The following is a 57,671-nucleotide window of genomic DNA, read 5'->3' on the forward strand; positions in this document are numbered from 1 at the left end:
ACGGTACGGGGACTGTGCTGGGTGATCCGATCGAGGCGCAGGCGTTGCTGGCGACGTACGGGCAGGACCGGGAGATTCCGTTGCTGCTGGGCGGGATCAAGTCGAACATCGGGCACACCCAAGCCGCCGCGGGCGTCGCCGGGGTGATCAAGATGGTACTGGCGATGCGGCACGGGGTAGCGCCGGAGACGTTGCATGTGTCCGAGCCTTCGTCGAAGGTCGACTGGTCCGCTGGTGCGGTGTCGTTGCTGACCGAGCGGACGGCGTGGCCGGAAACGGGCCGGGTGCGCCGGGCCGGGGTGTCGTCGTTCGGCATCAGCGGCACCAACGCGCACATCATCCTGGAGCAGGCGGCCGAGCCGAAGGCGGCGGCTGCCGCACCCGCTCCCACCGGCGTTCTTCCTTGGGTCGTATCCGCCACGACCAGCGAGTCCCTGCGCGCACAGGCGGCGCGGCTGCTGTCCGCTGTGGACGGTCGATCGGCCGCGGACATCGGTCTCTCGCTCGTCACCACCCGGTCGGACTTCGACCGGCGCGCGGTGGTGCTGGGCGAATCCGCAGCCGAACTGACGGCCGGGCTGTCCGAGCTGGCCGAGCTGACCGGCGAAGAAGCCGCCGCGGTCACCGGGCTCGCCGATCTCGACGGCCGTACGGTCTTCGTCTTCCCCGGCCAGGGCTCGCAGTGGGCGGGCATGGGCGCTCGGTTGGCCGACGAGTCGCCGGTGTTCGCCGAACGCCTTGCCGAGTGCGCTGCCGCGCTCGCCGGCCACATCGACTGGTCCTTGCCCGACGTGCTCCGCGGCACCGACGGCGCGCCGTCACTGGACCGAGTCGACGTGGTCCAGCCCGCCTCCTGGGCGGTCATGGTGGCGCTGGCCGCATTGTGGCGTCACCACGGCGTCGTTCCCGACGCGGTAGTAGGCCACTCGCAGGGCGAGATCGCCGCGGCCGTCGTCGCCGGCGCGCTGTCCCTTGAGGAGGGCGCACGGGTTGTCGCCTTGCGCAGCAAAGCGATCCGCCAGGTGCTGGCAGGCTGCGGCGGCATGGCATCGGTCGCGCTGCCGCTGGCCGAGATCGAGCCGAAGCTGGTTGGGCGCGCGGTCTTTGTCGCGGCGGTCAACGGGCCGAAATCCGTGGTGGTGTCCGGCGAGCCCGCGGCACTCGACGCGCTGCTGGCCGAACTGTCCGCCGCGGACGTGCGCACGCGCCGGATCGCGGTGGACTACGCGTCTCACTCGGTCCAGGTCGAACAGCTCGAAGACCAACTGCGCAGCGAACTCGCGGATCTCCTGCCGCAGGAATCCGAGATCCCGTTCTTCTCCACCGTGACTGGCGACTGGCTCGACACCACCGGACTGGACGCCGGCTACTGGTACCGCAACCTGCGCGAGACGGTCGGCTTCGAGTCCGCCGTCCGTTCCCTGCTGGCGCAGGGACATCAGACGTTCGTCGAAGTGAGTTCACACCCGGTGCTCACCGGCAGCGTGCACGAGACGATCGACGAAACCGGCGGCCGGGCAGTGGTCGCCGGGACGCTGCGCCGCGACGACGGCGGCCTGCGCCGGTTCCTGACCTCGCTGGCGGAGGTCTTCGTCCGGGGCGTCAAGGTGAACTGGGAGGTGGCGTTCGCCGGGACGAACGCGTGCCGGGTGGACTTGCCGACCTACGCCTTCCGGCACGACCGGCACTGGCCGCGGCTCGCACCGCCGCGCGCCGACGCGGCCGGGCTCGGCCAGATCCCGGCCGAACACCCGCTGCTCGGCTCGGCGGTGTCGCTGGCCGGATCCGACGGACTCCTGCTGACCGGGCGGCTTTCCCTGGCAACGCATCCGTGGCTAGCCGACCACTCGGTCGGCGGTGTGGTGCTGTTCCCCGGCACCGGGTTCCTGGAACTGGCCGTCCGCGCGGGCGACCAGGTCGGCTGCGACCGCGTGGACGAGCTGACGATCGCGGTTCCGCTGGTGCTGGACGTCGACGGCGCGGTCGCGGTTCAGGTGCGGGTCGCCGCGCTCGACGACGCGGGCGGGCGCGAGCTGGGGATCTTCTCCCGCCCGGCGGACGCCCTGGCGGAGGAGGAATGGACCTGCCACGCGACCGGCGTGCTTGCTCCGGGCGAACCGGCCAGGGGACTAGGTACGGCTGAATGGCCTCCGGCGGACGCGCTCCCGGTCGATCTCGACGGGTTCTACGACCGGCTTTCCTACGGCCCGGTGTTCCAGGGCTTGCGCGGAGCCTGGCGGACCGAGGACGCGGTTTACGCCGAAGTCGCCCTGCCTTCGGCGGCCGACGACGCCGAACTGTTCGGGCTGCATCCCGCGCTCCTGGACGCGGCGCTGCACGCGGTGTCCTTTGTAGACCCCGACGGGCGCGGAAAGAGCCTGCTGCCGTTCGCGTGGAGCGGGGTGTCGCTGCACGCGAACGGCGCTTCGACGCTGCGGGTGCGCCTGACCAGTGCCGGTACCGACGCGGTGTCGCTCGTCGCGGTGGATGTCGAGGGCGCGCCAGTGCTGTCGGCCGAGTCGCTGATCCTGCGCTCGGCGTCGACGGGCCTCGCGGCCAGGCCGAGCGATGCGCAGCAGTCGCTGTTCCGGATTGAATGGACCGAGGTTCCGGCCCGCGCGCCGTCCGGCACCCGGTGGACGGTGCTTGGCGGAGACGTGCTGGGTTTCGCCTCGGCGGCGAGCCTCGCGGGGGACACCATCACGGCGTTCGCGGAGCGCCCCGCCGAGGCGAGCGGCCCCGCGCCGGACATCTTCCTGTTGACCGCCGTGACCGCCGGTGCCGGCGGCGTCGGCGGCCCGGCCGAGGTGCACGCGTTGACCGCATGGGCCCTGCGGCGGATTCAGGATTTCCTTGCCGAGGAACGGTTCGCCCAGTCTCGGATGATCGTGCTGACCCGAGGGGCCGTCGCCGACGACGGCGAGGACGTCAGCGATCTCGCCGCGGCCGCGGTCTGGGGGCTCGTCCGGTCGGCACAGACCGAGAACCCGGGCCGGTTCCTGCTCGCCGACCTCGACCACGACGAAGCCTCCGTGGACGCGGTTCCCGCTCTTGCCGGGCTCTTCGCCGACGGCGAGTCGCAAGTCGTGGTGCGCGGCGGCCTGGTGCGCGCCGGACGGCTCGCCCGGCTGGCGGACGGCGACGGCCTGCTCCCGCCCGCCGGGGACACGCCGTGGCGGCTCGGCTCCAGCCAGCCGGGCAGCCTGGACAACCTGGCCCTGCTGCCCAGCCCGGAGGTCGTGGAACCGCTTTCCGGACGCCAGCTCAGGATCCGCGTCGCGGCCGCCGGCATGAACTTCCGCGACGTGCTCAAGGCACTCGGCATGTACCCGGGACGGGACGGCCTGATGGGCGCCGAGGCCGCCGGCGTGGTGATCGAGGCCGGGCCCGAAGCGACCATGTTCAAGGCCGGGGACCGCGTGTTCGGCATGATCGACGGCGGCTTCGGACCGATGGCCGTCGCCGACGAGCGGTACCTCGGCTTGGCGCCCGACGACTGGTCGGACGAACAGGCCGCGTCGGTCGCGCTGGTGTTCCTGACGGCCTACCACGCGTTTGTCGATCTCGCAGGGCTGAGCCGCGGCGAGAAGGTGCTTGTCCATGCCGGCGCGGGCGGCGTCGGCATGGCGGCGATTCAGCTTGCCCAGCACCTCGGCGCGGAAGTGTTCGCGACGGCCAGCGAAGCCAAGTGGGGCGAACTGCGGGCGCTGGGCGTCGCCGAGGACCACATCGCGTCCTCGCGCACGACCGAGTTCGAACAGCGTTTCCTCGCCGCGACCGGCGGCCGCGGGGTCGACGTCGTCCTGAACGCGCTCACCGGCGAATTCGTGGACGCGTCACTGCGGTTGCTCGTGCCGGGCGGCCGCTTCCTCGAGATGGGCAAGACCGACATCCGCGACGACATCGAAGGGGTGCATTACCGGGCGTTCGACCTCGGCATGGTGCCAGCGGAACGCATCCAGGAGATGCTCGGGGCACTGCTCGGGCTGTTCGCCGACGGTGCGCTCCGCCCGCTGCCGGTGTCCGCATGGGACGTGCGGCGCGCACCGGAGGCGTTCCGCCTGATGAGCCTGGCCAAGCACGTCGGCAAGATCGTCCTCACCGTTCCGCCCGCGTGGCGCCCCGACGGCACCGTCCTGATCACCGGCGGTACCGGCGTGCTAGGCGGCCAGCTCGCCCGGCACCTGGTCGCCGAGCGGGGAGTACGGCGCCTGTTGCTGGCGTCGCGGCGCGGCCCGGACGCGCCGGGCGCCGAGGAGTTGCGCGCCGACCTCGTCGCACACGGGGCCGAGGTCGCGATCGCCGCCTGCGACACCGCCGATCGCGCCGCCGTCGCAGACTTGCTCGCGTCGGTCTCCCCGGCACATCCGCTGACCGCGGTGGTGCACACCGCCGGTGTCCTGGACGACGGAGTTGTCGCTGCATTGACCCCGGACCGGCTCGACACCGTCTTGCGTCCCAAGGCCGATGCGGCCTGGCACCTGCACGAACTGACCGCGCAGACGCCGCTCGCCGCGTTCGTCCTGTTCTCCTCGGCGTCCGGCGTGACCGGTGCCCCCGGACAGGCCAACTACGCTGCGGCGAACGTGTTCCTCGATGCGCTCGCGCAGCACCGGCGGGCGGCCGGGCTCCCGGGGACGTCGCTCGCGTGGGGGCTGTGGGAACAGGCGAGCGAGATGACCGGCGCGCTCACCGGGAACGACGTCAAGCGGATCTCCTCGGCCGGGCTGCCTGCCATCGGCACCCGGCAGGGAATGGCGATGTTCGACGCCGCCGTCGCCTCCGACGAGCCGCTCGTCGTGCCGCTGCGGGTGGACGCTTCCGGGCTCGGCCGCCGGGGCGAGGTTCCCGCACTGCTGCGCGGCCTAGTCCGGAGGAGTCGCCGGACCGCTGCTGCGGACACCGCGGTCTCCACCGCGACGCTGCGCGACCGGCTGCGCGGTCTCGGCGCGGCCGGCCAGGAGGAAGTCGTCCGCACGCTGGTGGTGGACTACGCCGCGAGCCTGCTCGGGCTTCGCGACCCGGCCGAACTCGATCCCGAACGGGCCTTCCTCGAATCCGGTTTCGACTCGCTGATCGCGGTGGAACTGCGCAACAAGCTCGCCGAGACCGCGGGCCTTCGTCTCCCCTCCACGGTGGTCTTCGACAGCAAAACTCCTGCACAGCTGGCGCGGTGGCTGCTCGGAGAGCTCTCCGGCACGCTCGGTGCCGAGACCGGACCGGCCAAACCCGGACGGCGCGACTCCGGCGACTCCGGCGACACCGTGGCGAAGCTGTTCTTCGACGCGCTCGAAGCGGGCCGGGTGCCGGAAAGCATGGGGCTGCTGAAGGCCGTCGCCGCCCTGCGGCAGACCTTCCAGACCCCGGCCGAACTGGATGAACTTCCGCTCCCGGTCACCCTGTCCGAAGGACCCGGCGAGCCGATGCTGATCTGCATCAGCTCCCCGGTGGTGACCGGTGGCGTCCACCAGTACGCGCGCCTCGCAGCCCAGTTCCGGGGCAACCGCGGACTGGCGGCGCTCCCGCTGATCGGCTTCGCCTCGGGAGAGCGCCTGCCCGCCACCCCCGCGGCGTCGTCGCGGGTGATCGCCGAATGCGCACTGACCGCCAGCGGCGGCGCACCGTTCGTCCTGGTCGGGCACTCTTCGGCCGGAGCGCTCGCCTGCGCGGTCGCCGGAGTGCTGGAGAACACCTGGGGAATCCGCCCGGAGGGGGTGGCCATGCTCGACACCCTGAGCATGCGCCACCGCGGCGGCGAGGCCGTCGACTTCGACGAGATCACCCGCAACTACCTGTCCGGCATGGAATCCAGCTCGGTAACCCTGACCAGCGCCCGCCTGTCGGCGATGAGCCACTGGTTCAGCATGATCGCCGACTTGGAACTCCCGCCGACGACCGCGCCGACACTGCTCGTCCGCTGCGCGGAACAGCTGGCGGGAGCAGAGTCGAGCGGCGAGAACCCAGTACGGGCGGACACGGTGCGAACGATCGAAGCGGACCACTTCTCGCTGGCGATGGAGGATTCCGCGACGACCGCCGCGGTGCTGGAGGAGTGGCTGGGCTCTCTCGGCTCGGCTCGCTGAGGCCGCGGTTCGGGCGGCCCCGGGCTTTCCGGCCCGGGGCCGGCCCGAACTGACGGAGGTGGCCCGGCTCCGCTGTTCCTCTGCCCAGCCCACTCCGCCCTCGGCACGTGCCGGCTGGCTGGGGTGGTCCGGCCCGGGAAGGCGCACCCGACGACAGCCGGTGCTGACCGGCAGGTCGGTGGTGCTCCCGTGGCAGAGCAGAGAATCGTGCCATCCGGCCGCGGCGTGTTCGCCGTGCTGGACCCGGCTGTGCTGGGACGCCGAGGCGTTCACACAGCGGTGCTGAGGTGGATAGCTGCGTGAACGCGGTGGAGAAGGAATCCGCGCAGTGCGCGGCTGTCCCATTGTCTTTCCGCACCGCACCGCTAACCGGGCGCTGGCCCGGTGAAGTCTGCTGCACTCAGCCGGCCTTCGCCCCGCCCGGCGCGCTCGACGCGTGCGGAATCCTCGGGCGCCTTAAGGCAATCCCTCTCCTGACCGCCTGGTCACGTGCGGCGAGCGAAGATGCCGAGCGCGTCGGCGGCCGGGGCGGCTTCGGCCGCTCAGGCGGATTCGCGGCAGCGGACCGCGAACGCCGCACCGGCAAGAACGTCGAATCGAAATGACCGCACCAGGAACAGGCTCACCACCTGACCGGCAAGGAATGCAACCCGAACAGGACGCCGTCGTACTTGAACGGCAGTTCCTCCAGCGGCGCGTCGATCTCCAGCGTCGGGATCCGCTCGAACAGCGTCCGGTAGACAGTGCTCATCTCGGCCCGGACCAGGTTCTGGCCCAGGCATTGATGCACGCCGTAGCCAAACGCGACGTGGTGGCGGGCGGCGCGCGCCGGGTCGAACTGTGCCGGGCAGGCGAACGCGCCGTCGTCGTGGTTCGCCGCGGCGACCAAGGGGAGGATGCCCTCGCCTGCTTTGATCAGCTCGCCGCCGATCTCCACGTCCTCGATCGCCACCCGGAGTGCGACCAGGTCGGCGACCGAGTGCAGCCGCAGGAGTTCTTCGACGATCCGGTCGTCGCCGATCCATTCCCGGTTCGACAGCAGGGTGATCACGCCGAGGGAGATGTTGTTGGCGGTCGTTTCGTGGCCCGCGATCAGCAGGAGCATCGCCACCCCGGACAGTTCCTGCGGCGTGATGGCCCCGGCGGCGAGCAGCCGGCTGAGCAAGTCGTCCGCGGGCCGCTGCTGCTTGATCGCGATGAGGCGGGTGAGGTAACGGAGGATCTGCTTCCCGGCGTCCTCGCGCTCGTCGTCGGTCGAGGCGAAGCTGACCAGCACGCGGGTCTTGGCCTCGAAGAACTCGTGGTCGGCGTAGGGAACGCCGAGCAGCGCCGTGATCACCAGCGAGGGCACCGGCAGCGCGAAGTCGGACACCAGGTCGGCCGTGCTGCCCGCCGCGAGCATGGCGTCGATGCGCCCGTCGACGACGCGCTGGATCTCCGGTTGCAGCTCCTTGATCTTGCGCACGGTGAATTCCGGGATCAGCGTCTTGCGGAACCGGCCGTGCTCGGGCGGGTCCATCCCGACGAACCAGCCCGGCACCTGGTCCCGGGCGGGCACGCCGCCGGTCCGGCCGAAGCTCGGGAAACCGGGATGGGACGGGTCGGAGCTGATCTTCGGGTCGGTGAGCAAAGCTCGGACGTCCTGGTGCCTGCTGACCAGCCAGACCGTCGCGCCGCCGCCGAGGGAAGTCTTGACCAGCCCCGGACGTGAGCGGATGTCCGCGTACTCGGGCGGCGGGAAGGGACATCCGGGCCGCCTGGACGGGAAGTCGATCGTGCTCTCGGTACTCGTCATGTGCGCATTCCCTGGTTGGTCGGGCCGGCCGGGCGCCGCGGGCTCAGGCCGCGGCGAAGAACTCGCGGACCTTCCCGGTGATGAAGGCCTGGTCGGCTTCGGTGAGCCCGGTGTAGGTCGGCAGGTAGAAGCCGTCCTCGCTGAACCGGCTGGCGTTGAGCGAGGGCCAGTTCGGGTCGAGGTATCCGGGCTGCCTGCTCATCGGCTTGAAGAACAGCCGGGTTTCGATCCCCGCCGCGGCGAGGAACTCGCGCAGCTGTTCGCGGCGTTGCGCGCGCAGGTCGTACATCCACAGCACGTCGCGTGCGGGCATCAGGGTGATCCCGTCGATCCCGGCGAGCGCGTCGTCGTAGCGTTTCTCGATGGCCCGGCGCAGGGCGAGGATCTCGCCGATCCGCTCGGTCTGGGCGAGGGCGACGGCGGCCTGCATGCTCGTCATGCGGAAGTTGTAGCCGAGTTTCTTGTGCAGGAAGGTGTGCCCGGGGTCGAACGCCATTCCGCGCAGGTGTTTCAGCTGACCGGCCAGGCGCGGGTCGGCGGTCAGGCAGATCCCGCCTTCGCCAGAGGTGATGATCTTGTTGCCGAAGAGGGAGAAACACGCGATGTCCGCTACCGGGCGGACGCCGTGCGCTTCAGCCGAATCCTCGACCACCCGCAGGTTGTAGTCGTGGGCCAGCGCCATGATCGCGTCCATATCGCAGCGCCGCCCGTAAATGTGGACGGGCATGATCGCCTTCGTGCGCGAGGTGATTCTCTCTTCGATCAGCGTCACGTCGATGTTGAGATCGTCGCCGCAGTCGACGAAGACCGGCGTTGCTCCGGTGTAGGTCACCGCCCACGCCGAGGCGATCATGGTGAATTCCGGGACGATCACTTCGTCGCCGGGACCGATGCCCAGCGCCCGCAGTGCGAGGGTCAGCGCCGTGGTCCCTGACGAACAGGCGACCCCGTGGGCGATCCCGTTGTAGTCGGCGAAAGCTTGCTCGAACCGGGCGACGAACGGTCCCTGGGAAGAGAGCCATCCGTCGCTGACGGTCTGAGTGACGTAGTCCAGTTCGCGCCCTTCGAGCCAGGGCTGGGAAACCGGGTAGGTGATGGTCATCGTCTCCCTGTTTCTTCCGGGCCGGTCAGCGCAGGGCGGGGGAGGCGAGAACGGCGTCGGCCGCCGCCTCGCGCCCGCCCGCCTCCCGTTGCAGCGCGGCGAAATGCTCGGCCCGCTCCCGGAAGGAGCTGGTGCCGATCACCCTGGTGAGCTTGTCGACCACGTCGTCGGGGTCGATCGTCTCGGGCCGGTCGAGGGTGAGGCTCACACCGAAGTCCTCGCCCCGGACCGCCTGGTCGTGACAGTCGACCCACAACGGGCGCACCACGAGGGGCTTGCCGAAGTACAGCCCTTCGTGGTAGCCGTTTCCGCCGGCGTGGGTGAAGAACACCTTGACGCTGGGGTGGGCGAGGACGTCGAGCTGTGAGGGCAGCCAGCTTTCGATCCGCAGGTTGGCGGGCCGCTGCCCGACCGGCGGCAGGTACTCCTGCTGTGCCTCCGGGAGCTTCCAGAGCACCTGGTGGCGTCCTTCGAGCCGGCGGGCGACCTCGACCAGCCCGCGGACCTGGTCGTGGGTCAGCCGGGTGATTGTGCCGAAAGCCATGTAGACCACGGAATCCTGGCCGTCGAGCCATGCGGAGACCTGGCGGTCGTCCGGGGCCTGCGGCAACGGCGGCACCAGCGCGCCCACCAGTCGCATCTTCGCCGGCACCGGGAAGGGATAGTCCAGCTCCGGGACCGAGTACACCAGGACCGTTTCCGCCGCGTCGATGCGGGCCATTTGCCCGCGCGCCTCGGGCGCGATGCCGAGCTCCGCCCGGATCGGGCCGTCTTTGGCGACCACTTTGGCCATGCTCGGCGCGAGGAACATGGCGAACGTGCGCAGCTTGAAAAGCCGGTTCTCGATGCGCTGGGTCAGGCTCATCCGATAGGGGAGCCCTGAATGCGGCACCGGGAACCCCGAAGGCGTGTAGCTCTTCGAGAACGGCGTGTGGGAGGTGAGCACGTTGCTGGGCATGAACGGGACGCTCAGGACGAACGGGATCTTCCTGGTGATCGCCAGTTCGACCGCGAACAGGCTCAGGCTTTCGATCACCATCAGCGCCGGGCCGATCTTGTCGACCGCGGCTTCCAGCGCGCGGTACTTGCCCACGCGCAGCTCCGGATCGACGGTGTGGCGCAGGACCGCGCGGTGGGCCTTGAACCGCGAGGACTGGGTCACCGCGCGGTAGGTTTCGTCGTCCCAGGTCACCGCGGACATCTCGGGCACCACCTCGCCGAGCGAGGCGAATTCCACCGGCGTTCCGGAGCCGATTCCTTCGATTTCGGCGCGGCGGGGTTCGTCGGTGGCGAACCAGAGGTTTTCGACGCCGCGGCCGGACAGTTCCGCGGCGAGGGTCAGCATCGGGTTGAGCAGACCGCTTTCGGGAGAGCTGACGAAGAGAATCGGCCGTCGGGGCGAATCCATGGGCTGCCTTTCCGCGGTGCGCGGGTGGGGGTTCCGTTGCGACGCATGGTCTTTGTCTCACGGAGAAGCCAAGGAAATCACTAATGTCGACGCGCGCTCCCCCTGGACCGGAATTTCTGGGGGTTTCCTGGAAGGCGGGCGTGGACCCTGGGCACCGGGCCGCCTCGGAGCGCCGGGCCGACCCGCTCACACGGAGGAAAGAGGTTCGACCATGGCGAAGTTGTGCGGTCCGGACAGCGTCCGAACTCTGGGGGAATGGGAAGCCGACGCGGTACGGATGGCGGCCGAACTGCGGGACCGCGGAGTGCGCCGGTCCACCCGGGTGCTGCTGAAATCGGAGAACTCGGCGGGCTACGCGACAGCGCTGCTCGCGCTGATGCACCTTGGCGCGTCGATCGTGCTCATCGACCACCAGGAGCGGGCCGAGACCACCACGCGCCTGATCGACCAGGCGCGCGTCGAATTCTGTGTCGCGGGCGACGAAACCGTGCTGCCCGCCCTCGAGGTCCCGTGCTACACGACCTACGAACTTCAGCTGTACTCCGCGGGCCGCAGCGCGACCGCCGCGGACCTGGACGTCCAGCCGTGGCGGGAGCTTCCCGACGGCCTGGTCATGTTCTCCTCCGGCTCGACCGGCGTGCCGAAAGCGATCGTCAAGACCGGCGGCTCGTTCCTCGACAACCTGCGCCGCAACCTCGAGCAGGTCGGGCACGTCGAGAGCGACGTGCTCGTGCCGCTGCTGCCGTTTTCGCACCAGTACGGGCTGTCCATGGTGCTGATTGCGTGGCTCGCCCGGTGCTCGCTGGTGGTCGCTCCCTACCGGCGGCTCGACCACGCGCTGCGGATGGCGGGCCGGTGCGGGGCGACGGTGTTCGATGCCACCCCGGCGACCTACCGCAGCATGCTCAACATCGCCCGGCAGCGGCCTGAGCTGCTGCGGGTGCTCGCCGAGTCCCGGATGCTCTGCTCCGGTGCCGCGCCGCTGGATCCGGGCCTGTCGGAGCGCTACACCGAAGAAACCGGGCATTGCCTGCTCGACAGCTACGGCAGCACTGAACTGGGCAACGTCGCCTTCGCGACGCTGGACAACCCGGTCGCCTGCGGGCGGGCGGTCGAGGGCGTTCGGCTGGCCGTGGTGGACGACGAGGGCGCCGAGCTGCCGGCGGGCGAAGCGGGCGAGGTCCTGGTGGACACCCCGGACATCATGACCGGCTACCTCGGCGAGGACGGTGAGATCGAACCGGCGGCGAAGGGCTGGTACCGCAGCGGGGACCTCGGCCGGCTGACCGAGGACGGGAGCCTGTGCATCCTCGGCCGCAAACGCGCCGTCCACAGGATGGGCTACACGCTCTACCCGGAGATGATCGAACGCCGGCTGGCGGAGGCCGGGTGCGTCGCCAAGATCATCGCGATCCCGAACGAGCGCATCGGCAGCGAGCTGATCGCCTTCGTTCAGGACGACGAGGCCAGGGGATTGGACCACTGGCGCGCGGTGGCCAGAGCGGCGCTGGCCGACTACGAGGTGCCGGGCCGGATGGCCGTCGTCGAGAGTTTTCCTCTCAACGGGAACGGAAAACCCGACAGCAAGCGGTTGGCGGAGCTGGCGGCGTCGGTGTGAGCCAGGCGCCGGGCAGGGGTGCGTGCCCCTGCCCGGCGATGCCGGACGGTTGGCTCGAGTACGGCCTGGCGAGGCAGGTTCAGGTGGCTCGGCGGGCCGGCCTCCGCAGCGGTTCAGTAGGGCAGCTCCACCGGGGCGAGTTCGGCGAACCGGTCCCCAGGCCCGGGATTGCCCGGGTGGGTGGCTCCGCCGAGGTGGTCCAGCACGCCCCAGACAGCGTTGAGAGCGGTCGTCACGGCACCCTCGGCGAATCCCGCGGTCCACGAGATGTCGTCGCCGGAGAGGAAAAACCCGCGTTGCGCGGCGGGCAGGCCGCGCTGCATGAACTGGGTGTACAGCCGCCGCTGGTAGCGGTAGTGGCCGGGCAGGTTGGCGCGGAACGCGCCCATGAAGTGCGGTTCCCGTTCCCAGGTGACGCTGATCGGCCCGGCGACGATGTGCGAGGCGATGTCGACGTCCGGGTAGATCGCTTTGAGCTGCCGCAGGACGATCGCGAGCCGTTGGGCGTCGTCCAACGGGCCCATCTTGGCCGAATCGTCGTTCCAGCTGTAGGACAGGCACATCACCGCCGGCCGTTGCGGTCCGTCGTCGAAGAGGTAGACCCCGCGCGGGATACGGTCGGTGAGGGTCATGCCCATCGTGTCCCGGCCGGTGACCGGGTCGGGGTCGCGCCAGAACGGCCGGTCGGCGAGGACGAACAGTTTGGAGGCGTTCATGTAGTGGGTGCGCTCGACCGCCGTCCATTGCGGGACGCTGAGCAGTTCCGGTGCGCAGTCGACCTGGCCGAGCAGGGTCCACACGTGCGGGGTGAACACGACCGCGGCGAAATCGCGTCGTTCGCCGGAACTGTCCTCGACGGTGATGGCCTCGCCGGAACGGCTCAGCCGGGTCACCGCCGGGCGGACGGCGCCCGCGTTGAGCGACGACAAGGACGTCCCGGCCGGCCAGTGCGCGAGGTTCTCCGGCGGGTGGGTCCACAGGCCGACGGGCAGCTGCTGGGCCCCGCCGAGGATGCTCACCTGGTCGTCGTCGGCGTGGGTGCAGACCACCCGCAGGACCTCCAGGATCGAGTTCGGGAAGTCGGTGTCCCAGCCGCCGGAGCCGAAGCCGATCTGCCCGAAGACCTCCCTGGTGCGGAAGGATTCGAACGCCGACGAGGCGGCCAGGAAACCGTAGAACGACTGGTCGTCCAGCTCGGCGACCAGCCGGTTCCAGACCGATTTGAGCGCGGGTACGTCGCGGCGGCGGATCGCGTCCTCCACCGAGGACCGTTCCGCGCCGTCCTGCAGCGCCTTTTCCCACGCGTCGCCGACTTCGAGGTAGGCAGCGGGCAGTTCGTCGGCGGTCCGCACGTGGTGCACGACCCCGCCGAGGTCCAGCACCGTGCTCGGGGTGCCCGGCGCGAGCGGGTTAGGGAACGGCCGGGTCTTCAGCCCGAGCAGGCCGAGGTAGTGGAACAGGGTGCTCGCCGAGGTCGGGAACCGCATCGCGCCCAGTTCGGCCAGCGAGTCCGGATGGCCCTCGAACGGGACCGAGCGCATCCGCCCGCCCAGTTCGCCCGGCTCGTAGAGCACCGGCCGCAGGCCCAGTTTCATGAGTTCGTATGCGACGACCAGGCCGGAGATCCCGCCGCCCGCCACCGCCACCGGGGTGCCGAGGCGGTGGCGGGGCAACCTGCCGAGCCCGGCCGGGTGGCGCAGCCAGTCGTCGTAGGGGAAGGGGAAGTCCGGTCCGAACATGGTGATCGGGCTCCGGCCGGTCAGGGTCATTTCGGTTGCCTCCCCGGGGAGAACGCGGCAGACGCCGCACGGCCTGGTGCCGCCGAAGCGTCCCCCAGCGGATCGAGGGAAATCCCCAGACAATCGCCGGCGGCCCGGTCGGGGCGGGGCAATTCCGCCGGTGCTCTAGGAAAAAGTACAGACTGCGGGCTCTTACGATCGGGCCGATGCCAGTTTCGAACCAGGGGCCTAAGGTTGGTGGCACGGCGAGATGACGAGCGAAGCCTGCAATGTGTCCTCCGTCGGCGAGATGCCGGGCGAGGGCTCCACCGGCGTTCCCGAAGCAGTGAGTGAGCTGTTGTCGTCCGGTTCGCGCGACAGTCGCGACAACGTCGTGCGAAAGCTCCTCGCGACGGTCCAGCGCGCTGCCGCGACGGCGTTGGGCGTCGGCCGCTCGGAGGTCGGGGATCCGCTTCGCCGCTTCGCCGACCTGGGCCTCGACTCGTTGTCGGCGGCCGAGCTGCATCGGCTGGTCCAGACCGAACTCGGGGTTTCCTTCCCGCTCACCGACCTTTACGACCACCCGACCGCGAGCGGTCTTGCCCAATGCCTTGCCGTCCGCCTGCTGGGCGAGCAGCCGGAGGCGCCGGTGCTGCCGGGCGGCCGCGCCGGTGCCGACGATCCGGTGGTGATCGTCGGCGCCGCCTGCCGTGCGCCCGGCGGAGTGTTCTCTCCGGACGACCTCTGGCAGCTCCTGCTCGAAGGCCGGGACGTGGTAGGGAGTTTTCCCGAAGACCGCGGCTGGGATCTCGAAGGAATCTACGACCCCGACCCCGACCGGGCGGGCCGGACCTACACCCGCAGCGGCGGCTTCCTGACCGGCGCGACCGAATTCGATGCGGAATTCTTCGGGATCTCGCCGCGCGAGGCGCACGCGATGGATCCCCAGCAGCGCGTGCTGATGGAACTCGCGTGGGAGTTGTTCGAGCGGTCCGGGATCGATCCGCTGTCGGTCGGCGGAAGCGCGGCTGGAGTGTTCGTCGGGGTGGAGGACCACGAGTACGGACCCGGCATGCAGGGCGCGCGCGACGGAGCGGAAGGTCACCTGGTCACCGGCACCGCGGGCAGCGTCGCTTCCGGCCGGATCGCCTACGAGTTCGGCCTGCACGGTCCCGCCCTCACGATCGACACGGCCTGTTCCTCGTCGCTGGTGGCGCTGCACGTCGCCGCGCAGGCGCTGCGGCAGGGCGAATGCGACCAGGCGATCGCCGGTGGCGTCGCGGTGATGGCCACTCCGGGCTCGTTCATGGCCTACAGCCGGATGCGCGGCCTGTCCGAAGACGGGCGCTGCAAGGCGTTCGGGGCGGGCGCCGACGGCACCGGGTGGAGCGAGGGCGCCGGGCTGCTGCTCATGGAACGGCTGTCCACGGCGCAGGCCCGCGGCCACCGGATCCTCGCGGTGCTACGGGGCTCGGCGGTCAATTCCGACGGGGCCAGTGCGGGGCTCCTCGCCCCGAATGGGCTGGCGCAGCAACGGGTCATCCGGCAGGCACTGTCCGACGCCGGTCTCGAGCCGTCCGAAGTGGACGCGGTGGAGGCGCACGGAACCGGGACCCCGCTCGGCGACCCGATCGAAGGAGCTGCGCTCCAGGCCGTCTACGGCGTGGGCCGGGAAGCCGGGCAGCCGCTGCTGCTGGGCTCGGTCAAATCGAACATCGGACACCCGCAAGCCGCGTCCGGCGTGCTCGGCGTGATCAAGATGATCGCGGCGATGGGCGCGGGCGTGCTGCCCCAGACGCTTCACGCGGATCCGCCCACACCGCACCTGGATTGGACTGCGGGTACCGTCTCGCTGCTCACCCGGCAACAGATCTGGCCCGACCGCGGGAGGCCGCGGCGGTGTGCGGTGTCGTCGTTCGGGTTCAGCGGCACCAACGCCCACCTGGTTCTCGAACAAGCGCCCGCCGCGCCGGAGCCCGAGGAGGACTGCGCCGCCGGACCGGGCGGCCCGGTGCCGTTAGTGCTCTCGGCGCGCAGCCGGTCAGCCCTGCGCGCTCAAGCCTCCGCGGTGCGTGACGTGCTGCTGTCCGACGCCCGGCCGCTGGACGTCGCGTTCTCGGCCGCCTGCGGCCGGGCCGGGCTCCCGTACCGGGCCGCGGTCGTGGACAGCGGCCTCGCCGGTCTCGACGCGCTGGCCGACGGTGAACCGCACGAGGCTGTCCGGGAAGGCGTCGCGCAGCACGGGCGGCTCGCGTTCGTCTTTCCCGGCCAGGGCGCGCAGCGGCTGGGCATGGGGCGCGGGTTGTACGTCGCGTTCCCCTCGTTCGCCGAGGCGTTCGACGCGGCCTGCGCCCACACGGACCTGCATCTCGACCGGCCGCTGAAGTCCGTCGTGTTCGCCGAGCCCGACACCGCCGAAGCTGCGCTGCTCGACCAGACCGCGTATGCCCAGCCGGCGCTGTTCGTTTTCCAGGTCGCGCTTTTCCGGCTCCTGGAGTCGTGGGGGGTGCGGCCGGACGTCGTCACCGGACATTCGATCGGCGAGATCGCCGCGGCGCACGTCGCCGGGATCTGGTCGCTGCCAGACGCGGCCGCCTTCGCCGTCCACCGCGGCCGTCTGATGCAGGACCTGCCCGCCGGGGGCGCGATGGTCGCCGTGCGCGCGGCCGAGACTCGCGTTCGCGAGTTCCTTTCCGGCGCGGTCGGCGTCGCCGCGGTCAACGGTCCGGAAGCCACTGTCCTTTCCGGACCCGAAACCGAACTGCTTACGCTGACGGAAAAGTTGTCCGCGCAGGGGATGAAGTGCACCCCGTTGCGGGTGAGCCACGCGTTCCACTCGTCGCTGATGGAGCCAGCACTGGACGAACTCGGCTGGGTCGCCGAAGTGCTGGCCTACCGGGAGCCGCAGTTGCCGATCGTCTCCACCGTGACGGGCGCGCTCAGCGGGCCCGGCGACCTCGGCTCGCCAGGATACTGGGTGCGCCAGGCCCGCGAGGCGGTGCGGTTCTCCGACGCAGTCGAAACCTTGGGCGCAGAAGGCGTCACCTCGGTACTCGAACTCGGGGCTGGCGCAGTGCTGTCGGGGATGGTCGCCGGGATCTTGTCGGACGGGGACACCTTCGCGGCCCCGGCGTTGCGCGGCGGCGAGGACGAGGCCGCCGCGATCGTCGCCGCGGTTGCCGCCCTGCACGTGCGCGCCGCAGGACCGGACTGGTCGTTGTTCTTCGCCGGCCGGGGCGCACGCCGGATCGATCTTCCCACCTATCCCTTCCAGCGCAGCCGGTTCTGGACCGGCTGCGATCCGGCTCCGGCCGAGTCCGCGGTGGATCACCCGATCCTGGACACCGCTGTCGAACTGGCCGCGACCGGAGAGACGGTGTTCACTGGCCGCGTTTCCCGGCCCGTCCACACTTGGCTGGGCGACCACCGGGTCCTCGGCCGGATCGTCGTGCCGGGGACCGCGCTGGTGGAACTCGCCCTGCGCGCCGGGGACGAAACCGGCTGCGACCTGCTGTCGGAGCTGGTGCTGGAAACGCCGCTCGTGCTCGGTGCGCAGGACCGCGTCCAGGTGCAGGTGACCGTCGGCGCGCCCGACGAAGCCGGTGCCCGGACAGTCGCGATCCACGCGCGCAAAGCGGCGACGGCACCCTGGACCCGGCATGCGACCGGCTTTCTCGCGCCGGGCGCGCCAGCGGTCGAGGCCGAACGCGTCTGGCCGCCGGACGGCGCGACGGCGGTCGACCTGTCCGGATGCTACGAAAGCCTGGCGCGGGCCGGTTTCGACTACGGTCCGGCGTTCCGCGGGCTGACGGCCGCGTGGCAGCGCGGCGACGAGGTCTTCGCCGAGGTCCGGCTGCCGGACTCCGGCCTGGACGATGCTTTCGGGCTGCATCCGGCTTTGCTGGACGCGGCTCTGCACGCCCCGGCGCTCGCCGGCTCGAACGACCCGGGCCAGCCGACCGTGCCGTTCTCCTGGACCGGCGTCGCGCTGCACGCCACCAACGCGTCCGCGCTGCGGGTATCCGTGCGTCCGGTCGGCGACGACGCGATCCAGATCCAGGCCACTGATCCTGTTGGCACAGCGGTTTTTTCGGTGGAATCGCTCGTGCTGCGCCCGCCGTCGTTCGAACCGTCCGGCGAGGAGGCCTTCGACCATCTTTGGACCTTGGACTGGACTCCGCTGTCGGTTGATCCGGAGCTGCAGGACTGTTTCACCGTGCTCGGCGCGGACCGCTACGACGTGGCGAACGGTTTGCGCGAGGCCGCGCATTCAGTGGAGAGCTCGAAGAATCCGTCGGTTGACGGTGCTGAATTGTTCGTGCTGCCCGTCGACGGGACGAACGGCAGCCGGGCAGTGCTTGCGGAGACCCTTGCGACGGTGCAGACCTGGCTGGCGGACCCGCGGTTCGGAGATACGCGCCTGGCGGTCGTGACCCGCGGCGCGGTGCAGGCCATGGGCGAACCGCTCGCTGATCCGGCCGCCGCGCCGGTCTGGGGCCTGATCCGGTCGGCGCAAGCGGAAAACCCGGGACGGCTCGTCCTCGTCGACTTCGATGCGGAAAGTCCGGTCAGCACCTCGGCCGCAGTTTTGGCCGGGCTGCTGGCTTCCGGTGAGCCGCAGGCGGTCGTTCGGAGCGGCGCGGTCCGGGTGGCCCGGCTGGCGCGGCTCGCCGGATCCGCGGCCGCCGGTCTGCTGCCGCCAGCGGGCGGGATGCCGTGGCGGCTGGACACTCCGCGCCGGGGAAGCATGGACGAGCTGACCCTGTCTCCCGTCGCCGGGAGGGACGCGCCGCTGTCGGACCGGGAAGTGCGGCTGCGGGTCACCGCGGCCGGGGTGAACTTCCGCGACGTGCTCAACGCGCTCGGCAAGTACCCGGGCGACCCGGGTCCGCTCGGCGCGGAAGCGGCCGGAGTCGTGGCCGAAACCGGGCCGCTGGTGGGCGACCTCCAACCGGGCGACCGAGTGCTGGGCATGCTCGACGGTGCGTTCGGTCCCGATGCCGTGGTCGATGAGCGATTCCTGATCAAGGTGCCCGCCTCCTGGTCCGACGAGGACGCCGCGGCCACCCCGCTGGTTTTCCTGACCGCCTACTACGCCTTGACCGACCTCGCCTCACTCCGCGCGGGCGAGACCGTGCTGATCCACTCCGGCGCGGGCGGCGTGGGCATGGCGGCGATCCAGTACGCGAGGCACCTCGGTGCCGAGGTCTTCGCGACGGCGAGCGAAGGCAAGTGGGACACCCTCCGCGCGCTCGGCGTGCCCGAGGATCACATCGCCTCCTCCCGCACGACCGACTTCGAACAGCGCTTCCTCGACGTCACCGGCGGTCGCGGCGTCGACGTAGTGCTGAACTCGCTCGCGGGCCGGTTCGTGGACGCGTCGCTGCGCACGCTCGCCACCGGCGGCCGGTTCCTCGAAATGGGCAAGACTGACGTCCGCCGGCCCGCCGGGGTCGACTACCGGGCCTTCGACCTGGCCGAAGCCGGGCCGGACCGGATCCAGGAAATGCTGGCCGCGCTGGTGGAGCTGTTCGCCTCCGGAGCGCTGTCGTTGCTGCCGGTGAAAACCTGGGATGTGCGGCGCGCGCCGGAAGCGTTCCGGTACCTGAGCCAGGCCCGGCACGTCGGCAAGGTCGTGCTCCGGATGCCGCGGGATTGGGACCCGGACGGCACGGTCCTGATCACCGGCGGCACCGGCGGGCTCGGCGGGCTGCTCGCACGTCATCTGGTCACCGGGCACGGGGTGCGGCACCTGGTGCTGGCGAGCCGGCGCGGCCCTGAAGCCGAAGGCGCGCGGGAACTGCTCGCCGAACTGGAAGGGGCCGGTGCGGTCGCATCGGCGGTCGCCTGCGACGTAGCCGATCGCGGGGCTGTCGCGGCGTTGCTGTCCGATCTGCCCGACGCGCATCCGCTGACCGCGGTGATCCACGCGGCAGGCGTGGTCGACGACGCCATGCTGGGCTCGCTCACCACGGACCGCTTCGACACCGTGCTCGCCCCGAAACTAGATGCCGCCTGGCACCTGCACGAACTCACCGCCGATCAGGACCTGGCCGCGTTCGTCCTGTTCTCCTCAGTCGCCGGTGCCCTGGGCAGCGCCGGGCAGGGCAACTACGCGGCCGCCAACGCCGGACTCGACGCGCTGGCCCAGCACCGCCGCGCGCTCGGCCTCCCGGCAACCGCGATCGCGTGGAGCGCCTGGGAACCGGACCGCGGGATGACCGCCGCGCTGACCGAGGCCGACTTCGCGCGGATGGCCAGGGAAGGACTTCCCGCGCTGCCGGCGGAACGGGCGCTGTCGCTGTTTGATGCCGCACTCGGCTCCGTCACTCCGATGGTCGTCGCGGCGACGGTCGACCTGTCGCGGCATCGCGAGCCGGTCCCGCACGTTTTCCGCGGACTTGTCCAGGCCCGGGTCCGCCGCTCGGCCGCTGCGGGGTCCAGTGCCGCGGCACCGCTGGCCGCGCGCCTTCGCGACGCGCCCGGACCCGAGCGGGAGCGCCTGCTGATCGAGCTGATCCAGCAGGAGGCGGCCGCTGTGCTGGGCTACCGGCACGGCGGCGAGGTCGAACCGGGCCGCGCGTTCAAGGAAATGGGCTTCGACTCGCTGACCTCGGTGGAACTGCGGAACAAGCTCTCCGGGGCGACCGGGTTCCCGCTCAGCCCGACCGCGGTCTTCAGCCATCCGACCCCGCGCGCGCTGGCTGCCCATCTGCTCGCCGGGCTGACCGGGAACGACGGAGCCGACGGGACCGGCACTACCAGCGCCGCCGATGGCACCGCTGGGTCCGCCCGGTCCGCCGCGGCCGCCGCGAGCACGGACCCGATCGTCGTGGTCGGAATGAGCTGCCGCTATCCCGGCGACGTGCGCTCGCCCGAGGATCTGTGGGACCTCGTCGCGTCCGGCCGCGACGCGATCGGCGACTTCCCCGCCGACCGGGGTTGGGACCTGGCCGGCCTCTACGACCCGGACGGCGTCCGGCCCGGCACGTCGATCACCCGCAGCGGCGGCTTCCTCGCCGACGCGGCCGAGTTCGACGCCCAGTTCTTCCGGATGAGCCCGCGCGAGGCGCTGGCCGCCGATCCGCAGCAGCGGATCCTGCTCGAAGTGGCGTGGGAAGCGTTCGAAGCCGCGGGCATCGTTCCCGAAACCCTTGCCGGAACCTCCACCGGCGTGTTCGTCGGCGCGGCGAGCAGCGGCTACGCGTCGCTGCTGACCGAGGCCGACCGCGCGGAAGGCTTTGTGCTGACCGGGAACACCAGCAGTGTGCTGTCCGGCCGGATTTCCTACACGTTCGGGCTCGAAGGACCTTCGCTGACTGTCGACACCGCGTGTTCGTCGTCGCTGGTCGCTTTGCACACGGCCGCGCAGTCGCTGCGGCTCGGGGAGTGCTCGCTCGCCCTGGCGGGCGGCGTCGCAGTGCTGGCCGAGCCGTCGATGTTCGTGGAGTTCAGCAAGCAGGGCGGCCTGGCCGCGGACGGCCGGTGCAAGTCGTTTTCCGAGGACGCCGACGGCACCAGCTGGTCCGAAGGCGCCGGAATGCTCGTGCTGGAGCGGCTTTCCGACGCGCGCCGCCATGGCCACCGCGTCCTCGCCACGCTTCGCGGCAGCGCGGTGAACTCCGACGGGACGTCGAACGGGCTCACTGCTCCGAACGGCTCCGCGCAGCAGCGGGTGATCCAGACCGCGCTGGCGGGCGCGGGCTTGTCACCGTCCGAGGTCGACGCCGTGGAGGCGCACGGAACCGGAACCGCCCTCGGGGACCCGATCGAGGCCGAAGCACTGCTCGCGACCTACGGGCAGGACCGGGAACGCCCGCTGTGGCTCGGGTCGGTCAAGTCGAACCTCGGCCACTCGCAGGCGGCCGGTGGGGTCGCGGGCGTGATCAAGATGATCATGGCGATGCACCGCGGGGAACTGCCGCGCACGCTGAACCTCGGAACTCCGTCGTCCCGGGTGGACTGGTCGGCGGGTTCGGCCGCGCTGCTCGCCGAACCGGCGGCATGGGAAAGCGCCGGCCTTCGCCGGGCGGGGATCTCGTCGTTCGGGATCAGCGGCACCAACGCGCACGTGATCGTCGAAGAACCTCCCGAGTCGGAGGAAGCCCCGGCGCACGAGCAGGTACCCGACTCGCCGCGGCTGGTTCCGTGGCTGGTGTCGGCGAAGACCGAGGCGGCGCTGTCGGCCCAGATCGACCGGCTCACGGCGTTCGCCGAGCGCAATCCGCACCTGACCGCGCGGGATATCGGCTACTCGCTGGCGGCCACCCGGTCGGTGTTCGGTCACCGGGCGGCTTTGCTGCCGGGCGAGGCCGGGGTGCGCGAGGTCGCTCGCGGCAGCGCGGTCACCGGTCCAGTGGCGATGCTGTTCGCCGGTCAGGGGTCGCAGCGGCTCGGCATGGGAAAGGCGCTCTACACCCGGTTCCCGGTGTTCGCCGAGGCTTTCGACACGGTCGCGGCGCACCTCGACGCCGAACTGGACCGGCCGTTGCGCGACGTCGTCTGGGGCGAGGATTCCGGTCTGCTCGACGAGACCGGCTGGGCGCAGCCCGCGCTGTTCGCGGTGGAAGTCGCGCTGTTCCGGCTTTTGGCGTCCTTCGGCGTTCAACCGGGCCTGGTCGCGGGCCACTCGATCGGCGAGATCGCCGCCGCACACGTCGCGGGGGTGCTCTCCGTCGCCGATGCCGCCGCACTGGTCTCGGCCCGCGCCCGGTTGATGCAAGCGTTGCCGAGCCGAGGCGCCATGGTGTCGGTTCAGGCGACCGAAGCCGATGTCTCCGCGTTGCTGGCGGGCAAGGAGGACACGGTTTCGATCGCGGCGGTCAACGGTCCGGACGCGGTGGTGCTCTCCGGATCGGAAGACTCCGTCACGGCGATCGCGGCGGTACTCGCCGAGCGGGGGCACCGGACCAAACGACTGTCGGTTTCGCACGCCTTCCACTCGCCGTTGATGGCACCGATGCTGGCCGAGTTCCGGCGCGTGGTCGAAGGACTCGATCTGCGTCCGCCCACGGTCCCGATGGTGTCGACGGTGACCGGCGCGCTCGCCGGTGCCGAGCTGCCCTGTTCCCCGGACTACTGGGTCCAGCAGGTCGCTGGCACCGTCCGGTTCGCCGACGCTGTGGCGGCGTTGCACGCCGAAGGTGCGGCTGGATTCCTCGAAATCGGCCCGGACGGCGTGCTTTCCGCGATGGCGCGGCAAAGCCTGCCCGCTGAGGCAGCGGTGGTCCCGGCGTTGCGCAAGGACCAGGACGAGGAAGAGGCGGTCGTGGTGGCGCTCGCCGCGGCCCATGTGCTGGGTGCGCGCGTCGACTGGGAGGAGTTCTTCGCGGGCTCGGGAGCCCGCATCGTCGAACTGCCGTCTTATGCCTTCCAGCGGGAGCGGTTCTGGCCCGAAGCCGACGAGGAGTCCGGTGCCGGGGCAACGGACGCCGGCGATCGCTTCTGGGCTGCGGTGGAACGGGCGGACCTCGACGTGCTGGCCGGAGACCTCGGAGTCGACGGGACGGCGCTGGCGGAGGTGGTGCCAGCGCTGTCGGCCTGGCACCAGAAGCACCAGGACGACGCCGTGGCGGATTCGTGGCGGTACCAGGAGAAGTGGGTTGCGGTGGAGCGACGGGCCGCGCCGGTGCTGTCCGGTTGCTGGCTGGTGGTTGTGCCGGAGTCGCACGCTGAGGACGAGTGGGTGGGATCGGTGGTCGACGCGCTGGGCGCGGCTGCGGTCCGTTTGGACGTCACCGGTGTCGAGCGAACTGAACTTGCCGCGCGGCTGCGGGACTTGAGTCCTGATCGCTTCACGGGTGTGGTGTCCCTGCTGGCTTTCCTCGACTCCGGGGTGGCTGCGACGGCGGGGTTGTTGCAGGCGTTGGGTGATGTGGGGTGTGGGGCGCGGGTGTGGGCGGTGACGTGTGGTGCTGTGTCGGTGGGTGGTGGGGATCGGGTTGGTTGTGTGGGTCAGGCTGGGGTGTGGGGGTTGGGGCGGGTGGCTGCTTTGGAGTGTCCGGAGCGGTGGGGTGGTTTGGTGGATTTGCCTGGAGTGGTTGATGGTGGTGTGGGGCGGTGGTTGGTGGGGGTGTTGGCGGGGGGTTGGGGGGAGGATCAGGTTGCGGTGCGGGGTGGGGGGGTGTTCGGTCGTCGGTTGGTGCCGGTCCCGGTGGGGGGTGGGGTGTCGGGGTGGGTGTTGTCGGGGACGGTGTTGGTGACTGGTGGTACTGGGGCGTTGGGTGCGCATGTTGCTCGTGATTTGGCGGCGCGGGGTGCGGAGCATGTGGTGTTGGCGAGTCGTCGGGGTGAGGCGGCGCCGGGTGTGGCGGGGTTGCGGGGTGAGTTGGAGGCGTTGGGTGCGCGGGTGAGTGTTGTTGCGTGTGATGTGTCGGATCGTGGTGCGGTGGGGGAGTTGTTGGCGGGTATTCCGGAGGAGTTGCCGTTGCGGGGGGTGGTGCATGCTGCGGGTGTTGTGGACGATGGTGTGCTGGACGGGTTGACGCCGGAGCGGTTTGAGGGTGTGTTTCGGTCGAAGGTGGCGTCGGCGTTGGTGTTGGATGAGTTGACTCGTGGTGTGGGTCTTGAGTTTTTTGTGTTGTTTTCGTCGGTTGCTGGTGCGGTGGGGAGTCCGGGGCAGGGTAGTTATGCGGCGGCGAATGCGGTGTTGGATGCGTTGGCGCTGCGTCGTCGGGGTGAGGGTTTGGCGGCTACGTCGATTGCGTGGGGGGCGTGGGCAGGCGGCGGCATGGCCGATGCCGCGCGTGCGGAGGGACGGTCCTGGCGGCTGGGCGAATCGCTGCTCGAGCCCGGGCCCGCGCTGGCCGCGTTCCGCCGGGCGGTCGCCGAGCCCGCGGCGACCGTGGTGATCGCTGATTTGCGCGATCCGTTGCTGCTGAACACTTTGCTGGCACTGCGGCCGAGCCCGCTGTTGTCGGAACTGCCCGAAGCTCGCCGCGTTGGTCCGGAGTCCGACGACACCGGCTTCACCGGCTCCGGCTTGCGGGAACGGCTTGCCGAACTGTCCGCCGCCGACCGGTCCGGGGCGGTCCTGGACCTCGTTCGCTCGCGGGCCGCCTTCGTGCTCGGACACGGCTCGGCGGCCGCGATCGACGCGAGCGCCACCTTCCGCGATCTCGGGTTCGACTCGCTGACCGGCGTCGAAGTGGCCAACCAGCTCGCCCGCGCCACGGGTTTGGCGCTGACCTCGACCGCGGTGTTCGACTATCCGACTCCGGCCGGGCTGGCCGAGCACCTGCTGACCGAGTTGCTGGGCGAGGACCGGCAGCCGCGGGCGGCTTCCCCGCGGCCGGCCGGTACCGGGACCGACGAGCCGGTGGCGATCGTCGGGATGGGCTGCCGGTTCCCGGGTGGGGTCGGGTCGCCGGAGGATTTGTGGCGGTTGGTCGCCGAGGGCCGCGACGCGGTGTCGGACTTCCCGTCGGATCGCGGCTGGGACCTGGCGGCGCTGGCTGGTGCCGGGCGCGGGACGAGCGTGACCGGGCAGGGCGGATTCCTGGACGACGTCGCCGGTTTCGATCCGGGGTTCTTCGGGATCTCGCCGCGCGAGGCGCTGGCGATGGATCCGCAGCAGCGGATTCTGCTGGAAACGGCCTGGGAAGCGGTCGAGCGGGCGGGCATCGACCCGGCGTCGTTGCGGGGCAGTTCTACCGGGGTTTTCATCGGCACCAACGGCCAGGACTATGCCGGTCTGATGGCGGATTCGCGCGACGACGTGGAAGGCCACACAATGACTGGCCTCGCGGCGAGCGTGGTGTCCGGCCGGCTTTCGTACGTGTTCGGCTTGGAGGGCCCGGCGGTCACGGTGGACACGGCGTGTTCGTCGTCGCTGGTGGCACTGCATTGGGCGATCCGGGCACTGAGGTCCGGCGAATGCTCGATGGCGTTGGCGGGCGGCGTGACGGTGATGTCGACGGCGATCGGTTTCGCCGGTTTCACCCGGCAGGGCGGGCTGGCTCCGGACGGCCGGTGCAAGGCGTTCTCCGACGACGCGGACGGCACTGGGTGGTCCGAGGGCGCGGGCGTCCTTGTCCTCGAACGACTCAGTGACGCGGAACGGAATGGGCATCGGATTCTGGCGGTGGTGCGGGGTTCGGCGGTGAACCAGGATGGTGCGTCGAACGGGTTGACGGCGCCGAACGGTCCGGCGCAGCAGCGGGTGATCCGCCAGGCACTGGCGGACGCTCGTCTGTCCACTGTGGAGGTCGACGCGGTGGAGGCGCACGGGACGGGGACTGTGCTGGGTGATCCGATCGAGGCGCAGGCGTTGCTGGCGACGTACGGCCAGGAGCGCGAGATTCCGTTGTGGCTGGGCGGGATCAAGTCGAACATCGGGCACACGCAGGCCGCGGCCGGGGTGGCCGGGGTGATCAAGATGGTGCTGGCGATGCGGCACGGGGTGTTGCCGGAGACGTTGCATGTGTCCGAGCCTTCGTCGAAGGTCGACTGGTCCGCTGGTGCGGTGTCGTTGCTGACGGAGCGGACGGCGTGGCCGGAGACGGGCCGGGTGCGTCGGGCTGGGGTGTCGTCGTTCGGGTTGAGCGGGACGAATGCGCATGTGATTTTGGAGCAGGCGCCGGTGGTTGAGGCTGGTGCGGTGGTCGAGGTCGCGGGTGTGGTGCCGTGGCCGGTGTCGGGCCGGTCTGGTGCGGCTGTCGCGGAGTTGGTGCGGGGGCTGGAGTCTCTTGCCGTGTCTGGGGTTTCGGCGGTCGGGGTGGGTCGTGGTCTGGTCGAGGGGCGGGGTTTGTTCGAGCATCGCGCGGTGCTGCTGGCTGGGGCGGACGTGGGTGCGCGGTTGGTGGAGGGGGTGGCGGGGGAGCGCCGGGTCGGGGTGGTGTTTCCGGGTCAGGGTGCGCAGGTGTTGGGGATGGGCCGGGAGCTGTATGGCCGGTTTCCGGTGTTCGCGGCGGCGTTCGACGCGGTCGCGGAACAGCTGGACTGTCCGGTGCGGGAAGTCATGTGGGGCGAGGACTCGGAGCTGCTGAACCGGACTGAGTGGGCGCAGTTGGGGTTGTTCGCGGTCGAGGTGGCGTTGTTCCGGTTGGTGGAGTCGTTCGGCGTGCGGCCGGACTTCGTGGCTGGGCATTCCGTCGGCGAGATCGCTGCCGCGCATGTGGCGGGGGTGTTGTCGCTGGAGGATGCGTGTGTGCTGGTGTCGGCGCGGGCGAGGTTGATGGGGGAGCTGCCCGCCGGTGGCGTGATGGCGGCTGTGGGGGCGGCCGAGGCCGACGTGGTGCCGTTGCTGGCCGAGGGGGTCTCGATCGCGGCGGTGAATGGCCCGGAGTCGGTGGTGGTTTCGGGGAGGGAGGCTGCGGTGGCGGGGCTGGCGGTTCGGCTTGAGGGCCGCCGGTGGCGGTGGTTGCGGGTGAGCCATGCGTTCCATTCGTCGTTGATGGACCCGATGCTGGCGGAGTTCGAACGAGCGATTGCGGGCCTGTCGTTTGGCCGGGCGCGGGTTCCGGTGGTGTCGACGGTGACCGGGCAGGTCGCGGACCTTGCTTCCGTGGCCTATTGGGTGGCGCAGGTGCGGGAGCCGGTCCGGTTCGCCGACAGCGTCCAGACGCTGGTCGCCGAGGGGGTGGACACGGTTCTGGAGCTGGGTCCGGGTGGGGTGCTCGGGGGGTTGGTTCTCGATGTGGTGGGTCCGGGCGAGGTGATGGTGGTGTCGGCGTTGCGGGAAGGGCCGGACGAGGACACCGCGTTGCTTGCCGCTTTGGCCCGGTTGCACGTGGCCGGCGTGGATGTGGACTGGACTCCGGCCTATCCCGAGGGTGCCGGTGCGGTGGTGGACCTGCCGACGTATCCGTTCCAGCATCAGCGTTACTGGCCGACCCTCGCCCCGGCCCCGGCCGACGCCGCTTCCGTCGGGCTGACACCCGCGCGGCATCCGCTGCTGGACGGTTTCGTCGCGCTGGCCGACGACGCGGGCGTGGTGTTCACCGGCCGGCTGTCGGCGAGCACCCAGCCATGGCTCGCCGACCACGTCATCCAGGGCCGGATCTTGTTTCCCGGCACGGCTTTCGCCGAGCTGGCGATCCGGGCGGGCGACGAGGCGGGTTGTGCGCGGATCGAGGAACTGACACTCGAAGCGCCGCTGCTCCTGCCCGAGCACGGCGCGGTCGAGTTGCGAGTATCGGTCGGAGCGGCCGTCGAAACGGGCAGCCGTCCGATCCTGATCCACTCCCGCCCCGCCGGATCCGACGACGCGTCCTGGGTGCGGCACGCCTCGGGCAGCCTCTCCCGCGACGCGGCCGTCCCGGCGGCGCAAGACGCGGTCTGGCCGCCGGCCGGAGCGGAGCCAGTCCCGACCGAGAGCTGTTACGACAATTTCGCCGGTCTCGGCTTCGAGTACGGACCGTCGTTCCAGGGACTGCAGGCGACGTGGCGCCGGGACGGCGAGCTCTTCGCCGAAGTGCACCTGCCGGACGACATCTTGGCGGACGCGGGCGCGTTCGGCCTGCACCCGGCGCTGCTCGATGCCGCATTGCACCCGTGGCTGCTGCGCGCGGTCGACCAGGGCGGTGCCGGCGCGGTTCCGTTCTCGTGGGAGGGGGTCTCGCTGCACGCGGCGGGTGCTGCCGCACTGCGGGTCCGGCTGACGCCGGCCGGTGCGGACACGATGTCGGTCACCGTCACCGATCCGGCCGGGAATCCGGTCGCCACCGTCGAGTCGCTGGTCTCGCGTGCGTTGTCCGAAGCACAGCTTCGCGGCACCGATCCGGCCTCGGCGTTCGGAGTGGACTGGACGCCGCTGCCGGAAACCGCGTCCGCGGGGCCGGGTTCGGTCGCCGTGGTGGGTGCCGACCCGTTCGGCATCGCCGACGCGCTGCGCACCTCCGGTGCCGCCGTGCACGAAGCCGTTGACGCGGCCTCGCTGGCGGAGGCACCCGAGGTGGTCCTGATCTGCCTGGCCGGTGATCCCGATCGGCCGGTGGACTCCGCACACGCGCTGAGCACCGGCACGCTGGCGCTGGTGCAGGATTGGCTCGCCACCGAGCGGTTCGCGGGTTCGCAGCTCGTCTTCGTCACGCGCGGTGCGATGAGCGGCGAAGACCTTCCCGCGTCGGCCGCGTGGGGCCTCGTGCACACCGCGCAGTCGGAGCAGCCGGGCCGCTTCGGGCTGGTGGACCTCGATCCGGACGCTGGCCTCGGGGCGGCCGCCCTGCACACGGCGCTGACGGCAGCGGCCGAGGAACCGCAACTCGCGATTCGCGGCGGCGAGGTCACCGCCGCCCGCTTGGTCCGGCAGCCGCTGGCCCTGCAGCCGCTCGGCTGGGCGCCCGAGGGCACCGTGCTGATCACCGGCGGCTCCGGTGGGCTGGGCCGCTTGCTGGCCCGGCATTTGGTCACCGAGCACGGCATCCGGCATCTGCTGCTGGCCAGCCGGTCCGGACCGGCCGCGCCGGACGCGGAGAAGTTCATGGCGGAGCTGACCGAACTGGGTGCGGACGCTTCACTGGTCGCCTGCGACGTGGCGGACTTCGACGCGGTGCGCGCTCTGGTCGACGCCGTTCCGGCCGAACACCCGCTCACCGCGGTGGTGCACGCGGCCGGGATGTTCGACGACGGCGTGCTGGACGCATTGTCCGCCGAGCGGGTCGGGAACGTCCTGCGCGCGAAGGCGGATTCCGCCTGGCACCTCCACACGGCCACCCAGGACCTCGATCTCGCCGCGTTCGTGATGTACTCCTCGATCGCGGGCGTGCTGGGCAGTCCGGGGCAGGGCAACTACGCGGCGGCGAACACGTTCCTCGATTCCCTTGCCCGGCACCGCAAGCGCGCGGGACTGCCCGCGGTGTCGATGGCGTGGGGGCCGTGGGCGCCGGCGAGCGGGATGACCGCCACACTGTCCGATGCGGACTTCGCCCGGCTGAGCCGGGACGGACTGGCCGCGCTTCCGCCGGAACAGGGATTGGCGCTGTTCGACCTCGCGGCCGGTTCCGCCGAGCCGCTGGTCGTGGCGGCGAACATCGACACCGCGACGCTGCGGGCCCGGCGTACGGCACCGCCGTTGCTGCGGGGCTTGGTCCCCGCCGCACGACCCGGTGCGGTTCTCCGGGCGGAAACGGCGGAGACGGCAGCGCGGCGGGCCGCCGGGCTCCAGGGCGAGGAACGCGCGCGGTTCGTGCTCGACCTCGTGCGCGCCGAGGTGGCTGCTGTGCTGGGCCATTCCTCCCCGTCCGCCGTCCCGGTCTCGCGGGACTTCCGGGAGCTGGGCTTCGACTCGCTGACTTCGGTGGAGCTGCGCAACCAGTTGAATGCGGTCACCGGCTTGCGGCTGCCCTCGACGTTGGTGTTCGACTATCCGACGCCCGAGGCGGTGGCCGGTTACGTGTCGGCGCAGCTTCCCCAGGACGGCGATCGGCCGCCGGGCTCGGCGCTCGAGGAGCTGGCCCGCTTCGAGGCGGCACTGGAGTCGGACGACGCCGAGCCTGCCGAGATCGCACAACGCCTCGAAGAAATCGCCGCCCGGCTGCGCCGCTCCGCCATACCCGCCGGCGAGGAGACCCCGCGCCCCAAGGCCGACATCGCTTCGGCGTCGGTGGACGAACTGCTCGGCATCATCGACGAAGAGTTCGGCTGAGCCGCTCCGTTCCCCTGCCGAGACCGCCAACCGCCACCACGATCTGACGAGGACGAACCAGTGGATGACCAGCAGGACAAGATCGTCGACTATCTGCGACGCGTGACCGCTGATCTTCGCGGTGCGCGCGAGCGGGTCGAGGAACTCGAATCGAGGGCCCGCGAACCGATCGCCGTCGTCGGCATGGGCTGCCGGTATCCGGGCGGGATCGGTTCGCCGGAGGACCTGTGGCGCGCGGTGTCCGAAGGGGTCGACGCGATCTCGGACTTCCCGGCGAACCGCGGCTGGGACCTCGACCGGCTGTACGACCCGGATCCCGACAGGCAGGGTACGTCGTACACGCGCTCCGGCGGGTTCCTTCACGACGCGGGCGAGTTCGACGCGGAGTTCTTCGGCATGTCCCCGCGCGAGGCACTGGCGACCGACGCACAGCAGCGGCTGTTGCTGGAGGTCTCGTGGGAGGCTCTGGAACGGGCCGGCATCGACCCGACGACCTTGCGGGGCAGCCGGACCGGCGTGTTCGCCGGGGTGATGTACAGCGACTATGCCAACGCGCTCAAAGGCGTGCAGTTCGACGGGTTCCGGAGCAACGGCAGCGCGCCGAGCATCGCTTCCGGCCGCGTCGCCTACACCTTGGGGCTTGAAGGCCCCGTCGTCACCGTGGACACGGCTTGCTCGTCCTCGCTGGTCACGTTGCACCTGGCCGCGCAGGCGCTGCGCCGTGGCGAGTGCTCACTGGCTCTCTCGGGCGGAGTGGCGGTGATGTCGACGCCGGAGGCGTTCGTCGAGTTCTCGCGGCAGCGCGGTCTCGCCGCCGACGGGCGGTGCAAGTCCTTTTCCTCCGACGCGGACGGCGTGGGCTGGTCCGAAGGCGTCGGAATGCTGGTGCTGGAACTGCTTTCCGACGCACAGCGGCGCGGGCATCGGGTGCTCGGGGTGGTGCGCGGCAGCGCGGTGAACTCCGACGGCGCGTCGAACGGGCTCACCGCGCCGAACGGCCCTTCGCAGCAGCGGGTGATCCGCGCCGCGCTGGCCGATGCCGGCCTGACCGCCGCCGACGTCGATGTCGTCGAGGCGCACGGCACGGGCACGACGCTCGGCGACCCGATCGAGGCGCAAGCCCTGCTGGCGACCTACGGGCAGGACCGCGAGCGGCCGCTGCTGCTGGGGTCGCTGAAGTCGAACCTCGGCCACACCCAGGCCGCCGCCGGGGTGGGCGGCGTGATCAAGATGATGCTGGCGATGCGCGAAGGCTTGGTGCCGAAGACGTTGCACGTGGGCACCCCGTCGCCGCAGGTCGACTGGACCGCAGGCGCGGTCGAACTGGTGACCGAGCCGGTCGAGTGGCCGGCGACGGGCCGGGTGCGCCGAGCGGGCGTTTCGTCGTTCGGGGTCAGCGGCACCAACGCGCACGTGATCGTGGAGCAGGCCCCGGCGGCCGTCTGCCCGGTCGCCGAGCCGGCCGTCGCGCCGCCGGTCGTGCCCTGGCCGGTCTCCGGCCGGTCGTCGGCCGCGCTGGACGCTCAGCTCGTCGCGCTCGACGAGTTCGCCGCTGCCGAGCCGCGGCCGTCCTCTTTGGACATCGGCTACTCGCTGGCCACCAGCCGTTCGACCTTCGAGCACCGGGCGGTGCTGCTCGGCGACGAGATCGTTCGCGGGACGGCCGAAGAGCGCTCGCTGGCGATGGTGTTCTCGGGACAGGGCAGTCAGCGGGCGGGAATGGGCAAGGAGCTGTACTCGCGGTTCGGGGTGTTCGCCGAAGCGCTCGACGAGGTGTTCGCGGAGTTCGACCCCCTGCTCGACCGCCCGTTGCGGGAGGTCATGTGGGGCGACGACGCGGACGCGGTCACGCAGACCGGGTACGCGCAGCCCGCGTTGTTCGCGATCGAGACGGCGCTGTTCCGGCTGGCCCGGTCTTGGGGTGTCGAACCGGCTTTCGTCGCGGGTCATTCGATCGGCGAGGTCGCCGCGGCCCACGCGGCGGGTGTGTTCTCGCTGCGGGACGCCTGCGTGCTGGTGGCGGCGAGGGCCCGGTTGATGCAAGCGGCGGCGGGCGGCGCGATGGTGTCCCTGCGGGCGAGCGAGGACGAGGTCGCGCCGCTGCTCGGCGAGGACGTTTCGATCGCGGCGGTCAACGGGCCGGCGGCGGTGGTGATTTCCGGTGCCGCCGAAGCCGTCGACCGGATCGCGGCGGAGTTCGGGGCGCGCGGGCGCGAGTCCAAACGGCTCGCCGTTTCGCACGCGTTCCATTCGCCGCTCATGGACCCGTTGCTCGGTGCGTTCGGCGAGGCGATCGCCGGTCTCGGCTACGCCGCGCCGAAGATTCCGGTGGTCTCCAACCGCACCGGCGAGATCGCGGGCGAAGAACTGTGCACCCCTGAGTACTGGGTGCGGCACGTGCGGGAAACCGTGCGGTTCGCCGATGGCGTCCGGACGCTGCGGGCTGCGGGCGTCAACGCCTTCGCGGAGATCGGCCCGAGCGGTGTCCTCTCGGCGATGGCACTCGACGTGCTGGCCGACGACTCCAGCGATACTGCCGGTGACAGCGCCGAGGTGGTGGCCGTTCCGTTCCTGCGCCGGGATAAGCCCGATGCCGCGAGTGTGCTCACTGCGCTGGCCCGGTTGCATGTCGCCGGGGTCGAGGTGGCCTGGCCGCGCTTCTTCGCCGGCACCGGTGCTCGCCGGATCGACCTGCCGACCTACGCCTTCCAGCGCGAGTGCTTCTGGCCCCAGGCGGCCGCGGAGCCGGGCGACGTGACCGCGGCCGGTCTGACCGCCGCCGCGCATCCGTTGCTGGGCGCGGCCGTTTCGCTCGCGGGCTCCGACGGCGAGCTGTTCACCGGCAGGCTTTCGGTGGCGACCCATCCGTGGCTCGCCGACCACGCGGTCGGCGGCGTGGTGTTGTTTCCCGGCACCGGATTCCTGGAACTGGCGATCCGCGCGGGCGACCAGGCGGACTGCGACCGCGTCGAAGAGCTGACCCTGGCCGCCCCGTTGGTGTTCGGGCCGCGAGACACCGTGCTGCTCCAGGTCTCGGTCGACGGCCCGGACGACTCGGGCCGCCGCGCGCTCAGCATCCACACCCGCCCGGCTGCCGACGACGAGGCGCCGTGGACCCGGCACGCGACCGGCGTGCTGGCCGCACGCGGGCCGTCGCCGGATCCCGGTGCGCAGACCTGGCCGCCGGAACGGGCGGACCCGGTCGACCTGGCCGGTTTCTACCAGCAGGTCCGCGAGTCGGGATTCGACTACGGCTCGGTGTTTCAGGGACTGCGGGCCGCGTGGCGTCGAGGCGAGGAGGTTTTCGCCGAGATCGAGCTGCCTGAGGAGGCAGGCGGCGGCGACCAGTTCGCGCTGCACCCGGCCCTGCTCGACGCGGCGTTGCAGGCAACGAGCTTCGCGGGCTTGGGCGGTGCGGACGAACGGCTGCTCCCGTTCTCCTGGAACGGAGTTTCGCTGCACGCCGAGGGTGCCGAGCACCTCCGGGTCCGGCTCCGCAAGATCGCCGACGACACGATCACGCTGGCCGCCGTCGATGTCGTTGGCGCACCGGTCATCACCGTGGATTCGCTGGTGCTGCGGGCAGCTCCCGCCGCGGAGGCTGCGAACGGCACCGGTCTGCCGGACTCGCTCTTCCGCGTCAACTGGGCCGCAACCGCCGCGAACACCGGCACCGCCGCGGCCGCCTGCGCGATAGTCAGCCCGGACCCGTTCGGCGTAGCCAAGATGTTCGGCGCGCCAACGGTTTCGACTCTCGCCGAGCTGGCCGACCCGCCGGGCGCGGTCCTCGCCCCGATCGCGGGCGACCCGGCGAGTGCTGCCCCGGCCGCCGTCCGAGCGGCGACGGACCGGGCGTTGGGCCTGCTGCGAGAGTGGCTGGCCGAGGACCGGTTCGCTGGTTCGCGGCTGGTCTTTCTCACTCGGGGCGCGGTTTCGGTCGCGGGCGAGGACGCACCGGATCTCGCCGCCGCCGCGGTGTGCGGTCTCGTTCGCTCGGCCCAGGCCGAGAACCCCGGGCGGTTCCTGCTGATCGATCTCGACGCCGAAGACCTGCACCCGGCCGTCTTCGCGGGCCTGCTCGCTTCCGGCGAGCAGCAGTTCGCGATGCGGGCCGGCCAGCCGTTCCACGCCCGGCTGGCTCCGCTCGCCTCCGGACCTGCGCTGGCCCCCGCGACCGGTGACGTGCCCTGGCAGCTCGTCACGACCAAGCGCGGCAGCCTGGACAATCTCCAGCTGAAACCGGCTCCGGCGTTGGCTGCGCCGCTGGCCGGCCGCGAAGTCCGGATCAGCGTGCACGCGGCCGGGCTCAACTTCCGGGACGTGCTCAGCGCTCTCGGGATGTACCCCGGCGAGCCCGGTCCGCTCGGCGCCGAGGCGATGGGCGTGGTCGCGGAGGTCGGCCCCGACGCGACGGACCTGCGACCCGGGGATCGGGTGATGGGCATGATCGCGGGCGGGATCGGCCAAGCCGCCGTCGCCGACGAGCGCATGCTGACCGCGGTCCCGCACGACTGGTCGGATGAGCGGGCGGCGTCGGTGCCGCTGGTGTTCCTGACCGCGTATTACGCGCTGGTCGATCTGGCCGGGCTGCGGGCGGGGGAGTCCATCCTCGTCCACGCTGGGGCCGGCGGGGTCGGCATGGCCGCGATCCAGCTGGCGAAGCATATCGGCGCTGAGGTCTACGCCACGGCGTCGGAAAGCAAGTGGGACACGTTGCGCGCGATGGGAATCCCCGCCGAGCGCATCGCCTCCTCGCGGAGCGCGGCGTTCGAGGAAGCGTTCGCCTCGGACCGGGGCATCGACGTGGTCCTCAACGCGGTGACGGGCGGGCTCCTCGACGCGTCGCTGCGGCTGCTCGCGCCGGGCGGCCGGTTCCTGGAGATGGGCAAGACCGACCTCCGCGACTCCGCTGACCTGCCCGGTGTCGAATACCTGCCGTTCGACGTGTCCGATGCCGGGCCGGACCGGACGAAGGAGATGCTGCGCGCGCTCATGGAGCTGTTCGAGCGCGAAGCGCTGGCCCCGCTGCCGGTGACGACTTGGGACGTCCGGCGTGCGCGGGACGCCTTCCGCCACATGAGCCAGGCCAAACACATCGGGAAGATCGTGCTTACGATGCCGCGCGCCTGGGACGGCGAGGGCACCGTGCTCGTCTCCGGCGGCACCGGCGGACTGGGCAGCCTGCTCGCCCGGCATCTGGTCGCCGAACGCGGCGTCCGGCACTTGCTGCTGGCCAGCCGCCGCGGCCTGGACTCGCCGGGCGCTCCCGAACTGCGGGACGAACTGGCCTCCCTCGGCGCCGAAGTGACGATCGCCGCGTGCGACACGTCGGACAGCGCCGCCGTTGCGGCGCTGCTGGCCGGGGTTTCCGCACAGCACCCGCTGACCGCCGTCGTGCACGCCGCCGGTGTGCTTGACGACGGGCTGGTCGAGTCGCTGACGCCGGAGCGGCTGGACGGGGTGCTGCGGCCGAAGGTGGACGCCGCCTGGCATCTGCACGAAGCCACGCGCAGTCTCTGTCTCGCGGCGTTCGTGCTGTTCTCCTCGGTCGCGGGTGTGCTGGGCAGCCCGGGACAGGGCAATTACGCCGCGGCGAACACCTTCCTCGATGCCCTTGCCCAGCAACGCAAACGCGAAGGACTGCCCGCGACGTCGATCGCGTGGGGGCCGTGGGCGCGCAGCAGCGGCATGACCGCCGGGCTGACCGAGGTCGACCTCCGCCGGATGGACAACGCGGGGCTGCCCGCGGTGCCCGAGGATCACGGCCTCGCCTTGTTCGACGCCGCACTCGACTCCGACGAAGCCGTCGTAGTCGCGACGAGGATCAATGCGCGCGCCCTGCGGGCGAAGGACGACCTCCAGCCCCTGCTGCGCGAAGTGGCTGGCGGCACCCGTCGCAGGTCCGCGAAAACCTCCTCTGCCACCACCGCCCCGGCGCTTGCGGAGCGGCTCGCAAGTCGCGCCCCCGCCGAGCAGCTTCGGTTCCTGGAAGACCTCGTACGCACCGACGCCGCTGCGGTCCTCGGGCACTCGTCGCCGGGGTCGATCGACGTCCGGCACGAGTTCCGCCAGCACGGCTTCGACTCGCTGACCGCGGTGGAACTGCGCAACCGGCTGACCGAAGCGACCGGGTTGCGGCTGCCTTCGACGGTGGTGTTCGACTACCCGACGCCTGCGCGGCTTGCCGGGTTCCTGCTCGACGAGATCGTCGGCACGGCGGCGGAGCGGCCGCGGCCGGACCGGGTCGCGCCGGGCGCAGCTGCCGAAGATCCGGTGGTGATCGTCGGCATGAGCTGCCGCTTCCCGGGCGGGGTCCGCTCCGCCGACGACCTCTGGGACCTGGTCGACTCCGGCACCGACGCCATCGGCGGATTCCCTGCCGACCGGGGCTGGGATCTCGGCGCGCTGGCCAACGTCGAAATTCGCTCAGGCGGTTTTCTTTACGACGTAGCCGATTTCGATGCCGAACTCTTCGGCATCGCCCCGCGCGAAGCACTGGCGATGGACCCGCAGCAACGCTTGCTGCTGGAAACCGCCTGGCAGGCGCTGGAGAACGCGGGAATCGCCGCGCACACGATGAAAGGCAGCCCGGCGGGCGTGTTCATCGGCGCCAGCCACACCCACTACAGCGAGACGCTGAACGGCACGGCCGCGGACCTGGAAGGGCTCGTGCTCACCGGCAACACCGCCAGCGTGATGTCCGGGCGGCTGTCGTACACCCTCGGGCTCGAAGGCCCCTCGGTCACCGTCGACACCGCGTGCTCGTCTTCGCTGGTGGCCTTGCACTTGGCGATGCGTTCGCTGCGCAGCGGCGAATGCGAGACTGCGCTCGCGGGCGGCGTGACCGTGATCTCGACGCCGGACAGCTTCCGCGAGTTCTCCCGCGCGGGCGGCCTGTCCCCGGACGGCCGGTGCCGTGCGTTCTCCGCTCAAGCCGACGGCACCGGCTGGGCGGAAGGCGTGGGCATGCTGGTGCTGGAACGGCTCTCGCGGGCGCGGAGTCGGGGCCACGAAGTGTTGGCCGTCGTCCGGGGGAGCGCGGTGAACTCCGACGGCGCGTCGAACGGGCTGACCGCGCCCAACGGCCCCGCGCAGCAGCGGGTGATCCGGGCCGCGCTGGCCGATGCCGGCCTGGCGGCCGCCGAGGTCGATCTGGTCGAGGCCCACGGCACCGGGACGAAGCTCGGCGACCCGATCGAAGCCCACGCGCTGCTGGCGACCTACGGCCAGGACCGGACGCAGCCGCTGAAGCTGGGCTCGCTCAAGTCGAACCTCGGGCACGCCCAAGCCGCGGCCGGGGTCGCTGGGGTGATCAAGACGGTGCAGGCACTGCGCCGCGGAGTGCTGCCGAAGACGCTGCACGCGGACGAGCCGACCTCGCACGTCGACTGGACCGCGGGCGCGGTGGAACTGCTGCGGGAGAAGGAGCCCTGGCCGGAGCTGGACCGCCCGCGCTGCGCGGCGGTGTCTGCATTCGGGATCAGCGGCACCAACGCCCACGTGATTCTCGAACAGGCCCCGCTCGCCGTCGAACCGGCACCGCGCGCGGCGACCGGCGGAGTCGTACCGTGGGTGCTCTCGGCGGCTTCCGAACCCGCACTGCGGGCACAGGCGGAACGGCTGCGGTCCTTCGCGGACCAGAACCCGGACCTCGAGCCGGTCGACGTCGGCTGGTCGCTCGCCACGAGCCGCTCTCCACTGCCGCACCGGGCCGCCGTGCTCGGCGAGACCCGGCGGGAATTCCTCGACGGGCTTGCCGCACTCGCCGCTGACGGGCCCTCGGCGGCCGTCGTGGTCGGCACAGCCCGGAGCGAGTCGGGTCCGGTGTTCGTCTTCCCCGGGCAGGGCGCGCAGTGGTGGGGGATGGGCCGCGCGCTGCTCGCCGCGTCGCCGGTGTTCCGGGACAGCGTGCGGGCCGTCGCCGACGCGCTCGCGCCGTTCGTGGACTGGCCGGTCGAGGACGTCGTCGCGGGCGTCGGCGACCCGGCGATCCTGGACCGGGTCGACGTCGTCCAGCCCGCGCTGTTCACCGTCATGATCGGGCTCGCCGCGCTTTGGCGTTCCCACGGCGTCGAACCCGCCGCCGTGATGGGCCACTCGCAGGGCGAGATCGCCGCCGTCCACGTGGCCGGCGCGCTCTCCCTGGAGGACGCCGCCCGGGTGGTGGCGCTGCGCAGCCAGGCGCTGCTGAGCCTGTCCGGCCTCGGCGGGATGGTCTCGATCGCTGAATCCGCCGAGCGGGCGATGGAACTGGTCGCGCCCTGGGGGAGCGACGTTTCCCTCGCCGCGGTGAACGGACCGGCTTCGACGGTGGTTTCCTGCTCCCCAGCCGCCCTCGACGAGCTGCTCGCGGACTGCGAGCGCCGAGGCGTGCGTGCGCGCCGGATCGTCGTGGACTACGCGTCGCACGGCCCTCAGGTCGAGACCGTCCGCGAGGAGCTGCTGCGGGTTCTCGCGCCGATCCGGCCGCTTCCGCCGAACGTGCCGTTCTATTCCACGGTCACCGGTGCGCAGCTCGACACCGCCGAACTCGGCGCGGAGTACTGGTACGCGAATCTGCGCCAGCCGGTCCAGCTCGACCAGACGACCCGCTCGCTGGCCGCAGCCGGGCACCGGGTGTTCCTCGAAGTCAGCCCGCACCCCGTCCTGCTGAGCGGGCTTCGGGAGACAATCCGGTCGGAAGGGGATCCGGGCGCGGTGCTCGGCTCGCTGCGCCGGGACGAAGGCGGCACGCGGCGGTTCCTGACTTCGCTCGCCGAGGCGCACCTGCACGGCGTGCCGGTCGACTGGACGACCGTGTTCGCCGGAGCAGAGCCGCGGACCGTGGCACTGCCGACGTATGCCTTCCAGCGCCGCCGGTACTGGGCGGAGCAGGCGGCGGCCGCACCGGCGGGCACGGCACTGGATTCGGAGTTCTGGAATCTCGTCCGCACTGGCGACGTGAAAACGGTCGCGGACGAACTGTCGCTCAATGGCGAAAGCTCCGCGCTCGAGGTGGTGCTTCCGGCCATTTCGGCGTGGCACGCGCGTTCACAGCAGCGTTCGACGGTCGACAGCTGGCGCTACCGCGTCCAGTGGCGCCCGCTCTCCGTCGGCGACGCTCGGCTGAGCGGCACCTGGTTGCTCGCCGAGCCGGCGGAGACGCAGCTCGGCGACGAGCTGGCCGCCGCGCTCGCCGAGGCAGGGGCGACCGTCCGGCGGCTGACGATCACCGAGGAAAGTCGGGAACTCGTTGCCGAGCGAGCGAAATTGGCGCTCGAGGGGTCTGTTCCGGCGGGGATCGTTTCGCTGCTCGGGCTGGCCGAGGAACCGCATTCCACCTCGAACTGCGTTTCACGCGGCCTGGCCGGCACGGTCGGGCTTGTGCAAGCGCTCGGCGATCTGGGCGTCGAAGCGCCGCTCTGGTGCGTCACGCGCGGTGCCGTCGCGACCGGTCCGGGAGAGGTGCGGCCGGTCCAATCCGCGCTGTGGGGTTTCGGTCGCGTCGCTGCCCTCGAACACCCTTCGCGCTGGGGCGGCCTGATCGATCTGCCCGAAGTGTTCGACAGCCGCGCGGCGGCCCGCTTCGCTGCCGTTCTGTCCAATGCGGACAACGAAGACCAGGTCGCGCTGCGGCCCTCGGGCGCGTTCGGGCGGCGTCTGGTCCACGCCCCGACGAGCGCCAGCCGCCCTGGCTCCGCGCGTCGTCGGCACGGAACCGTAGTGATAACCGGCGGCGCCGGCGGGCTGGGCGCGCGGGTGGCGCGGTGGGTCGCGCAAAGCGGCGCCGAACACCTCGTGCTGGCAGGCCGCCGCGGAGCGGCTGCGCCCGGGACCGCCGAACTGTGCGCAGAGCTGGAGAAGGCCGGAGTCAAGGCAACCGTGGAAGCGTGCGACGTAGGCGACCGAGCCGAGGTGGCCGGGCTGCTGTCTCGGATCCCGGCGGAGTTCCCGTTGACCGCGGTCTTCCACGCCGCGGGGGTGGCCGACGACGACGCTATCGAAGCGCTGACGGTGGCGGGACTCGAGAAGGTGCTCGGAGCGAAGGCGGCCGGTGCGCGCCATTTCCACGAACTCACCGCCGGCCTGGAGGAGTTCGTGCTGTTCTCCTCCGGTGCGGCGATCTGGGGCGGCGGCGGGCAACCGGGTTATGCGGCGGCGAACGCCTACCTCGACGGGCTCGCCGAACTGCGGGCCAGCCAAGGACTTCCCGCGACCTCGGTGTCGTGGGGCTCCTGGGACGGGAACGGGATGACCGCCGCAACCGGAGCCAGGGAACGGATGCTGGCCGCCGGGGTCCGCGCGATGGACCCGGACCTGGCGATTTCCGCACTCGAACGGGCCATCGAAGACGGCGAAACCACCCTGACGGTCGCGGACGTCGACTGGGCGCGGCTCGCCCCGCAGTTCACCGCGCGGCGGCCGAGCCCGCTGCTGTCCGAACTGCCCGCGGCGAACACCTCACCCGCCGCCGGCGACCACGGCGGCGAACCGGCGCTCCGGCGTCGGTTGCTCGGGCTGCCGAACGCCGAACGCGGCCGCGCGCTGCTGGAAGTCGTCCGTGCGGAAGCAGCTGCGGCGCTCGGGCATTCCGCCGACTCCGGAGACACCGCGGTCACCCCGGACGGCGCGTTCCGCGACCTCGGGCTCAACTCGGTGGTGGCGGTGGCCCTGCGGGACCGGCTCGCCGGACTGACCGGCCTGGCGCTGCCCGGTGCGCTGGTCTTCGACTACCCGACCCCGCGCGCCCTCAGCGGGCACCTGCTCGCCGAACTGTTCCCCGACGAGCGGCCCGCAGCGCCGGCGGAAGACGACGACGCCGAAGTGCGGGAGGCGCTGGCCGCCATCCCGGTCGCCCGGCTGCGGCAGTCCGGGCTGCTGGGCATGCTGCTGAACCTGTCGGGCGCGGACTCCGGCGGCGCGGAGTCCGCGGGGTCGTCCGGCGGGGGCTCGCTCGACGACCTGGACGCGGAAAGCCTGCTTCGGCTTGCCGACGAGACCACGAACTGATCCCGGAGTGATGATGACGGACGAGCCCTTTGTCGAGGCCCTGCGCAAGTCGCTCAAGGAGGTTGAGCGGCTGCGCAAGCAGAACGAGCAGCTGGTGGCCGCGGCGGCGGAACCGATCGCCGTCGTCGGCATCGGATGCCGCTTCCCGGGCGGGGTGAGCTCGCCCGAACAGCTGTGGAGCCTGGTCGAACAGGGCCGGGACGCTCTCGGCGGCTTTCCCGCCGACCGCGGCTGGGACCTCGACGCGCTCGGCGGCACCGGCCGGGACCGCAGCTTGGCGAGCGAGGGCGGGTTCCTCGACGGCGTAGCGGATTTCGATGCCGGGTTCTTCGGGATCTCGCCCCGAGAGGCGGCCGCGATGGACCCGCAGCAGCGGGTGCTGTTGGAAGCGTCGTGGGAAGCGCTCGAACGGGCCGGGATCGACCCTCGGCGGTTGCGCGGCAGCCGGACCGGCGTCTTCGTCGGGACGATCGGCCAAGACTACGGCCAGCTCGTTTCGAAGGCGGGCTCGGAAACGGACGCCCACGCCGCGACCGGCCTGCTGGCGAGCGTGCTGTCGGGCCGGGTCTCCTACGCGTTCGGCTTCGAGGGCCCGTCGATGACGATCGACACCGGCTGCTCGTCGTCGCTGGTAACGCTGCATTTGGCGGCGCAGGCGCTGCGCGCCGGCGAATGCTCGCTTGCCCTGTCGGGCGGAGTGACAGTCATGACGACGCCGTCCGCGTTCGTCGAGTTCACTCGCCAAGGCGGGCTCGCGCCGGACGGTCGGTGCAAGTCGTTCGCGGACGCAGCCGACGGCACCGGCTGGGCGGAAGGCGTGGGCGTCCTGGTGGTGGAACGGCTTTCCGACGCGCGCCGCCACGGGCACCCGGTGCTGGCCGTGCTGCGCGGCGGCGCGGTCAACTCCGACGGTGCCAGCAACGGCCTGACCGCGCCGAACGGCCTCTCCCAGCAGCGCGTGCTCACCGCCGCGCTGGCCAGCGCGGGGCTCGCTCCCGGCGACATCGACGCTGTGGAAGGGCACGGCACCGGGACCACGCTCGGCGACCCGATCGAAGCGCAGGCGCTGCTCGCGGTGTACGGCCCCGGCCGCGCCGCGGACCGTCCATTGTGGATCGGGTCGGTCAAGTCGAACCTCGCGCACACCCAGGGCGCAGCGGGGGTGGCGGGCGTGATCAAGATGATCATGGCGATCCGGCACGGCGTGCTGCCGCCGAGTCTGCACGTCGACGCGCCGAGCACGCACGTGAACTGGTCCGGCGGCGGGGTGTCGGTGCTCGCCGAGCGCCTGCCGTGGCCGGAGACCGGCCGCCCGCGCCGAGCTGGGGTCTCGGCGTTCGGCATCAGCGGCACCAACGCCCACGTGATCCTGGAACAAGCGCCCGCGACCACTGAAGCAGAGCCGGTCGCCGCGCCGGAAGACGTACTGCCCTGGCTGCTGTCCGGCCGCAACGAACGCGCGTTGCGTGGGCAGGCGCGAACGCTGCTCGCGCACCTCGCCGACGCACCGGACCAGGCACCGGCCGACACTGCGTTCTCGCTGGCCACCACGCGGGCTTCGCTCGAACGCCGGGCGGTCGTCGTCGGCACCGGCCGCGACGACCTGCTTGCCGGCGTGCGGGCGCTGGCCGACGGAGAACCTGCGCCGGGGCTCACTGTCGGCACCGCGGTGGCCCGCGAGCGCGGCACCGTCCTGGTCTTCCCCGGCCAGGGCTCCCAGTGGGCGGGCATGGGTGCCGGTCTCCTTGCCGCGTCGCCGGTTTTCGCCGCCCGGATCGCGGAGTGCGAAGAGGCGTTGCGACCCTTCACCGACTGGTCGCTGACTGCGGTGCTGCGCGGCGACGAAGACGCGGCCGACCTCGGCCGGGTCGACGTGGCCCAGCCCGCGCTCTGGGCGATGATGGTTTCGCTGGCCGCGCTGTGGCGTGCCCACGGCGTCGAACCGGCGGCGGTCGTCGGCCATTCGCAGGGCGAGATCGCCGCCGCCTGCGCCGCAGGCGGACTGTCCCTTTCGGACGGAGCGCGGATCGTGGCGCTGCGCAGCCAGGCCATCGCCAGGGTGCTGTCCGGGCACGGCGGGATGGTGTCGGTCACCGCGTCCCGCGAAGACGTGCTGGAGCGGCTGAAGCGCTGGGACGGAAAGGCGTCGGTCGCCGCGGTCAACGGACCGTCGTCGGTCGTCGTTTCCGGTGCGGTCGGCGCGCTCGACGAGCTGATGGAGTCCTGCCAGGCCGACGGCATCCGGGCAAAACGGATCGAGGTGGACTACGCGTCCCACTCGGAGCAGGTCGACGCCCTGCGCGACGACCTGGCTTCGGTGCTCGCGCCGATCGAGCCGCGCAGCTGCGAGGTGCCGTTCTTCTCCACGCTCACCGGCGGCTGGCTCGACACCGTCGAACTGGGTGCCGAGTACTGGTTCGCCAATCTCCGCGGCACGGTCCAGCTGGAGGACGCGGTACGGTCGCTGCTCGCCGCCGGGCACGACCTGTTCATCGAAGCTTCCCCGCATCCGGTGCTGGCCGCGGGCCTGCAAGAAACGATCGACTCCGCGGGCGCGGGCGAAGCGGTCGTGCTCGGTTCGTTGCGCCGCGGCGACGGCGGACGCACGCGGCTGCTCACTGCGCTGGCCGAAGCACACGTGCAGGGCGCGGACGTCGAGTGGCGCGAACTCGTCGCCGGCGGACGCCGCGTCGACCTGCCGACGTATGCGTTCCAGCGCGAGCGGTACTGGCTCGAACCCGCAGGCGGCGCCGCCGATCTGGCAGACCTCGGGCTGGCGCCCGCCGACCATCCGCTGCTGGGTGCCGCGCTGGACCGGGCCGAGGCCGACGGCGTGGTGCTCACCGGCCGAATCGGGCTGGCCACGCACTCCTGGCTCGGCGACCACGTCGTACTGGGTTCGGCCGTCGTGCCGGACACGGTTTTCCTGGAGTGGGCGGTGCGGGCGGGCGACGAAATCGGCTGCGACCTGCTTGAGGAGCTGACTGTGCACCAGCCGCTGGTGCTCGGCGAACAGGGCTCGGTCCAAGTGCAGGTGGTCGCGGGACCCGCTGCGGACAGCGAAGTACCCGAGGACACTGGCAGGCAGACGGTCGCGGTGTATTCGCGGAGCGCGGAGCACGGGCCGTGGACCTGCCACGCCACGGCGAGGATGTCGGCCGCTGCCGCCGGTGCGGCCGTGCCGCAGCCGTGGCCTCCCGAAGGTGCCCAGCCGGTCGGCGTGGACGAATTCCTCGCGGCGGCCGAAGCGGCCGGATACGAGGCGGGGCCGGCGTTCCGGACCGTCGTCGCGGTGTGGCGGCGCGAGGAAGACCTGTTCGTGCAGACCGAACTTCCCGGTGACCTTCACTCGGCCGCGGCCCGGTTCGCCGTGCACCCGGCGCTGCTGCAGACCGCGCTGACCGCCGGTCTCGCCACCGGAGGCGCACTCGGGCTGCCGTCGAACTGGCACGGGGTGCGGGTGCACGCCACGGGGGCGACCGCGCTGCGGCTGCACCTGCACCCGGACGGCGAGGGCGGCGTGTCCGTGACAGCCGAGGATCTCACCGGTGCCCGAGTGCTTGCCGCGGCCTCGGTCCGGCGGGCAACGCTCTCCGCCGATCTGCTCGCGCCCGCCGGACCTGCCCACCGCGACGCGCTGTTCCGGCTCCGATGGGTCCCGGTGTCGGCCGAACTGGACGGGTCGGCCGGTCGCTGGGCCGTGGTCGGCACGTCGGCAGGCAGGGAGTCCGCAGTGGAACGGGCCGGAGTCCTGGCGACGCAGGTGCCGGACCTCGACACGCTTGCCGCGTCCGGGGACCCGGTGCCGGAGCTGGTGTTCCTGCCCGTCGAGCCGGCGGACGGGGCAGACCTCGCCGCGACCGCCCACTCGGCGGTCCGCGATGTCCTGACCGCGCTGCAGGCCTTCCTGCGGGAGCCCCGGTTCGACGGCTCCCGCCTGATCGTGCTGACCCGCCAGGCGGTTGCCGCCGCACCGGACGAGGACGTCGCCGGGCTCGCCGCCGCCGGGGTGTGGGGACTGGTGCGCAGTGCGCAGTCCGAGAACCCCGGCCGGATCGTCCTGGTCGACACCGACGAAGAAGACAGCTCCGCGCAGGCGCTCGTCGCCGCGGTCGCCAGCGCCGTCGCCGCGGGCGAACCGCAGCTCGCGCTCCGCCGCGGCACCGCGGTCGTCCCGCGGCTCGCCAGGGCGGAGACAGCGGCCGGGAAGCCCGGATGGCAGCTCGACCCCACCGGGGCCGGAACGGTGCTCGTGACCGGCGGCACCGGCACGCTGGGCGCACTGGTCTGCCGCCACCTCGTGGCCCGCTACGGAATCCGCCGCTTGCTGGTGATCAGCAGGCGCGGTCCCGAGGCGTCCGGCGCGGAGGCGCTCCGCGATGAGCTGGCCGGCCTCGGGGCGACGGCGGAGATCGTCGCCTGCGACGCCGCGAACCGCGACGAGCTGGCCGCCGTGCTGGCGGGGATTCCGGCGGAGCATCCGCTGAGCGGAATCGTCCACTTGGCCGGTGCGGTCGACGACGGCGTGCTCGACGCGCTGACCGGCGAGCGCGTCGACAAGGTGCTCGAACCGAAGGTGGACGCCGCGCTCAACCTGCACGAACTCACCCGTGATCAGGAACTTTCGGCGTTCGTGCTGTTCTCCTCGTTCTCCGGCGTCGCCGGTGCGGCGGGGCAGGCCAACTACGCCGCGGCGAACACTTTCGTCGATGCGCTCGCCCAGCGCCGCCGGGTCCACGGGCTGCCCGCCGCTTCGCTCGCCTGGGGTTTCTGGGCAGAGCGCAGCGAACTGACCGGCGGGCTGGACACGACCGATCTTGCCCGGTTCCGCCGCGAAGGCATCCTCGCGATGACCGGCGAACAGGGGCTCGGGCTGTTCGACCTGGCGTCCACTGTGGATGAATCGCTGGTGGTCACCGCGCCGCTGGACCTGAAGCCGGCCACGGGCGAAACCGTTCCGCCGTTGCTGCGCGGGCTCGTGCGGGCCGCGGTGCGCCGCAGCGAGGCCGGGCCGCAGGTCGGGCCGAGCCTTGCCGAGCGGCTGTCGGGGCGCGGCGCGGCCGAGAAGGAGATGGTGGTGCTGGATTTGGTGAACCGGCACGTGGCCGCGGTGCTCGGGCACGGCGCGGCGGCGGAGATCGAACCCGACCGCGGGTTCCTCGAACTCGGAATGACCTCGCTGACCGCGGTCGAGCTGCGCAACCGGCTGGCTGCCGACACCGGGATCCGGCTGCCGGTCACGCTGATCTTCGACCATCCGGCCCCGCTCGCGCTGGCCCGGCACCTGCTGACCGAACTCGGCGCGGCGGTGCCGGACGGCGGGATCCCGGCGCTGGCGGAGCTGGAGCGGCTCGAAGCGGCGGTCGCACTGTCCGAACCGGACGCCGCGGCCAGGCAGCTGCTGGCCAAGCGGCTGGCCGCGATGCAGTGGCGGCTGGAAGCCGCGGGCGAGCCGGCCGCCGCGGCGAGCACCGGGCCGACCGAACTCGCCGAGGTCGGCGACGACGAGATGTTCGCACTCATCGACCAGGAACTCGGACGCGGCTGAGCACGCGCCGCCCGTCCTGCACATCGGCCCTCAGCCCGGAGGCAGCACCCGCATGACCAGCATCGAAAACAAGCTCCGCGACTACCTCAAGGCGGTCACCGCTGATCTGCGGCAGACCCGGCAGCGCTTGGAGGCGGCCGAGGCCGCCCGCGCCGAGCCGATCGCGATCGTCGGCATGGGCTGCCGGTACGCCGGGGGAGCGGACTCTCCCGACGAGCTGTGGCAGCTGCTGCTGGAGGGCCGCGACGCGGTCACCGGGTTTCCGCCCGACCGGGGATGGGACGCGGCCGCGATCTACGATCCCGACCCGGACAAGCCGGGCAAGACCTATGTCGTGGAGGGCGGCTTCCTCCGCGACGCTGCCGCCTTCGACGCCGGGTTCTTCGGGATCTCGCCGCGTGAGGCGCTGGCGATGGACCCGCAGCAGCGGTTGCTGCTCGAAGTGACGTGGGAGGCGATCGAGCACGCCGGGATCGATCCGCATTCCCTGCGCGGCACCGAGGTCGGCACCTTCGTCGGCGCGGTCGAATCGACGTACGGCGCGGAGGCTGCTCAGTCGGACGGCACCGAGGGGCACGTGCTGACCGGCACTGCGGCGAGTGTCCTTTCCGGACGGATCTCGTACTTCCTCGGCCTCGAAGGACCGGCGGTCACGGTCAACACCGCATGTTCGTCGTCTCTGGTGGCACTGCACTGGGCCGTGCAAGCGCTGCGCAACGACGAATGCTCGATGGCGCTGGTCGGCGGCTCGACGGTGATGGCGACGCCGAGCGCGTTCGTCGAGTTCGCGCGTCAGCGGGGCATGGCACGCGACGGGCGGTGCAAGGCGTTCGCCGAGGGCGCCGACGGGATGGCGTGGGGCGAAGGCGCGGGCGTCGTCGTGGTGGAGCGGCTCTCGGAAGCGCGGCGGCGAGGGCACCGGGTGCTCGCGGTCATCCGCGGTTCGGCGGTCAACCAGGACGGCGCGAGCAGCGGGCTGACCGCGCCGCACGGTCCTTCTCAGCAGCGGGTCATCCGGGCGGCGCTGGAAAACGCGCGCTTGGCGCCCGACCAGGTCGACGTCGTGGAGGCGCACGGCACCGGCACCAGCCTCGGCGACCCGATCGAGGCACAGGCGCTGCTCGCGGTCTACGGCGGCGACCGCGCCCACCCGCTGCTGCTCGGCTCGGTCAAGTCGAATCTCGGCCACGCCCAGGCGGCGGCCGGGGTGGCCGGGGTGATCAAGACGGTGCTTTCGCTGAGGGAAGCCGTCGTGCCGAAGACACTCCACGCCGAAACACCCACGACCAGCGTCGACTGGACCTCCGGTGCGGTGGAACTCGCGACCGCCCAGCAGGAGTGGCCCGAGGTCGGCCGCCCGCGCCGGGCCGGGGTGTCCGCGTTCGGCATCAGCGGCACCAACGCGCATGTCATCCTTGAACAGACTCCCGAAACCGCCGAGGAACCCGGCGGCACCCCGGTCGAGGGCACCGTGGTGCCGTGGGTCTTGTCGGCGAAGACCCCGGAGGCGCTGCGCGGCCAGGCCGCGCGGCTGCTCTCGCACCTGCGGACGCGGCCTGAAGTGTCCTCAATGGACGTTGCTGCTTCGCTCGCGACCGGCCGTTCGCGGTTCGCCTGCCGGGCGGTGCTCACGGCGGGCGATCGCGAAAGCGCACTGTACGCGCTGTCGGCGCTCGCCGACGGGGAGCCCGCTCCCGGGCTCGCCGAAGGCTCGGTGTCCGGCGGCAAGACCGCGTTCCTGTTCTCCGGCCAAGGTTCGCAGCGGCTCGGCGCGGGGCGCGAGCTGTACGAGCGGTTCCCGGTCTTCGCCGAGGCGTTCGACGCTGTGACGGCGGAACTCGACCGCCTGCTGGGCCGTTCGCTGAAGGAGGTCGTCTGGGGTGGCGAGGCCGAGTCCCTGAACGAAACCGGGTGGACCCAGCCCGCGCTGTTCGCGGTCGAGGTCGCGCTCTACCGGCTGGTGACCTCCTGGGGGCTCGCCGCCGAATTCGTCGCCGGACATTCGATCGGCGAGGTCGCGGCGGCGCACGTCGCCGGGGTGTTCTCGCTCGCGGACGCGGCGAAGCTGGTCGCGGCGCGGGCCAGGCTGATGCAGGCGCTGCCCTCTTCCGGGGCGATGATCGCGATCCAGGCGGCCGAGGGCGAAGTGACGCCTCTGCTCTCCGACGACGTTTCGATCGCCGCGGTCAACGGACCCGGCTCGGTCGTCGTCTCCGGTGCCGAAGCCGCCGTCGCCGCGGTGGCCGCCCAGTTCGCGGGCCGGGGCCGCAAGACCTCCCGACTGCGGGTGTCGCACGCGTTCCATTCCCCGCTGATGGATCCGATGCTCGCCGAGTTCCGCTCGGTCGTCGCGGAGATTTCTTTCCACCGGCCGGAAATCACGGTGGTGTCGAACCTGACCGGCGAGACCGCGGCCGAGGACGAGCTGCGCTCGCCGGACTACTGGGTGCGCCACGTCCGGGAAACCGTCCGGTTCGCCGACGGGATCCGGGCCCTGACCGAAGAAGGTGTCCGGACCTTCCTGGAACTAGGCCCCGATGGGGTGCTTTCGGCGATGGCGCGCGAATCCGCCCCGCCGGAGGCGACGGTGCTGCCAATCCTGCGCAAGGGCCGGCCTGAGGAGCAAGCCGCCCTCGGTGCGCTGGCGCAGCTGTATGTCGAGGGCGCCTCGGTGGACTGGACCGGTTTCGTCGTCGGCGGCAGCCGGACGGACCTGCCGACGTACGCGTTCCAGCACGAGCGGTACTGGCCGGACACCGCGCCGGGCCGTCCCGGCGACGTCGGGGCGGCCGGTCTCGACGCGCCCGCGCATCCGCTGCTTGGCGCGGCCGTCGTGCTGGCCGACGCCGACAGCGTGGTGCTGACCAGCAGGCTGTCCCTGGACTCTCACCGGTGGCTGGCCGATCACGTGGTGCAGGGCAGGGTGCTGCTGCCCGGCGCAGCCTTCGTCGAACTGGCGGTGCGGGCGGGCGACGAAGTCGGCTGCGACCGGCTCGAAGACCTGACGATCGCCGCTCCGCTGGTCCTGCCCGAACGGGACGCGGTCCAGGTCCAGCTGCGGGTGGGCGCGGCCGACGAGTCCGGCCGCCGAACCTTCGCGATCCACGCCCGGCGAGAAGGCGAACCCTGGACGCGGCACGCGACCGGGGTGCTGTCTGAGGCGAGCCGTCCGGGCGAGCCGTTCGGCGCCGCGGTGTGGCCGCCGGCCGGAGCGGCGCCGGTCGACCTCAGCGGGGCCTACGAATGGTTCGCCGAGGGCGGTTTCGAATACGGCCCGGTGTTCCAAGGGGTGCGTGCGGTGTGGCGGCTCGGCGAGGACGTCTTCGCCGAGGTGGAGCTGCCTGGTTCGGTTGAGGAAGCCGAAGCGTTCGGCCTGCACCCTGCGCTGCTCGACGCGGCAGTACAGACCGCAGCCCTCGCCGAACGCGGCGAAGACGGCCGCAGCGGCGTGCCGTTCTCGTGGGAAGGCGTCTCGCTGCACTCCGCCGGCGCAGCCTTGGCGCGGGTCCGGCTGCGGCCGGTCGGGGATGGCGCGATCTCGCTCGCCGTCGCCGACGCTGACGGCGAACCGATCGCCTCGGTCGATTCCGTCGTCTTCCGGACCGTCCCGGTGGACCAGCCGGTCGGTGCGCGCCGCGACGCGCTCTTCCGGACCGGATGGGTCCCAGTGCCGCCCGCCGGAGCGGTCGCCGGGCCGGTGGCCCTGCTGGGCGCCGATCAGCTGGGGCTCGGCGATTTCGTGGTGCCGCACGAAGACTTCGCCGCTCTCCTGACCGACGAGGTACCGGACGTCGTCCTCGTGACGGTGTCGGCGACGGCCGCCGCGCCGGTCGAAGCCGTGCACACGGCGGTGACGGCGACGGTGCGCCAGTTGCAGAGCTGGCTGGCCGAGGAGCGCTTCGCCGGGTCGCGGCTGGTCTTCGTCGGCCGCGGCGCGACCACGGGTGAAGATCTCGTCGCCGCCGCGGTGTGGGGGCTGGTGCGATCCGCCCAGACCGAGCATCCCGGCCGGTTCGGCCTGATCGATCTCGACGCCGACCCGGCGTCGAGCACTACCTTGCCGCGCGCGGTGGCGTCAGCGTCGGCCGAGCCGAATCTGCGTGTCCAGGGGGACGCGGTGCTCGCCGCACGGCTGGAACGATTGCCGGAATCGCCTGGCGCGGCTGGGCTGGGCGACGACGACACAGTGCTGATCACCGGGGGCACCGGCGGTCTCGGCAGCGTCCTCGCCCGACACCTGGTTTCGCGTGGCATCCGCAAGCTGGTGCTGGCCAGCCGCAGCGGGCTGAGCGCTGAGGGTGCCCCCGCGCTCCGGGACGAACTCCTGGCACAGGGAGCCGAAGTCATCGTCGCCGCCTGCGATCTCGCTGACCGGGACGCACTCGCCGCATTGCTCTCGAACTACCCGGTGACCGCCGTGGTGCACACCGCGGGTGTGCTTGCCGACGGAACGATCGCTGCCCTGACACCGCACCAGGTCGAGACCGTGTTGCGGCCGAAGGTGGACGCGGCCTGGAATCTGCACGAGCTGACCAGTAACCTGTCCGCGTTCGTCGTGTTCTCGTCAGTGGCGAGTCCCTTCGGCGCTGCCGGACAGGGCAACTACGCCGCGGGCAACTCCTTCCTCGACGCGCTCGCACAGCACCGCCAGGCCCTCGGCCTCCCCGGGGTATCCCTGCAATGGGGACCCTGGGCCCCGGAAGCGGGCATGACCGGCGGGCTCACCGGAGCCGACCTCGACCGGATGAACAGCGCCGGCGTCCCGCCGCTGACCGCCGAGCAAGGCACGGCCCTGTTCGACGCCGCGGTGACGAGCGCCGAAGCCGTCGTGGCGCCGGTGCTGCTGGACCTGGCGGTGCTCGGCTCGACGGGCGAGGTGCCCCCGGTGCTGAGCGGGCTCGTCCCAGCCCGGCGTCGCCGGGCGGTCGCCGCCCGGTCGGGCAGCGACCGCGGCCTGGTCCGGAGGCTCGCCGGGTTGACTGCCGACGACCGCCGGGAAGTCCTGCTCGACCAGGTGCTCAGCCGGGTCGCTCTGGTGCTCGGGCACGCCGGGGCGGGCTCGATCGACGCCGCCCGGTCGTTCCAGGACCTCGGGTTCGATTCGCTGACCGCGGTCGAACTGCGCAACCGGCTCAGCGACACCGCCGGGGTGCGGCTGCCCGCCACGCTCGTCTTCGACTACCCCACGCCAGGCGCGCTGACCGACTACCTTCTCGAAGAGCTGTTCGGATCGGCAGACGGCGCAAGCAGCGACCGCGTCCCTGCGCCCGGGCCGGTGGACGACGATCCGATCGCGATTGTCGGAATGGCGTGCCGTTATCCCGGCGACGTGAGTTCGCCCGAGGATCTGTGGCGGCTCGTCGAGAGCGGCTCGGACGCGATCACCGAGTTCCCGGAAAACCGCGGCTGGGACACCGCCGGGCTCTACCACCCAGATCTCGACCACTTCGGCACTTCCTACACGCGTTCCGGCGGCTTCCTGCACGACGCGGGCGCGTTCGACGCGGGCTTCTTCGGGATGAGCCCGCGCGAGGCGCTGGCCACCGATTCGCAGCAGCGGCTGCTGCTGGAAGCGTCGTGGGAGGCGATCGAGCGGGCTGGGATCGACCCACTGTCGCTGCGCGGCAGCCGGACCGGTGTGTTCGCAGGAATTATGTACAGCGACTACGGCCGGCTGTTGTCCGGCAAGGAATTCGAGGGGTTCCGCGGCAACGGCAGCGCCCCGAGCGTCGCCTCGGGCCGCGTTTCCTACACGCTGGGTCTGGAAGGCCCGGCGGTCACCGTGGACACGGCGTGTTCGTCGTCGTTGGTGGCGATGCATTGGGCAGCGCAGGCTTTGCGTTCCGGCGAGTGCTCCTTGGCCTTGGCCGGCGGTGCGACCGTGCTGTCCAGCCCGGACGTCTTCGTGGAGTTTTCGCGGCAGCGGGGGATGGCGGTTGACGGGCGTTGCAAGGCTTTTTCGGATGGTGCGGATGGTGTGGGGTGGGCTGAGGGTGTTGGGATGGTCGTGTTGGAGCGGCTGTCTGATGCTGAGCGCAATGGTCATCGGGTTTTGGCGGTGGTGCGGGGTTCGGCGGTGAATCAGGATGGTGCGTCGAATGGGTTGACGGCGCCGAATGGTCCGGCGCAGCAGCGGGTGATCCGCCAGGCCCTGGGCGACGCGGGACTGTCCGCTTCGGACGTCGACGTGGTCGAGGCGCACGGAACCGGTACGACGCTGGGTGATCCGATCGAGGCGCAGGCGTTGCTGGCGACGTACGGGCAGGACCGGGAGATTCCGTTGCTGCTGGGCGGGATCAAGTCCAACATTGGGCACACCCAAGCCGCCGCTGGCGTTGCGGGGGTGATCAAGATGGTGCTGGCGATGCGGCATGGGGTGGCGCCGAAGACGTTGCACGTGTCGGCACCTTCGTCCCATGTGGACTGGGATGCCGGTGCCGTCGAGCTGCTCACCGAACCGGTCGAGTGGCCGGAGACGGGCCGGGTGCGCCGGGCGGCGGTGTCGTCGTTCGGGATCAGCGGCACGAACGCGCATGTCATTCTCGAACAGCCGCAAGCCTCCGGGGACGCCGAACGGCCCGTGCACTCCGGCGTGGTCCCGCTCCTGGTTTCGGGCAAGACGCCGGGAGCGCTCGCGGCGCAGGCCGGGCGGTTGGCCGCGTGGCTGGAGTCCGGCCCGGAACTGGCGCTGGGCGACGTCGGTTTCGCGCTGGCCGCGTCGCGTTCGGCGTTCGAGCATCGCGCGGTGGTGCTGGCCGAAAGCTGCGACCAGGCGAGGGAGGTCCTGACCGGGACCGGCGCGATCGAGGGCGCGGTCGTGCCGGGGAAGACGGCGTTTTTGTTCACTGGTCAGGGTTCGCAGCGGCTGGGGATGGGCCGGGAGCTGTATGGTCGGTTCCCGGTGTTCGCGGCGGCGTTCGACGCGGTCGCGGGACAGCTGGACTGTCCGGTGCGGGAAGTGGTGTGGGGCGAGGACGCGGAGCTGCTGAACCGGACCGAGTGGGCGCAGTTGGGGTTGTTCGCGGTCGAGGTGGCGTTGTTCCGGTTGGTGGAGTCGTTCGGGGTGCGGCCGGACTTCGTGGCTGGGCATTCGGTCGGTGAGGTCGCTGCGGCGCATGTGGCGGGGGTGTTGTCGCTGGAAGACGCGTGTGTGCTGGTCTCGGCGCGGGCGCGGCTGATGGGCGGGTTGCCTGTTGGTGGCGTGATGGCGGCGGTGCGGGCCAGTGAGGCGGAAGTACTGCCGTTGCTGACCGCAGAGGGGGTCTCGATCGCGGCGGTGAATGGCCCGGAGTCGGTGGTCGTGTCGGGGACCGAAGCCGCGGTCCGCGCCGTCGAGGAGCGGCTGGCGGAGGTGGGGCGTCGGACGCGGCGGCTGGCGGTGAGCCATGCGTTCCATTCGCCGTTGATGGATCCGATGCTGGCGGAGTTCGGGCGAGCGATCGCGGGCCTGTCGTTCGAGGAGCCGGCGATTCCCGTGGTGCCGGGGACGAGCGGGGCCGTGTCATCGCCGGAATACTGGGTGCGGCAGGTGCGGGAGCCCGTTCGGTTCGCTGATAGCGTTCAGACGCTGGTCTCCGAAGGCGTCGGCAATTTCCTGGAGCTGGGTCCGGACGGGGCACTGTCGGCCGCGGCGCGCTTGTCCGCGCCGGAGGACACCGCGGTGATCCCGTTGCTGCGCAGGGATCGTCCGGAGGAGCTGACCGCGCTGACTGCGCTGGCGCAGCTGCATGTGCGCGGGGTCGAGGTGGCCTGGAGTTCGTTCTTCCCCGGCGCGCGCCGGGTCGAATTGCCCACTTATGCCTTCCAGCACAACTGGTTCTGGCCCGACGCCGTGCCGGAGCCAGGCGACGCGGCCGCGTTCGGACTCGCCGCCCCGGACCATCCGCTGCTCAGTGGCTCGCTCGAACTCGCCGACGACGACGGCGGTTTGCTTTTCACGAGCAGCCTTTCCCTCGGCTCCCATCCGTGGCTGGCCGACCATGCCGTGCACGGCCGAGTGCTCGTGCCCGGGACCGCGCTGCTCGAACTGGCGATCCGGGCGGGCGACGAGGCAGGCTGCGGCCGGGTCGAGGAGCTGACCCTGGCCGCGCCGATGATCCTGCCGGAAGACGGATCGCTGCGGGTGCAGGTGTCCGTTTCCGCGCCAGACAGCGCCGGGCTTCGCCGGGTGGCCGTCTATTCGCGGGCGGGGAACGCCAGCGCCTGGACGAGGAACGCCGTCGGTCTTCTGGCGGAAACCGCGGAGCCCGGTGCTGGCGCCGAGGACGGCTGGCTTCCGCAAGACGCTGTCGCAGTCGACGTTTCCGCTTGCTACGAACGGTTTGCTGAGGCAGGTTTCGACTACGGACCGGTCTTCCGCGGACTCCGCGCCGTCTGGCGTCGAGGCGAAGAAGCGTTCGCCGAAGTACGGCTTCCGGAAGGAACCGACGCCGCCGGATTCGGTCTGCACCCGGCACTGCTCGACGCCGCACTGCACGCGATTTCGCTTGCCGGACTGGACATCGATGCAGGTGCGCTCCCGTTCTCCTGGACGGGCGTCTCCTTGTACGCCACCGGCGCGTCCTCGTTGCGGGTACGGCTCGCGCGCACCGGAACGAACACGGTGTCCATCACTGTCGCGGACCCGGCGGGCGGCCTGGTCGCGACCGTAGAGGCGCTGGCGGTCCGTGCGCTGGCCGATGATCAACTGCTCGCCGGCCCTGCTTCGGCGGAAGCTGCCTCGGACGACCTGTTCCGGCTCGACTGGGTTCCCGTCTCGGGGCTGGCCTCGGTCAACGGACCGGTGTCCGTCCTCGGAACGGAAGCGCCGGGCCTCGAAACCGCACTGCGCTCGGCCGGGGTCACGCTCGGCGAGGAGAAGGCGCCAGTCGTGGTCTGTCCGATCGTCGGCGACCGCACGGACCCGGTTGCGGCCGCGCATTCGGTGACTGCCGCCGTGCTCGGGCTCCTTCAGCAGTGGCTGACCGAGAGCTCCCGCCTGGTCTTCGTGACCAAGGGCGCCACCACCGGCGCCGACTTGGCCGGAGCCGCCGCAGCCGGGCTTGTCCGGACGGCACAGACCGAGAATCCGGGCCGGTTCGGCCTGATCGACCTGGACGACGACGAAGCCTCGCTGGCGGCGTTGGCCGGCGCGCTGGCCTCCGCCGAACCCGAACTGGCGATCCGTGGCGGCGAGATCTTCGCCGCGCGTCTCGACCGTCTCCCGGCCGCAGGGGCACGGCACGCCTGGGATCCCGACGGCACCGTCTTGATCACCGGCGGCACTGGTGGCCTCGGAAGCGTCCTGGCGCGGCACTTGGCTGGTGCCCACGGCGTGCGGAACCTCCTGCTGATCAGCCGACGGGGCGACAAGGCTGACGGCGCGGCCCAGCTCATCGCGGATCTCGCCGGACTGGGTGCCGAAGCCCAGATCGCGGCCTGCGACGTGTCGGATCGCGACGCTCTCGCCGACCTGCTGGCCGGGCACCCGGTGTCGGCGGTCGTGCACACCGCCGGGGTCCTCGACGACGGCGTGCTCAGCTCGCTGACGCCCGAACGTCTTGACGCGGTCCTGAAAGCCAAGGCCGACGCCGCGTGGAACCTCCACGAACTGACCAAGGCCCACGGGCTCGCCGCCTTTGTCCTGTACTCCTCGGCGGCCGGGACGTTCGGCTCCGCCGGGCAGGGCAACTACGCGGCCGGGAACGCGTTCCTCGATGCGCTCGCCCGGCACCGGCAAGCTCTCGGCCTGCCCGCGTCGGCGCTGGCCTGGGGCCCGTGGGCGCGCACCGGTGGGATGACCAGCACCCTCACCGGAGTCGAGATGGACCGCATCGCGCGGTCCGGGATGCCGTCGCTGACCGTCGAACGCGGCCTGGCGCTGTTCGACGCCGCACTGGGCGACGGTGAGGCAGTCGTCGTTCCGGCCCGGCTCGACCTCGCTGCACTGCGCGCCCAGGGCGAGGTCCCGGAACTGCTGCGGCTGCTCATCCGCGGTGCGCACCGCCGTGCGGCCGCGGCTGATCCGGGCTCGCGACCGGTGTTCGGAGCCGGGCTCGGCGCGGAAGAACAGGCTCGTGCCGTGCTCGACCTCGTCCGCGCCCAAGTGGCGATCGTGCTCGGGCACGCCGGGGCCGCCGAGATCGACCCGGCCCGGGCGTTCACCGACCTCGGGTTCGATTCGCTGACTGCCGTCGAACTGCGCAACCGGCTCGGCGCCGCCACCGGACTGCGGCTTCCGGCCACGCTGGTCTTCGACTATCCGACCGCGTCGGTGCTGGCTGGGCACCTGCTGGACCAGCTCGTCGGCGTCCGCCCGGCCGCCGCGGCGCCGACGCTGGCCCGGATCGACGGCGACCCGGTGGTGATCGTCGGAATGGGCTGCCGTTATCCGGGCGGCGTGGAGTCGCCGGAGGACCTGTGGCGGCTGGTCGCCGACGGCGTGGACGCGATCACGGAGTTCCCGGAAAACCGCGGCTGGGACGTGGCGGCGCTGTACGACGCCGATCCTGATCACCACGGCACCTCGTACACGCGTTCCGGCGGCTTCCTGCCCGAAGCGGCCGAGTTCGACGCCGGCTTCTTCGGGATGAGCCCGCGGGAGGCGTTGACGACCGATCCGCAGCAGCGGCTGCTGCTGGAGGTCTCGTGGGAGGCGCTGGAGCGGGCTGGGATCGACCCAGTGACGCTGCGCGGCAGCCAGACTGGCGTGTTCGCCGGAGTGATGTATCACGACTACAGCTCCCTGCTCGACAGCCACGAGTTCGAGGGATACCAGGGCAGCGGCAGCGCGGGCAGCGTCGCGTCGGGCCGTGTTTCCTACGCACTGGGTCTGGAAGGCCCGGCG

At 71.6% G+C, this 57,671-nt stretch carries 9 protein-coding genes and 2 pseudogenes (2 of these 11 only partly in view); 7 read left to right on the plus strand and 4 right to left on the minus strand.

Features of this window, described 5'->3' with window-relative positions:
* A pseudogene (locus tag AMYBE_RS45415) lies at positions 1–6,083 on the plus strand (type I polyketide synthase); its annotated part reaches 1,012 nt to the left of the window's first position; the annotation flags it as partial.
* 299 nt (positions 6,084–6,382) lie between these two features.
* Entirely contained in the window at positions 6,383–6,688 is a 306-nt protein-coding gene (locus AMYBE_RS0110245) for a hypothetical protein (RefSeq protein WP_020659283.1), read from the plus strand.
* 17 nt (positions 6,689–6,705) lie between these two features.
* On the opposite strand, the gene AMYBE_RS0110250 is transcribed toward AMYBE_RS0110245, so the two are convergent.
* From AMYBE_RS0110250 to AMYBE_RS0110260, 3 genes are read right to left on the minus strand one after another with little or no spacing between them, the layout of a single operon-like run.
* Positions 6,706–7,878, minus strand: coding sequence for a cytochrome P450 (locus tag AMYBE_RS0110250; RefSeq protein WP_020659284.1), 1,173 nt, complete (start codon positions 7,876–7,878; stop codon positions 6,706–6,708).
* A gap of 43 nt (positions 7,879–7,921) precedes the next feature.
* On the minus strand, positions 7,922–8,980 hold the full coding sequence (locus AMYBE_RS0110255) for a DegT/DnrJ/EryC1/StrS family aminotransferase (protein ID WP_020659285.1): 1,059 nt from the start codon (positions 8,978–8,980) through the stop codon (positions 7,922–7,924).
* A 25-nt stretch (positions 8,981–9,005) separates the two neighbouring features.
* Entirely contained in the window at positions 9,006–10,388 is a 1,383-nt protein-coding gene (locus AMYBE_RS0110260) for a glycosyltransferase (protein ID WP_020659286.1), read from the minus strand.
* A 211-nt stretch (positions 10,389–10,599) separates the two neighbouring features.
* Between AMYBE_RS0110260 and AMYBE_RS0110265 the strand changes: the two genes are divergently transcribed.
* Positions 10,600–12,006, plus strand: coding sequence for a class I adenylate-forming enzyme family protein (locus AMYBE_RS0110265; RefSeq protein WP_020659287.1), 1,407 nt, complete (start codon positions 10,600–10,602; stop codon positions 12,004–12,006).
* A gap of 113 nt (positions 12,007–12,119) precedes the next feature.
* On the opposite strand, the gene AMYBE_RS0110270 is transcribed toward AMYBE_RS0110265, so the two are convergent.
* Positions 12,120–13,775 carry a flavin monoamine oxidase family protein gene (locus tag AMYBE_RS0110270; protein ID WP_020659288.1) on the minus strand — a complete coding sequence of 552 codons (1,656 nt, stop codon included), beginning with the start codon at positions 13,773–13,775 and terminating at the stop codon, positions 12,120–12,122.
* Positions 13,776–13,995: 220 nt separating this feature from the next.
* Here AMYBE_RS0110270 and AMYBE_RS46090 point away from each other — a divergent pair, with 220 nt between their 5' ends.
* The 4 genes and pseudogenes from AMYBE_RS46090 to AMYBE_RS0110290 form a co-directional block, all read left to right on the plus strand.
* Positions 13,996–30,309, plus strand: a complete 16,314-nt coding sequence (locus tag AMYBE_RS46090; RefSeq protein WP_020659289.1) for a type I polyketide synthase — start codon at positions 13,996–13,998, stop codon at positions 30,307–30,309.
* Positions 30,310–30,384: 75 nt separating this feature from the next.
* Positions 30,385–41,298, plus strand: a pseudogene (locus tag AMYBE_RS46095) (type I polyketide synthase); the annotation flags it as partial.
* Positions 41,299–41,305: 7 nt separating this feature from the next.
* Positions 41,306–46,846, plus strand: coding sequence for a type I polyketide synthase (locus tag AMYBE_RS0110285; RefSeq protein WP_425386902.1), 5,541 nt, complete (start codon positions 41,306–41,308; stop codon positions 46,844–46,846).
* 52 nt (positions 46,847–46,898) lie between these two features.
* Positions 46,899–57,671 carry the 5' portion of a type I polyketide synthase gene (locus tag AMYBE_RS0110290; RefSeq protein ID WP_020659292.1) on the plus strand. It continues 9,936 nt past the right edge of the window, so 10,773 of the gene's 20,709 nt are visible here — the first part of the coding sequence; its start codon is at positions 46,899–46,901; its stop codon lies off the right edge, out of view.

Origin of the sequence: Amycolatopsis benzoatilytica AK 16/65, from assembly GCF_000383915.1 — a bacterium.
In the GTDB taxonomy this organism is placed as follows: domain Bacteria; phylum Actinomycetota; class Actinomycetes; order Mycobacteriales; family Pseudonocardiaceae; genus Amycolatopsis; species Amycolatopsis benzoatilytica.

Coding starts and splice junctions, on each gene's coding strand:
- AMYBE_RS0110260 (WP_020659286.1), bottom strand. CDS start 10,388: ATGGATTCGCCCCGACGGCCGATTCTCTTCGTCAGCTCTCCCGAAAGC.
- AMYBE_RS0110250 (WP_020659284.1), bottom strand. CDS start 7,878: ATGACGAGTACCGAGAGCACGATCGACTTCCCGTCCAGGCGGCCCGGA.
- AMYBE_RS46090 (WP_020659289.1), top strand. CDS start 13,996: ATGACGAGCGAAGCCTGCAATGTGTCCTCCGTCGGCGAGATGCCGGGC.
- AMYBE_RS0110265 (WP_020659287.1), top strand. CDS start 10,600: ATGGCGAAGTTGTGCGGTCCGGACAGCGTCCGAACTCTGGGGGAATGG.
- AMYBE_RS0110270 (WP_020659288.1), bottom strand. CDS start 13,775: ATGACCCTGACCGGCCGGAGCCCGATCACCATGTTCGGACCGGACTTC.
- AMYBE_RS0110255 (WP_020659285.1), bottom strand. CDS start 8,980: ATGACCATCACCTACCCGGTTTCCCAGCCCTGGCTCGAAGGGCGCGAA.